Here is a 56,953-nt window from a genome sequence, read left to right on the forward strand (position 1 = left end):
CCGCCTGAGCACCACCACCAACTGGGCGAAGATCAGCGGCACCACACTGCGCACCACACCGTCCTACACCGACGCGCCGCCCGCCACCGGCCAGACCTACCTCTACGAAATCCGCGCCGTCGACAAAGCCGGCCACGAATCCACCGGAAGCGCCGACGTGACGGCCACCACCGTCGACCGCACAGGTCCGGCGGCACCGGGCGGGCTGACGGCGACCGACGGGAAGGGCGGCCTCTCGCTGGCGTGGCAGCCGGTCGCCGGTGCGACGACGTACACCGTCTTCCGGCAGCAGCAGACCGCACCCGGATCCCCGACAGCACCAGTGACCCAGGTCGCCACGGTGACCTCGGCCTCCTGGACCGACACGGCTGCCGCCGAGCGCACGGGCTACACGTACTACGTCTCCGCCACCGACGCGGCCGGCAACACGTCGGCGACGCGGACCTCGGTGTCCGCCACCCGCGGCGACTACGCGCCCGCACCTGCCACGAACGTGACGGCGGTATACGAGCCGCGCAACGGCATCGTCGTCAGCTGGGCCCCCTCGACGAGCGACGACGTCGTCCGGTACCACCTGTACCGCGACGGTCATCTGTACCGGGACCTGGTCCACACCAGCACCTACACAGACATGACGGTCAGCCCCGGCTCCACGTACACCTACACGGTGGTCGCCGTGGACGGGGCGGGCAACCAGTCCCCCGTATCCGGGTCCGCCTCTGCCACCACCGACGGCGACCTTGTCGCCCCGGCGGCCGTCACCGGTCTCAAGGCAACGGCGCGCCAGGACGGCGTGTTTCTGGAGTGGGCGCCGAACACGGAGCCCGACCTCAAGCGGTACGAGGTCTTCAAGGCCGAGAAGTACGACGACGGCGAGGGCGGCTTCGTCTGGCTCGCGCACCGCGTCGAATACCTCGGCGAGGACGCCACCTCGTTCCTCCACGGCAGTGCGGCGGACGGCGAGACCGTGATGTATGCCGTGATCGCCGTGGACGACTGGGGCAACCAGCTCCGCGTGGAAGATGAGAGCGTGAACTGGGTCGAGGTCACCGAACTGGGGACCCCGGCCGCGAGCTGACGCCGTCCGCCCACGACGAAGGGGTGCCCCTGGTCGGGGCACCCCTTCTGGTCAGCACCTTCTCTGACCTGCTGCGGTGGGTGTGGGATTTGAACCCACGGTGACTCGCGCCACGACGGTTTTCAAGACCGTTCCCTTAGGCCGCTCGGGCAACCCACCCTCGCCCCGCGTCGACTGCTGCGGAGCGGCTACAGCCTACCGGTTGGGGGGTGGGCGGCGGGCGGGTCAGGGGGGTGACTCGGCCCAGACCGCGGGGCCGCCGCCCTGCCAGTGGATGAGGTGGGTGGTGGCCACGTCGTCCGGGCTCAGTTCCAGGCCCACGCCGCTCAGGAGGTCGACCAGGTCGGCGACGCTGTGGGCGAGGCCGAGGGGCTTGCCGTCGACGTGGACGCTGCGGCCGCTGGAGGGGTTCGGCGGGGAGACGGTCACGGGCGGCGGGTTGGCGGTCATGGACCCACTGTGGGCCCGTACCCGGTGCCCGGCACGCCGGGAGACGGGTACGGGTGACTCGTCCGTCGGCTAGTCGCCCTTGCGCTCGCCCAGGGTGACGTCCACCGTCGATTCCTTGCCGCCCCGTTCGTAGGTGAGGGTCACCTTGTCGCCCGGCTTGTGGGTCCAGATCTCGCTGATCAGGGTCGGTCCGCTGTCGATCGTCCGGTCGCCGAACTTGGTGATCACGTCGCCCGGCTTGAGGCCCGCCTTCGCGGCGGGTCCGTTCGGGACGACGGCCGGGGTGCCGCCCTCGCCCTGGTCGGCGATGCGGGCGCCTTCGCCCTCCTCGGTCATGTTCACCGTGGCGCCGATCACCGGGTAGACCGGCTTGCCCGTCTTGATCAGCTGGTCGGCGACGCTCTTGGCCTGGTTGATCGGGATGGCGAAGCCGAGGCCGATGGAGCCCGCCTGCGACTGGCCGAGGCCGCCGCTGCCGGCCGACTGGATGGCGGAGTTGATGCCGATCACCGCGCCGCGTGCGTCGAGGAGCGGGCCACCGGAGTTGCCCGGGTTGATCGAGGCGTCGGTCTGCAGGGCGCTCATGTACGAGTTGCGGCCGGCGCCGCTGCCGTCGCCGGAGGCGACCGGGCGGTTCTTGGCGCTGATGATGCCGGTGGTGACGGTGTTGGACAGGCCGAACGGCGCGCCGATCGCGATCGTCGAGTCGCCGACCACCACCTTGTCGGAGTTGCCCAGGGGGAGAGGGGCGAGGCCCGACGGGGCGTTCTTGAGCTTCAGTACGGCGACGTCGTAGCCCTGGGCGCGGCCCACGACCTCGGCGTCGTACGTCTTGCCGTTGGAGAACGTCGCGGACAGAGTGCCGCCCTCCGCCGCCGAGGCCACCACGTGGTTGTTGGTGAGGATGTGGCCTTCCTTGTCGTACACGAAGCCGGTGCCCGTGCCGCCCTCGCCCTCCGAGGCGCCCGACTTGGCCTCGATGGTGACGACGCTCGGCAGGGCCTTGTTCGCCACGGCGGCGATCGTGCCGGGCTCCCGCTTGAAGTCTGCCGGCGCCTCGCCCGCGGCGACGGTCGTCGAGCTGGCCGAGCCGTCGTTGCGCTCGGCCGCCCAGTACCCGATACCGCCGCCGATGCCGCCCGCGAGCAGTGCGGCCGCCAGCACGGCGGAGACCAGCCCGCCGCCGGAACGTTTGCGCGGCGGCTCGCCGGCCGGCGGGAGCGGTGCGCCCCAGGTGGGAGCGGTCGGCGGGGGTGGCGGCGGGGCCGGCCAGCCCGCGCCGGTGGGAGGAGCCGGATGCGGGGCGGGGGCCGCGGCCTGGTGCGGGGCCGGGTGCTCGCCCGGGGCCGGGTGCTCGCCCGGGGCCGGGTGCTCGGGCGGGTGCGGGGCCGAACGCTCGGGCGGCGCCGCTTGCTCGGCCGGGGCCGGGGCCGGGTGCGGAGCCGCGGGCGAGGGCGTGTGGCCGGGAACCGGAGGTACGTGGGGCGGCTGCGGCCCCCGGGGCGCCGCGTCGTGGGCGCCCTCCGCCGGCACGGACGAAGAGGGCGGCACGGGAGGTGTGGACGGGGCGGAGGGGGCGGACGGGACCGCGTTGCCCTCGTTCTCAGTGCTCACGGCTCGTTCTCCTCGGGGTTCCACGTCGTCTACGTCGCAGGGGGGTGTCTGTGGTCAGCTTTTCCCACAGCCCGTCAGGCCACTGTAAGCCGGAGCTGTGCGTCTTCGGGCCATCCTTTATTTCCGGCAAATCGGACGCCTGTCGAAGAGGGCCGAACAGCGGTGGCACCATGTCGCGGTGACCCACGCACGGCAGCACACGATCCAGGTCGTCGCCCACCGAGGCGCCTCCGAGGACGCGCCCGAGCACACCCTCGCCGCGTACATGAAGGCGATCGAGGACGGCGCCGACGCCCTCGAATGCGACGTACGGCTCACCGCCGACGGCCACCTCGTCTGCGTCCACGACCGTCGCGTCAACCGCACCTCCAACGGCCGCGGCGCCGTCTCCACCCTGGAGCTGGCCGACCTCGCCCAGCTGGACTTCGGCGGCTGGAAGGACGCGAACGAGAGCCCGGACTGGGGCGACCCCGAGTACACCTCCGTACTCACCCTCGAACGGCTGCTCGGGCTCGTGGCCGACGCCGGGCGGCGCATCGAGCTCGCCATCGAGACCAAGCACCCCACCCGCTGGGCCGGTCAGGTCGAGGCGCGGCTGGTGGAGCTGCTGGAGCGGTTCGGGCTGACCCGGCCGCGGACCGGGACCACCACCCCCGTACGGATCATGAGCTTCTCCGCCCGCTCGCTGCACCGTGTCGCCGCCGCGGCGCCCGCCGTGCCGACCGTGTACCTCATGCAGTTCATCACCCCGCGCGTGCGCGACGGGCGGCTGCCCGCCGGGTCCCGGATCGCCGGGCCCTCCATCCGGATCGTCCGCAACCACCCGGGCTACATCGCCCGCCTCCACCAGGCCGGACACCGTGTCCACGTCTGGACGGTGAACGAGCCGGAGGACGTCGAGCTGTGCGCGCGGCTCGGAGTGGAGGCGATCATCACCAATCGCCCCAAACAGGTCCTGTCCCAACTGGGCCGCCTTTAACACCCGTTACAGGGAGTGCTCCGGCGCGTTCGGTCCGTGCTCGGCCGTGTCGAGTGCGTCACCACACACGGGTTGGCCGGTTTCCGGTCCAGTCCATTGGGGCATCCACACCGTGGCGTGGGGCGAAGGAGGTCTCGGGGGTGGCGTTGGTGGTGGCACAGGAGGTGCCCACGTCGTCGAGCATGGCCGTTCCCCATGGCCCTGCGGGCGTGGGACAGGCGAGACGCCGGATGCGGGAGCAGCTCCGCCGCAGCGGTATGGCCGAATCGGTCGTCGACGATGCCGTACTGGTCCTTTCCGAACTGCTCAGCAATTCCTGCCGGCACGGCAGACCGCTGGGCCGGGGGGTGGAGGTCGGTGACGGTGACGTCCACGCCGCCTGGTGGGTCGACAAGCACGGCGCCCTGACCGTCGAGGTGACGGACGGGGGTGGTCCGACCCGCCCGGTTCCGGCCACGCCCTCGGTGACCGCGCGCGGCGGCCGGGGGCTGAACATCATCAGCGCGCTCGCCCAGGACTGGGGCGTACGCGACAGCGCGTCCGGCGAGGTGACGGTCTGGGTGATCCTCACGGGAGGCCACCGGCGCGACGACTTCGCTACGCGCGTCACAGGTCCGGGCTTCGACTTCCTCGATACGTACGAGGCCTACGACGCGTACGAGGACGTCGGCTGAGCGCGCCCGGCCACGCCCCCTGACGGGGCCGGACGCCACGGGTACACGGGCGTCCCGGGGGCGTCCCGCGGGCACCCCGGTGGCGCGAACCGGTGCGGCGCACCGAACCGTACGGGGCGCCCGGCGGCGGGGCACAGACCGGCGCCGGGCACCGACCCACTCGGCAGGCGCCGCCGTGCGGGCGCGGCCCCCGGGAACGCGAACCGGTGCGGGGCACCGACCCGGTCGGGGGGCGCCCGGCACGGGGCACCGACCCACTCGGGGGGCACCCGGCACGGGGCGCCCACCCACCAGTCCAGTGCGGGACGCCCACCCGCCGGTCCGGCGCGCGTGAACCGCCCAGGAACGGAAGCCGGCTCGGTGGGCGGACCGGCGCGGGGCGCCGCCGCGCCAGACATGGAGAGCCTGCGCAGGGCGCCCCGCTGGACCAGGAGAGCCCGCCGCACGCGGACGTCGCGGGCGCGGGATCCGGCCCCGGAGGTGCGCCCGCGCAGGATGCGGGCCCGCCCGGGGGACGTCGGCCGGCGCCCCGGGCGTCTGCCGCCCCGGCCCTCCGGCGCGGCGAGCCCGGGGAGGCGCGCGCCGCGGCTCGGCCCCACCGTGGGCGGCGGCGGCCGGACGTGGGGTGGCCCGGGCGGGGGCCGCGGGAGGCTAGGCTCGCGGCCGACACAGCACTGCCGCACAGCCGTTACGGGAGAAGTCAGACCATGGGCAAGAAGCGTCCCCAGACCAAGGCCGGGAAGCCGCAGGCGCAGCTGAACGAGGGAGAGATCCCGGTCGTCGGGGCCCGCGAGCCCTGCCCCTGCGGCTCGGGCCGCCGCTACAAGGCCTGCCACGGCCGGGCGGCCGCGCACGCGGTGACCGAGCTGGTCCAGCGGCCGTTCGAGGGTCTGCCCGGCGAGTGCGACTGGGTCGCCCTGCGCGAGCTGGTCCCGGCCGCGACCGCGCCGCTCCACCTCAAGGGCGGCCTGCCCGAGGGCGTACCGTCCGTGACGCTCGCGACCGTCCTGCCCATGGCATGGCCCGCGCTGCGCCGCGACGACGGCTCCGTCCTGCTCGCGCTCCAGAACGACACCTCCTCCGGCGACCTCAGCCGGGACCTCGCCGACACCCTCCAGCGCGCGCTGACCGCGCAGCCGGGTACGCCCGTGGGCGCCCAGAGGGTGCCGGCGGACGGGCCGCGCCTTCAGGACCTGCTGGACGCGGACGCCGGTTTCGAGCCGGTCGTCCACTCGGGCTTCGAGTTCTGGGTGCCGGACTCCGAGCAGAGCGCGTCGCCGGATGTGGCCGCCTCCCTGGAGCGCGCCAACGCCGCCGCCATCCCGACCGTCAAGCTGTCCGGCGTGGACGCCGCGTACTGGTGCGAGACGCCCGAGAAGAACCACCTGCGCTGGGTCATGCCGCACCCCGAGGAGCAGCTGCTCGACGCGCTGGCCCGGCTGCACGCCGCCGGTACGTCGTCGCTCGGCGAGGGCACCCGGCTGGTCGGCTCCTTCCGCGCGCACGGCCTGATGGTGCCGGTGTGGGACCTGCCGACCGGGATGGGCGCGAAGGAGTGCGAGCAGCCGGCCGCCGAGTTCGCCGAGCGGCTCGCGGGCGCGCTGGCCGTCGACGCGCCGCTGACGGCGGAGGAGCGCCGGGCCCGCGGCGGGCTCACCAACCGCCAGGTCACCCTCAGCTGACCCCACTATCAGGGGGCGGTGCCGGTCCACATCCCGACCGGTCGGTGACTTCCGCCACAATGGTCCGTACCCGGGAGTAAATCCCTGTCCGAATAACTGAGATCGAATTTGCGAACAGCCGATCTCTTGTTACGGTGCTTGAAGCCCGGTCGCTGGTGCATCCCCCGTCGCCAGCGACCGGGCCCTTCCATTTCCTCGGAAGAAGATCTTCCGGCTCTGGCCTCAACTGGCCGCCGGATCGGGCGAGTTGCTCCCCGAGCGCAGCAACAGCGCACTTTCCCCGCTCTCCGCGAACTCCGCCACCGCCGTGTATTCGGCGGAAGTCCCGCGCGACGGCTCTCTGGGCGTCTCACACACGCCCGGCTCATCCTCCGCCCGCACGGCGCAATGCGCTTGTACAGTGCGCCCGCCGGGGCCCATCAAGGTGAGTACGGCTCCGAGCGCCGTGCCCGTGGCGTTGCGGTAGTACGTCCGCGCCCAGGTGTCCCGCCCTTCGGTCAGTACGCACGTCTGCGCCTCGACCCCGCCCGGCGAGGCCACCTCCGGCCCGCAGCGCGCCAGGCTGCTCGCGTCGGAGGGCATCGGAGAGGGGGAGATCCCGTCCGGAACATCGGACGGAGCAACGGACTGCGCAATGGACGGGGCATCGATTCCAGCCAGAAGTTCCGGCGCCTCCGCCGGACCGGCCGGCGCGCCGGGGCTCCCGGCCGGTCCGGCGGAGGCGGCCGGCGACAGCAGTGCGGCGAGCACCACCACGGCCCCGAGCCCGATCATGCGGAGATTCATGGGGACCCCACCTGCCAACTGCCCGGGAATTCTTGACGGTGGGGCGACGATATCGACGGAAGGCGGAGGCACTCGGAGCCGCGCGCCCAATTCCCGTACAACTCGGCCCCGCTCACACCCGTACGAGTGACATACGGGTGACAGCGGGGCCGGAAGCCGGTACGGCGGTACGGCGGTAACGGCGGTACGGGTCAGTAGCGCAGCCGGCTGCCGCCGTCCGGCGCGCTCGTGCTCGCCTCGACCAGCGCGTCCACGACCGCCTCCACGTCCGGCAGCCACGGTGAGGACGACCCGGCGAGCGGCGCGCGTTCCCAGCGCACCTGCCCCGTTCCGGTGTCCGACGGCGGCAGCACCAGATAGCCGCCCTCCCCGTGGAACCGCAGGGAGCTGGGCACGCAGTCCTTGACGTACAGCAGCTCGCCGAGCTGTTCGAGGGTGTACGGAGCCACCAGCAGGGACCACCGGGTGGGCGTCGCCACCACCGGGCCGAGCCGCATCTCCATCCGGTCCAGCACCGACAGCGCCCGCGCCGCCGCGACGCAGGGCAGGCTCACCGCGCACGGCGCGCGGCCTCCGGTGGCGAGCACGACCGGGGCGTCCGGGCGGTTGGTCCACCACCAGCGCACCATGCGCTCGTCGGTGGAGGCCGCGAGCAGGCCGGGGTCGAAGGGGTGTGCGCCGGGTACGACGCACTCGGGGTCGGGACAGGCACAGCCGCGTTCCCGGTCGCCGCGGCCCCCGGCCGGCTCGAGTCCCACGCCGGGGAGTACGGGCCAGTGCCACTCGGTGGCGCACAGGAGCGCCGCATCCAGGTGGGCAGGCCTCCTCTTGCGCCGGAACCGGAGCCTGCGTCGCCTTCCGAGGATCTCGCGCATGAGCGCTCGTTCCTTTCCGTTGAACGCCGAGGTCATCCACATCACAACAGGTGTGCGTCACTTCACTGTGCGTACGGGCCGGCCCCTCTTCGCCTGCGGCAAGCAACACCGCGGGGGCCGCCGATCGCGGGCCGGGCCGTGGCCCGGGCCGACTGTCCGTCCATTAAACGCGTGGCGAGGGGTGGCGCACCCATGGCGCGCTCTGGCTGTCCCGCGTGTTGCGCTGTTCTCTTTCCCCGCCACTCGGGGATGGGGCGCGGCCTCGGAGTCAAGGACGCAAGGGCTCCCCGCCGGGTTCCGGGCTCGCCCCAACTGCCCCCGGCCGACACCGTTTACGTACCCTGCCCGCTCGGAACGACGCCCCTTCGGACCGCGCCTGCCGACGCCGCCTCCAGGGGGTGCCCCTTTTCGAACGGGGCTCAGTCGACCGCAAATCCTGTTCATGGGGGGCATTTTTGAGCCAAGTTACGGCTCACGTAAATACCGCGCGCCCTCCCGTGACAATGCTGGACATCCCCTTACTTGTGCGTGTACATGTGGATGCAGTGACAGCGGCGCAGATTGACATGGGGGTTTGCGATGCTATCCAGCGAAACGCACCCGTCGAAGAGCCGGCTGCCATGAACGCCCCTCACCTGCCGAAAGTGGCTGGAATCGATCCAACCGTTCCGGCGCCCGCGCACACTGCGGCGCCCCTTCCGGGCCTCCCGACCCCTCCGGTCGCACCCGGCGCGATGATCCAGGACAAGCTCGCGGGCTGGGTCTCGGACCTGACCACGCTGCACGAACTCACCGAACGCCTCACCCGTACGGGCACCCTCGACGACGCCCTCCAGGAGCTGCTGCGCGCCGGCGCGGCGCTCGTCGGCGCCCGCCGCGGCATGGTCGTCCTCGAGCCGGCCGACGGCCTCGGCCCCACCACCACCCTGGGGCTGGGCCTCGCGCACGCCGACCTCGGCACCATCGAGACCGTGCCGCGCAGTGCCACCTCCTACGGCCGCATCCTGGAGGACGCCCCCGAGGGGGACCTCAAGCACGGCGTCCTTCCGCCGCCCGGCCCCGTCGCCGTGCCCGACCTGTTCGCCGACGAGGGCCTCGACCCGCGCCACCGGGAGGTCGCCGCCCGGCTCGGCTACGCCGCCAGTTACGCCGTGCCCCTCGCCACCCGGCTGGCGGGCCGGCTCGGCGCCGCCGTCTGGCTGTACGACGAGCCCGCCGAACCGACCGAGGGGCGGCGCCACCTCGTCGGCCTCTACGGGCAGTACGCCTCCGAGCACCTGGCCCGGCTCCTGGAGCTGGAGCGGGGCCGCGCCCGGCTGGCCACCCTCACCGAGGAGCTGCTGCCGAGCCGGCTGCCGCGCGTCCCGGGCGTCCAGCTCGCCGCCCGGCACCGCACCGGGCCGCGGGGCGGCGGCGACTGGTACGACGCGCTGCCGCTGCCGGAAGGCGCGCTCGGCATGGCGGTCGGGTCGGTGTCCGGGTCGGGGCCGAGCGCACTGGCCGCGATGGGGCGGCTGCGGGCCTCCCTGCGGGCGTACGCCGTGATGGAGGGCGAGGACCCCGTCGCCGTACTCTCCGACCTGGAGCTGCTGCTGCGGCTCACCGAACCGGCCCGCTCGGCCACCGCGCTCTTCGCGTACGCCGAGCCCGCCCAGCACAAGATCGTCCTCGCCGGGGCCGGGCACACGCCGCCGCTGATCGTGGGCGAGCGGCGCACCGAGTACGTCGAGACGTCGCTGTCGGCGCCGCTGGGGATGCTCGCCTGCTGGGAGGCACCGAGCGTGGAGATCGCCCCCGAGCCCGGCGAAACGGTGCTCCTCTATACGGACGGACTGCTGCGGCGTACCGGGGACTCCATGGACCGGGCCTTCGCACGGCTGCACGCGGCCGCGGCGGCCGTACCCAGGGCGGACCGGTCGGATCCGGGCGCGATCGCCGATCACGTCCTGCGGACGGTGCTGCCGGAGGACGGGTCCGGGGACGAGGACGTGGTGATGCTGGCCGCGCGGTTCGAGTGACGCCGCGAGTGACCCGCGAGTGACATAAGGCCCTGGGGGCGGCGTCCGCACGACCGTACGATGGTGCGAGGTCGAGTGTCGTACTAACCAGGAGGCGGACCCGTGGCCGAAGAGCTCACGCCGGAGACCCCGGAAGACTCGGAAGAGCCGATCAAGCAGCGCAAGAACGGCCTGTACCCGGGTGTGTCCGACGAGCTCGCCGAGAGCATGAAGTCCGGCTGGGCCGACACCGAGCTGCACGGACTGGAGCCCATCCCCCAGGCCGCCCACACCGCCGCCCGCCGCGCCGCGCTGTCCGCGCGCTTCCCCGGCGAGCGGCTCGTCATCCCCTCGGGCAACCTGAAGACCCGGTCCAACGACACGGAGTACGCCTTCCGGCCGTCCACCGAGTACGCGTACCTCACGGGTGACCACACCCACGACAGCGTCCTGGTGCTGGAGCCGAAGAAGGACGGCGGCCACGAGGCGACGATCTACCTGCTGCCGCGCTCCAACCGGGAGAACGGCGAGTTCTGGCTGGACGGCCAGGGCGAGCTGTGGGTGGGCCGCCGGCACTCCCTCGCCGAGGCGGAGCAGCTGCTCGGCATCCCGGCGAAGGACGTGCGCGAACTGGCCAGGCACCTGAGCGAGGCGACCGGCCCGGTGCGCAATGTGCGCGGGCACGACGCGGGCATCGAGGCGGCCCTGACCGACAAGGTCACCGCCGAACGCGACGAGGAACTGCGGGTGTACCTCTCCGAGGCGCGCCTGGTGAAGGACGCGTTCGAGATCGCCGAGCTCCAGCGCGCCTGCGACTCGACGGCGCGCGGCTTCGAGGACGTCGTACGCGTCCTGGACAAGGCCGAGGCGACCAGCGAGCGGTACATCGAGGGGACCTTCTTCCTGCGGGCCCGCGTCGAGGGCAACGACATCGGCTACGGCTCCATCTGCGCGGCCGGCCCGCACGCCACGACCCTGCACTGGGTGCGCAACGACGGCCCCGTGCGCGCGGGTGAACTGCTGCTGCTGGACGCGGGCGTGGAGACGACGACGCTGTACACGGCGGACGTGACGCGGACCCTGCCCATCAACGGCCGCTTCACCGGCCTCCAGCGCAAGATCTACGACGCCGTGTACGACGCGCAGGAGGCGGGTATCGCGGCGGTGAAGCCGGGTGCCAGGTACCGCGACTTCCACGACGCCGCGCAGCGGGTGCTGACCGAGCGGCTGGTCTCATGGGGCCTGCTCGGGGACATGGACGTGGAGAAGGTCCTGGAGCTGGGCCTCCAGCGCCGCTGGACGCTGCACGGCACCGGTCACATGCTGGGCATGGACGTCCACGACTGCGCGGCCGCGCGGACCGAGACGTACGTGGACGGCGTCCTGGAGCCGGGCATGTGCCTGACCGTCGAGCCGGGCCTGTACTTCCAGGCGGACGACCTGACCGTGCCGGAGGAGTACCGGGGCATCGGCGTCCGGATCGAGGACGACATCCTGGTCACGGAGGACGGCAACCGGAACCTGTCGGCCGCGCTGCCGCGCCGGTCGGACGAGGTCGAGGCGTGGATGGCGGCCCTGAAGGGCTGACGCCTGCCGATACGGACGGAAGGCCCCTCGCCGGTACGCCGGCGGGGGGCCTTCCCACCTGCGTCACGACGCCACGAGCGGAGCGTCCGTACGCCACTTGACGATCTTGTCGAAGCTCACCACCGCGCCGCCCCGCCCCGATCTGTTCCCGAAGTGGACGTGGTCGGCCAGCTCTTCGATGAGGCGCAGGCCTCGTCCGTCCTCGGCCTCCGGGGCGGGTCTGCGGACGGTCGTCACGGGGCCCGCGGGGAAACCCGGGCCCGAGTCCGCCACTTCGATGCGGCACTTCTCGCCGTCCAGATACGCGGTCACCCGGTACTCCGCGGACACGTCCCCGGTCTCTGTCCGCCCGCCGTGCTCCACCGCGTTGGCGCAGGCTTCGGTGAGGGCGAGCGACAGGTCGTAGGAGATCTCGGGGTCGACGCCCGCGGTCTCCATGGTGCCGAGGAGGAGGCGACGGGCGAGCGGAACGCTCGCAGCCTCGCGCCGCAAATGGAGAGACCACCAGATGCTCATGCTCCAGCCTCCTGGCTGCGGCTCGACATACCGTTACGTATTGCCCCCACTTGTGAGTCGTAAGCGCCGGGTTGACGCCGCAGCCCCCGTTCGGCGGATATGCGTAGCCCGGACGCCGGTGTATGTCGGCGTGTGTCGGACTCTGTCGGGGCCTTGCGGACTCCGGTGGCGAAACGGTGACCTTCCGGACCTGCCGTGTGGAGGGGATGGGCGCAGTGCGATGATGGCCCGGCCATGTCTGCCCCTTCCGCTGGTCCGCGGCTGCTGAGGGCCGCGGTGTTCACCGCGGTCTGCCTCGTGCTGTCCGGGCTGGGACATGTCCTCGCGGCCTGCGAGACCGTCCCGTGGTGGACGCTGGCCCTCGGGTTCCTCGGTGTCTTCGCGGTGACCGTGCCGTTCGCCGGGCGCGAACGGTCGCTTCCGGTGATCGCCACGGCGCTGACCGGCGGCCAGCTCGCGCTGCACGTGCTGTTCGGGCTCGGGCAGCGGCAGCACCTCACCGTGAGCATCGGCGACCAAGCGGACGACGCGCTGATCCGGATGGCTGCCAAACTGGTGTGCGGCGCGGGCGCTTCGTCGCTGAGCCCGGTCGACGCGCACCGGATCGTCACCCGTGCCGGACTGGACCCGGCCGCCGCGGCCGCCGAACACGCGGGCCATGCCGGGCATCTCGCCGAGCCCGCCGCCGGGCTGTGGCCCAGTCTCCCCATGGTCCTCGGGCACCTGCTGGCCGCCCTCGCGACCGGCTGGCTGCTGCGGCGCGGCGACCTCGCGCTGGTCAAGCTGGGCCGGCTGTCGGCGCACGGCGCCACCGAGCTCGCCGAAGGGGCGCTCGTACGCTCGCTGCGCGCCGCCCTCGTCCTCGTACGCGCCCTGCTGGCCGGGCTGCCCGCGCTGCCCGCGGGCGGGCCAAGGCCGGCGCGTACCGATGACGATCCTCCGACGCCCACCACGGTGGACGCCCTCCAGCACACGGTGATCAGGCGGGGCCCGCCGACCGTATCCCTCTGCGTGCTCGCAGCCTGACACGGCCCGCTCGACAGGAGTGGCGCCGTGATGCGCCCATGCGCATACGTTCGTTCACTTTTCCTGCGCTTTGTGGAGTGTGTTCCGTCATGAACGTTTCTTCCCGTATCGCCCTGGTCGGCGGCGTCGCCGTCTCCTCCGTCGTCCTGCTCTCCGGCACCGCCTTCGCGCACGTCAGCGTGCAGCCGCAGGGCGAGGCCGCCAAGGGCGGGTACGCCACGGTGAACTTCAAGGTCCCGAACGAGCGCGACAACGCCTCGACCGTGAAGCTCGAAGTCACCCTGCCGGCCGACACCCCGATGGCCTCCGTCATGCCGCAGCCCGTCCCGGGGTGGACGGTCTCGGTAGAGAAGGCCACGCTCGCCAAGCCGCTCGAGGTGCACGGCAAGAAGATCACCGAGGCCCCCTCCAAGATCACCTGGACGGCGGCCGGTTCGAAGATCGGCCCCGGGCAGTTCCAGCAGTTCCCGGTCTCGCTCGGGCAGCTCCCCGAGAACGCCGACCAGCTCGTCTTCAAGGCCCTCCAGACGTACGACAACAAGGAGGTCGTGCGCTGGATCGAGGAGCCCAAGGACGGCGCTCCCGAGCCCCAGACCCCCGCGCCCGTCCTCGAGCTGTCCGCGGCGACGGACGACCACCACGGCGGCGGAAGCGGCGGCGGCACCGCCGCCAAGGCGGACGACAAGGGGCACGGCGGGGAGGAGAAGGCCGCGGCCGCCGACTCCAGTGACACCACCGCCCGAGTCCTCGGTGTCGTCGGCATCCTGGTCGGCGCCGCCGGTGTCGCCTTCGGCGTCCTGGCCGGGCGCCGCCGCTCGGCCTGACTGGCCGCCCCCTGAAACTCCGAGAGAGAAACCCCATGCACCTCCAGAAGACCCACGAGGGGGCCCGGCCGCGCCGCCGCACCCCGCTGCTCGCGGCGGCGCTCGTCGCCGTGACGGCACTCACCCTGTCCGCGTGCGGCGGCGAGGCCACCTCCACCCCCGGCGTGTCCGTCGAGGCGACGCCGGAGAAGGCCGGGACCGTACTGGACCGGCCCTTCGAGAAGCCCAACCTCGTCCTGACGGACACCAAGGGCAAGCCGTACGACCTCCGGGAGCGGACCAAGGGCAAGCCGACGCTGATCTACTTCGGCTACACGCACTGCCCCGACGTCTGCCCCCTGACGATGAGCAACATCGCCCTGGCCCGCAAGAAGCTGCCCAAGGCGGACCAGGACAGGCTCCAGGTCGTCTTCGTCACCACCGACCCCGAACGGGACACCTCCGCCGAGCTCGCCAAGTGGCTGCCCGGCGCCGGTGACCCGTCCTTCATCGGCCTCACCGGCGACTTCCCGACCATCCAGGCGGGCGCACGCCAGATCGGCATCGGCATCGACCCGCCGAAGAAGGAGAAGGACGGCTCGGTCGTCTCCATGCACGGCGCGCAGGTGATCGCGTTCTCGCCCCGGACGGACCAGGGCTATGTCGTGTACGGCGAGGACACCAGCGCCGAGGAGTACGCGAAGGACCTGCCGAAGATCGTCAAGGGGGAGAACCCGTGACCCGCCGCACCACCCTGACCGCCCTGTCCGCCGCCGTGGCCCTCGCCGGGGCCATGGCGCTGGGCGGGTGCTCGTCCTCGTCCTCGTCCACGAGCGAGCCCGAGCTGAAGGTCGACGGGGCCTTCATGCCGCAGCCGGTGGGCGACATGGCGGGCGGCTTCCTGACCGTCACCAACACGGGAGGTGCGCCGGACAAGCTCACCTCGGTCACCAGTCCGCTCTCCGACGACGTCCAGATCCACAAGACCGAGGACCAGAAAATGCAGCAGGTGAAGTCCTTCGACATCCCTGCCAACGGCGAGCTGAAACTCGAACGCGGCGGCAGCCACATCATGTTCATGGCCATCAAGGAGCAGCCGAAGCAGGGCGAGAAGGTGCGGATAGAGCTGCACTTCGAGAGGTCGGAGCCGATCACGGTCGACCTGCCGGTGGAAGCCGCCACCCACAACCCGTCGAAGCACTAGGCACTTGGGGGACTGACACACCATGACGGCCACCGCCCCGCGCTTCGGGACCACGTACGTGCTTCAGCTGCTGGTCATCACCGCCGCGCTGCTCGGGACCGTGCTCTCCGGCACGGCGAGCGCGCACGCCGCGCTGACCGGCAGCGACCCGAAGGACGGGGCGGTGGTCGCCACCGCGCCCAAGGGCGTCACGCTCACCTTCTCCGAACAGGTCGCCATGGGGGACGACTCCATCCGCGTCCTGGAACCGAGCGGCAAGCGCGCCGACACGGGCGAGCTGCGGAACCTGTGCGCGGGGGCGGTCGTCAAGTACGGCGTGTTCCTGCACGCCGGGCTGCCGGACGGCACGTACACCGTCGCCTGGCGCGCCATCTCCGCCGACAGCCACCCCATCTCCGGCGCGTTCACCTTCTCCATCGGCGCCCCGTCGCAGACGACCGTCGCGCTGCCGAAGCAGGAGGTGGGCGGCGGAGTCGTCGGGGTGCTGTACGGGATCGCGCGGTACGTCTCGTACGGCGGTTTCATCCTGCTGGTGGGCGGCGCCGCCTTCGTTCTGGCGTGCTGGCCGCGCGGCGCGACCGTACGGCCGCTGCAACGGCTCGTGGTGCGCGGGTGGGTGGCGCTGACGGCGGCCACGCTGGCGCTGTTGCTGCTGCGCGCGCCGTACACCTCGTCGGGTGCGCTCGGCGACGTCTTCGACCTGGGCGCCCTGAGCCCGGTACTGGACACCAAGACGGGCGCGGCGCTCGTCTCGCGGTTGCTGCTGCTCGGCGCGGCGGCGCTGTTCGTGGCGGTGCTCTTCGGCGCGTACACCAGTCGCGAGGAGGAGGCCGAGAAGAAGGACCTGACCTTCGGGCTCGCGATCGGCGGGACGGTGGTCGCGGCCGGGATCGCGGGTACGTGGGCGCTGTCCGAGCACGCCTCGGCCGGGCTCCAGCCGGGCGTCGCGATGCCCGTCGACATCCTGCATCTGCTGGCGATGGCCGCCTGGCTGGGCGGCCTGGCCGCGCTGCTGGTCGCCCTGTACCGGGAACCGTCGATCGAGCGGACGGCGGTACGGCGGTTCTCGCGGGTCGCGTTCGGGTCCGTGGTCGTGCTGGCCGCGACCGGGATCTACCAGTCGTGGCGGCAGGTCGGCTCCTGGTCGGCGCTGACCGGCACGGCGTACGGGCGGCTGCTGCTGCTGAAGGTGGGGCTGGTCGCCGTCCTGGTGGGGGTGGCGTGGGTCTCGCGGCGGTGGACACGGCGGCTGGCGGAGACGCCCACCCTCCTCCCCGAAGGGGAGGAGGAACAGCCGCTCATCGCGCCCGACGACGTACCCGAGGACCTGTCCGAGGAGCGCGCCGCCCAGCTGGCCCGCCAGCGGGCCGCCCTCGCCACCGCCCGCAAGAGGCGCGCCCGTGACGCCGACCCCGAGCGCGCCGGGCTGCGGCGTTCCGTGCTCGCCGAGGCGGCCGTGGCGGTGGTGCTGCTCGCCGTGACGACCGTACTGACGACGACCGAGCCGGGCCGTACGGTCGAGGAGGCGGGCCGTACGCAGGCGTCGTCGTCCTCGCCCGCCGTTCCGGACCGGCCCCTCGACCTGACGCTGCCCTTCGACACCGGCGGCGCCGTCAACGGCAAGGGGACGGTACGGCTCACCCTCGCCCCCGGCCGCTCCGGCGGCAACGCCATGCACGTGTACGTGACCGGCGCGAACGGGCGGCCCCTGGACGTACCCGAGCTGAAGGTGTCCTTCACCCTGGAGTCCCAGCAGATCGGCCCACTGCCCGTCGTACCGGACCGGGTCACGGCCGGGCACTGGACGTCGGCGGGCGTGCAGATCCCGATGCCGGGCGAGTGGAAGCTCCAGGTGACCGTCCGGACCTCCGACATCGACCAGACCACCATCGACAAGAACGTGAAGATCGGCTGACCTGACCGTGAGCACCGAGAACCTCGACATCTCCAGGCGCAAGCTGCTCGGGACCGTCGGCGCAGCCGGCGCGACCGGGCTGGTGCTGGGCGCCGCCGGTGGCGCCGCGACCTACGCGGCCGCCGGTTCGCAGTCCGCCGGCGCGGCGCTGGCGACCGTCGGCTCGACCGCGGTGCCGTTCCGCGGCACGCACCAGGCGGGCATCCTCCAGCCGTTGCAGGCGCGCGGGCACCTGCTCGCCTTCGACCTGGCGCCGGGCGCGGGGCGCAAGGAGGCCGTCGCGCTGATGCGCCGCTGGTCGGCGGCGGCCGAGCTGCTGATGGCGGGCAAGCCGGTCGGCGGCGACGGGGACACGGGCGTGGCCCTGGACGCGGGCCCCTCGTCCCTGACGGTCACCTTCGGGTTCGGCGCCTCCTTCTTCGACCGTACGGGGCTGGTGGCGCGGCGCCCGACGCAGCTGGACCCGCTGCCCGCCTTCTCGTCCGACCGGCTGGACCCTCGGCGGTCGAACGGCGACCTGTGGGTGCAGATCGGCGCCGACGACGCGCTCGTCGCCTTCCACGCGCTGCGCGCCCTCCAGAAGGAGGCGGGCGCGGCCGCGAAGGTGCGCTGGCAGATGAACGGCTTCAACCGCTCGCCGGGCGCCACCGCGCACCCGATGACGGCCCGCAACCTGATGGGCCAGGTCGACGGCACGGGCAACCCCAAGCCGTCCGAACCCGACTTCCAGGAGCGGATCTTCGTCGCGGCGGGCGGGGAGCAGCCGTGGATGACGGGCGGTTCGTACGCCGTCGTCCGCCGGATCCGGATGCTGCTGGACGACTGGGAGAAGCTGCCGCTGAGGCAGCAGGAACGGGTGATCGGCCGCCGCAAGTCGGACGGGGCGCCGCTGACGGGCGGGACCGAGACGACGGTGCTCGATCTGGAGAAGACCGGTCCGGACGGGAAGCTGGTCATCCCGGACAACGCGCACGCGCGCATCTCGAAGCCGGAGCAGAACGGCGGTGCGGCGATGCTGCGGCGCCCGTTCTCCTTCCACGACGGGATCGGGCCGGACGGGACGCCGGACGCGGGGCTGCTGTTCATCGCCTGGCAGGCCGATCCGCTGAAGGGCTTCGTACCGGTGCAGCGGAAGCTGGACCGGGGCGACGCGCTCTCGCCGTTCGTCCGGCACGAGGCGAGCGGTCTGTTCGCCGTGCCGGCCGGGCCGGGGGAGGGCGAGTACGTGGGGCAGCGGCTGCTGGAGTCGTAAACCCGGCCGGAGCATTAGGGTGACCGGTATGTCGGCCACTCGCTATACGTATCTCGGTCCCGAGGGCACCTTCACCGAAGCCGCCCTGCGTACGCTCCCGGAAGCCGCCACGCGGGAGCTCGTGCCGATGGTGTCCGTGCCCGCGGCGCTGGACGCCGTCCGCAACGGGGAGGCCGCCGCCGCCCTCGTACCGATCGAGAACTCGGTGGAGGGCGGGGTGACCGCGACCCTCGACGAGCTGGCGTCGGGCGAACCGCTGATGATCTACCGCGAGGTGCTGCTGCCGATCGCGTTCGCGCTACTGGTGCGGCCGGGCACCAAGCTGTCCGACATCAAGACGGTCACCGGGCACCCGGTCGCCCAGCCGCAGGTGCGCAACTGGCTGCGGGCACACCTGCCCGAGGCGGTGTGGGAGTCGGCCGCCTCGAACGCGGACGGTGCGCGGCTGGTGCAGGAGGGGCGGTTCGACGCGGCGTTCGCGGGTGAGTTCGCGGCGGCGACGTACGGGCTGGAGGCGCTGGTCACCGAGATCCACGACGCCGAGAACGCGGAGACCCGGTTCGTGCTGGTGGGCCGGCCGGCCCGGCCGGCGGCGCCGACGGGCACGGACAAGACGTCGGTGGTCATCTGGCAGCGCGAGGACCACCCGGGTGCGCTGCTGGAACTGCTCCAGGAGTTCGCGGCGCGCGGGGTCAACCTGATGCTGCTCCAGTCCCGGCCGACGGGCGCGGGGATCGGCAACTACTGCTTCGCCATCGACGCCGAGGGCCACATCGCGGACCGGCGGGTCGCCGAGGCGCTGATGGGGCTGAAGCGGATCTGCGCGAACGTGCGGTTCCTCGGGTCGTACCCGCGGGCGGGTGCGACGGCCGGGGACGTGACCCCGCTGCGGCCGGGGACGTCCGACCAGGACTTCACGGCGGCGTCGGACTGGCTGGCGCGGTGCCAGGACGGCCGGGCCTGATCGTCCGTACGTCCTGCCCACAGAAGTTATCCACAGGGCTGCTTCTCGACCTGGGGACAAGTCGACAACGCAACCGGGCGAGGTCGACAAATCACCCTAGGTATCTCAGGACGCCTCAGGTGGCAGCAGAGTGCTGCAGGTCGACCGTGTCACCTCAATTCCGTCGATCAACTCTTTAGGGCGAGAATTTCCCACCCGAATGAGTGTGTGGGTCGGGTTTGATCAGGGAATCCAGGGTGTCGACGCATCATTCGGAATGATCAATTCCCAAGCCCGGAGAAGCCCACAGAGGATCCGCACAGCCTGTGGATAACTTGCGGGAACCGGCGGCATCTGTGGACAACGTCGCTCGCTCGACGTGAGCCGGTGCGGTTTATTGATCGTTCGGAGGAGGCTCGCACGGGGAATTCCCCCTGCATTCACCGTGCTACCCCCGGGGGATAAATTCCGGCAATTAGGGCAAAGCGACACGGAAAGCCCGCACGGCATATCGGCTGGGGTGACACGAGCCCGCACCGGTAGCCTGGTGGGGTGATTGACCTTCGCCTGCTCCGTGAGGACCCCGACCGTGTTCGCGCCTCCCAGCGCGCCCGTGGAGAGGACGTCGGCCTCGTCGACGCCCTGCTCTCCGCCGATGAGCGGCGCAGGTCGTCCGGCGTCCGCTTCGACGAACTCCGCTCCGAGCAGAAGGCGCTCGGCAAGCTGATCCCCAAGGCGTCCCCGGAGGAGCGCGCGGAGCTGCTGCAGAAGGCCGAGCAGCTGAAGGCGGAGGTCAAGGCCGCCGACGCCGCCCAGAACGAGGCGGACGAGGAGACCAAGCGGCTGCTGCTCCAGCTCGGCAACCTCGTCCACGAGGACGTTCCGGTCGGCGGCGAGGAGGACTTCGTCGTCCTGGAGACCCACGGCACCATCCGGGACTTCGGCGCCGAGGGCTTCGAGCCCAAGGACCACCTGGAGCTGGGCGAGGCGCTGGGCGCCATCGACGTCGAGCGCGCCGCCAAGGTCTCCGGCTCCCGCTTCTACTACCTGACGGGTGTCGGCGCGCTGCTGGAGCTCGCCCTCGTCAACGCGGCGATCGCGCAGGCGACGGAGGCCGGGTTCATCCCGATGCTGACGCCCACGCTGGTCCGCCCGCGCGCCATGGAGGGCACCGGCTTCCTCGGCCAGGCCGCCGAGAACGTGTACCACCTGGAGAAGGACGACTACTACCTGGTCGGTACGTCCGAGGTGCCGCTGGCCGCGTACCACATGGACGAGATCCTCGACGCGGACAAGCTGCCGCTGCGGTACGCCGGCTTCTCGCCGTGCTACCGGCGCGAGGCCGGCACGTACGGCAAGGACACCCGGGGCATCTTCCGGGTCCACCAGTTCGACAAGGTCGAGATGTTCTCGTACGTCGCTCCCGAGGAGGCCGAGTCCGAGCACAAGCGGCTGCTGGAGTGGGAGAAGCAGTGGCTGACGTCCCTGGAGCTGCCGTTCCAGGTGATCGACGTCGCCACCGGTGACCTGGGCTCCTCCGCCTCGCGCAAGTACGACTGCGAGGCCTGGATCCCGACGCAGGGCAAGTACCGCGAGCTGACGTCCGCGTCGAACTGCGACAGCTTCCAGGCGCGGCGGCTGTCGGTGCGCATGCGCGACGGCAAGAAGGTCCAGCCGCTGGCGACCCTCAACGGCACGCTGTGCGCCGTACCGCGCACGATCGTCGCGCTGCTGGAGAACCACCAGCAGGCCGACGGCTCCGTGCGGGTCCCTCCGGTCCTGCGCCCCTACCTCGGTGGCCGGGAAGTCCTGGAGCCCGTCTCCAAGTGACCTCGTTCCCCTACAAGCTGATCGCGACCGATCTCGACGGGACACTGCTGCGTTCCGACGAGACGGTCTCGCAGCGCACGCGTGACGCGCTCGCCGCCGCGACGGCGGCGGGCGCCGCGCACATCGTCGTCACCGGCCGTGCCGTTCCCTGGACCCGCCACATCCTGGACGACCTCGGGTACGACGGCCTCGCCGTCTGCGGCCAGGGCGCCCAGGTCTACCACGCGGGCGAGCACCGGCTGCTGACGTCCGTCACCCTGGACCGTCAGCTCGCGGGCCTCGCCCTGTCCAAGCTGGAGGCCGAGGTCGGCCCGCTGGCCATCGCCGCGAGCCGCGACGGCCTGGACGGCGAGGTCCTGGTCGGCCCCGGCTACCGGGTCCAGGAGGGCCCGCTGCCGTACCTCCCCTACGAGGACCCGGCCGACCTGTGGTCCGCCCCGCTCAACAAGGTCTACATCCAGCACCCGGAGCTGGACGACGACGCCCTCGCCCAGGCCGCCCGGCGGACGGTCGGCGGCCTCGTGGACGTGGTGATGGCGGGCGCGGGGGTCGTCGAGATCCTCCCCCTGGGCCTCAGCAAGGCCACGGGCCTGTCGTTGGCGGCCCGCCGGCTGGGCGTGAAGGCGGCGGACACGATCGCGTTCGGGGACATGCCCAACGACATCCCCATGTTCGCCTGGGCGCAGCACGGCGTGGCCATGGCCAACGCCCACGACGACCTCAAGGCCGTCGCCCACGAGATCACGGCCTCGAACGAGTCGGACGGCATCGCGGTGGTACTGGAACAGCTCCTGCGCGCCTGATTTCCGTTGCGGGCAGGTCGTGCCGCTGCCCCCGCCCTTCCCGCTGTGGGCAATCGTGCCACTGACCCCGCCCCGCCGCTGTGGGCAATCGTGCCGCTGCCCCCGCCCTTCCCGCTGTGGGCAATCGTGCCGCTGGGGCGGCACGGGTGGGCACAGCGGCACACACGGGCGGGCGCCCTTGACGCGGTTCCCCCCCCCCCGGGCGGGCGCCCGTGACCGGGTGACCGGACCGGTGCGGTGCCCTTACCACGGTGCCCGACGGCGCGGTACCCGACAGCGCGGCGCCCAGCCACGGCGCCGCGCCGTCGAACCCGTACCGCTCAGAAGTTGATCATGTGGCCCGCCAGCCCGTGCACGGCCTCCTTCACGGCCTCGCCCAGCGTCGGGTGCGCGTGGACGTTCCGCGCCACCTCGTGCACCGTCAGGTCCCACTGCTGCGCCAGCGTCAGCTCGGGCAGCAGCTCCGTGACGTCCGGCCCGATCAGGTGCGCGCCGATGATCTCGCCGTACTTCGCGTCGCTGATCAGCTTCACGAACCCGGTCGTGTCGCCCAGCCCGTGCGCCTTGCCGTTCGCCATGAACGGGAACTTCGCCACCTTGACGTCGTAGCCCTGCTCCCGCGCCTGCTCCTCCGTCCAGCCGAAGCTGGCGATCTGCGGCTGGCAGTACGTGGCGCGCGGGATCATCACGTACTCGAGTTCCATCGTCTCCGCGCCCGCGATCGTCTCCGCGGCCACGACGCCCATCGCCTCGGCCGTGTGCGCGAGCATCAGCTTCGCCGTCACGTCACCGATCGCGTAGATGTGCGGCACCGACGTCCGGGACCGCCCGTCGACGTCGATCGCGCCGCGCTCGGTGAGCTTCACGCCCGTGTTCTCCAGGCCGTACCCCTCGACGTTCGGCGCGAAGCCGATCGCCTGGAGCACCTTGTCGGCCTCCAGCACCTGCTGCTTGCCGTCCTTGCCGGTCACGGTCACCCGCACCTGCGGGCCGGACTCGTCGATCGCCTCGACCCGCGTCGACGTGAGGACGTCGATGCCGAGCTTGCGGTACTGCTTCGCCAGCTCCGCCGAGACGTCCTTGTCCTCCAGCGGCGCCACCCGGTCGAGGAACTCGACGATGGTGACCTTCACGCCGTAGTTGTGGAGCACGTACGCGAACTCGATGCCGATCGCGCCCGCGCCCGCGATCACGATCGACTGCGGCAGGCCGTCGGCGAGGATCTGCTCCTCGTACGTGACGACCCGCTCGCTGCGCCGCGTACCGGGCAGCAGCTTCGGCGTGGCGCCGGTCGCGATGATGCAGTTGTCGAACGAGATCGTGGTCGTCGTGCCGTCGGTGAGCGCGACCTGCATCGTGTTCGCGTCCAGGAAGGTGCCCCGGCCGGTGAACTCGGTGATCTTGTTCTTCTTCATCAGGAAGTGGACGCCCTTGACCCGGCCGTCCGCGACCGTGCGGCTGCGCCGGAACGCCTCGCCGTAGTCGAAGGAGACCTGGCCGTCGACCTTGATGCCGTACGTCTTCGCCTCGTGCGTGAAGAGGTGCGCCAGTTCGGCGTTGCGCAGCAGGGCCTTGGTGGGGATGCAGCCGACGTTCAGGCAGACACCGCCCCAGTACTTCTCCTCGACCACCGCGACCCGCTTGCCCAGCTGGGCGGCGCGGATGGCGGCGACGTATCCGCCGGGGCCTGCTCCGAGTACGACGACGTCGAAGCGGTCTGACATGGCTTGCTCCCCAGGGTGTGAGTGAGTGCGGATGTGCCCACAGTAATCCTGGAGGCAAGTTGTAGGATGACTGGGCAACCGGGCGAATGGGCGAAATGGAGTAGGGGCCACATGGTGTTGAAGGCCGCGGGACGGACCTCCCTCGTCGACGCGGTCGTCGAGCAGCTCCGGGCCCAGCTCACCGACGGCGAATGGGCCGTAGGCGACCGCATCCCGACCGAGCACGAGCTCGCCGAGCAGCTCGGCGTCGGCCGCAACACCGTCCGTGAGGCGGTCCGCGTCCTGGTCCACGCCGGCCTGCTGGAGTCCCGGCAGGGCAACGGCACGTTCGTACGCTCCACCGCCGACCCCGCCGCCGTGCTGCGTTCCGTGCGGGCCGCCGGCGCCCTGGACGTACTGGAGCTGCGGATCGCCCTGGAGACGGAGGCGGCACGCCTCGCGGCCGTCCGGCGCGACACGCACGACCTGCTGCGGCTGCGCGCCGCGCTGGCGACGCTGCGCGAGGAGGGCGACCGGGACGCGGACGCCGACCTGGCGTTCCACCGGGCGGTGGTCGAGGCCACGCACAACGCCGCGTTCACCGAGGTGTACCGGTTCTTCTCCGTGCAGGTCCACGAGAGCCTCGTCGAGTCGCTCGGCGACCGCGAGATGCCCGCGATCGACCTGGACGCGCACGAGGCGCTGGTCGTGGCGGTCGAGGCGGGCGACCCGGACGCGGCGGAGGCGGCGGTGCGCGAGCTGCTGCGTGTGCCCATGGAGACGGTCAGGGCGATCGTCGGCGCCCGCTGAAAACCCCCTCTATAGATACGTTGTTGAGAAAGGTGCTTGTTTTGTCACGCCCGGATGCCGATCAGCTGCTCTTCGACGCGGAGGCTCGGGCCGAAGCCGATGTCCGGCCCTCGCCGCAAGGCGCCGCCGCGCGGCGGGCGTTGCTCGCGCACCCGGTACTGCTGCTCGTCGGGATCGTGCTGGCCTCGCTGAACATGCGGGCGGCGCTCGCGAGCGTGTCGCCGCTGGTCGGCGAGATCAGCGCGAGCTTCGGCCTGTCGTCGACCGCGAGCTCGCTGGTCACCTCCGTACCGGTGCTGTTCCTCGGCGTGGGCGCGCTGGTCACGCCCTGGCTCGCGCGGCGGCTGGGTACCGAACGGGTGCTGGTGGGTGCCCTGTTGCTGCTGGCCGTCGGCATCCTCGTCCGCGTACTGCCCTCCCTGTACGCGCTGTACGGCGGCGGTGTTCTCGTCGGGACGGCGATCGCGCTGCTCAACGTCCTGATGCCCGGGCTGATCAAGCGGGACTTCCCGGACCGGGCCGCGTCCATGACGTCCGTCTACACGGGCGCGATGATCGCGGGCGCGACGGTGGTGGCGGCCGCGTCGGTGCCGCTGGAGCGGGCGTTCGGGGGCAGTTGGGAGGCGTCGCTGGCGTTCTGGTCGCTGCTCGCGGCGGTGGCGGCGGTGGCGTGGCTGCCGCAGGTGCTGATCGCCCGGGAGCGGCGCACGGGGCGTGAGGTGCGGGTGGTTCCGGGGGCTGCCCCTACCGGCCGGAGCGTCTGGCGCTCGGCGCTGGCCTGGCAGGTCACCCTCTTCATGGGCCTGCAGTCGCTGTGGTCGTACGTCCTGATCGCCTGGCTGCCGACGATCTTCACCGACCAGGGCATGAGCCGCTCGACGGCGGGCGTCGTCTTCGCCTTCAACAACCTCGTCCAGGTGGCCGGCGCGTTCCTGGTGCCGCTGCTGGCCGGCCGGATGCGCGGCCAGCGCCCGCTCGTCGCGCTGGTCACCTCGCTGGTCGCGGCGGGGTACGCGGGGCTGATGGTCGCCCCGGTGTCCGGCGCCTGGTTGTGGGCGGCGGTGCTCGGCGTCGGCCAGGGCGGTGCCGTGGGGCTGGCGCTGACGCTGATCGTGCTGCGCAGCGGGGACGCGGTGACCGCCTCGCGGCTGTCGGGGATGGCGCAGACGGTCGGTTACCTGCTGGCGGCCGCCGGTCCGCTCGCGGCGGGCGCGGTCCACGAGGCGACGGGCGGCTGGACCGTGCCGATCGCCCTGGTGCTGTGCGTGTGCGTGGCGGCCCTGGCGGTGGGCCTGCTGGCGGCGCGCGACCGCAAGCTCTAGTCCCGGTCCTTCCTACGGCGCCATCTGCGCCGGTGCTCGCGGCGGGCGCGGCTGAAGAACCAGCCCGCCGGCGGCTCGTCGGAGCGCCACGGCTGCGGCTCGGGGGGCCGGCCGCGCCAGCGGGCGGCGAGCATCCGGGCCCGGGCGGACGGCTCGGTGGTCTCGGCGGAGCGTATGAAGTCGTTGTCCAGCTCGACGTCGTCCCACGGGTCGTCCCGGGAGCCGTCGGCGTCGCGGTCAGCGGCCATGGTTGCCTCCTCCGTACGCCAAGTGTGCCCACCGGATTGTCAGAACGGTGTGAGGAAGGCCGAAGGGCCCTCCACGCGCGCGTGAAGGGCCCTTACGTACGTACGCCTACTCGTCGCCCGCCAGCGTCAGCGTCCGCAGCTTCTGCCCGGCGTACCAGGTCGCCGCCACCGTCACACCGGCCAGCAGTGCCACCGCGACCGGCAGGCCCACGTCCGAGGCGACCAGCCCGTCCCCCGTCACCTTCTCGGCGACGGCCAGCGCCCACTGCTGGACGCTCAGGGTCTTGGCGCCCTCGATGAGGCTGCCGAACAGGGTCTCCCACACCAGCGCGTAGACGAGGCCGATGACGACCGCGTGGCGGCTGACCGTACCGAGCAGCAGGAACAGCGCGCTGTACGCGATGGAGGCCACGAGCGCGGCGACGGTGTAGGCGACCGCCACCTGCTGGCCGTTGCCGTTGAGGATCATCCCGGCGAGGAAGGTGGGGACCGCCGAGAACACCATGGTCACGGCGATGGCCACGGTCAGTTTGGTGAGGATGATCGTCGGCCGTTTCACCGGCTTGGCGAGAAGGTAGACGATCGAGCCGTCGTCGATCTCGGGCCCGATCGCGCCCGTTCCGGCGATGACACCGATCAGCGGCACCATCGTGGCGAGCGCGAACCCGCCCAGGACGTCGGCGGCGATCTGGTCGTCGGCGCCGTTGAAGCCCCGGACGGCGGCCGCGATGAGCAGCAGCAGGCCGGGCAGGACGAAGAGGATCGCGGCCCGGCGGCGGCCGAGCAGGGCCCGGTAGGTGAGCCGGGCGACTGTGGGGTTGTACATGGTGGAGGGATCCCTTCAGGCCGACGCTCAGGCCGCGACGAGGTACGAGAAGACGGACTCGAGGGACTCGTCGGAGGGCGAGACCGTCAGCAGCCGGATGGAGTGTGCCCGGGCGACCCGGGGCAGCAGCTCGGTGAAGCGTCCGAAGTCCACGGCCTGGATGCGCAGGGCGCCCTCGGTCATGTCCACCTCGATGCCGGCCGTCGACGGGTCGGCGATCAGCGCGGCCGCCAGGGCGCGGTCGTCGCTGGACCGTACGAGATAGCGGTGTGGCCGGTCGGTCATCAGGCGCCGGATGCGGCGGAAGTCGCCGCTGGCCGCGTGCCGTCCGGCGACGATCACCTCGATGTGGGAGGCGAGTTGCTCGACCTCCTCCAGGATGTGCGACGAGAACAGGACCGTACGGCCCTCCGCGCCCATCCGCCGCAGCAGCTCCATCAACTGCATGCGCTGACGCGGGTCCATGCCGTTGAACGGCTCGTCCAGCAGCAGCACGGACGGTTCGTGGACGAGGGCCGACGCCATCTTCACGCGCTGCCGCATGCCCTTGCTGTACGTGGCGATCTTGCGGTCCTGCGCGTACTCCATCTCCACCGTGGCCAGCGCTTTTTGCGCCTCCGTCGCGCCCAGGCCGTGCAGCTCGGCGTTGGCGACGACGAATTCGCGGCCGGTGAGGAAGTCGTACATGGCCTCGCGCTCGGGCACGACACCGATCTGCCGGTAGACGGACTCACTGCGCCAGATCTGCTGCCCGTCGAGGGTCACGGACCCGGTGGAGGGGGCGAGGAAGCCGCCCATCATGTTGATCAGGGTGGATTTTCCGGCGCCATTGGGGCCGAGGAGTCCGGTCACTCCGGGACCGATGGTCATGGTGACGTCGTTGACGGCCACGACGTTCCCGAACCACCGTGAGACGTGGTCGATGTTGAGCGTTGTCACAGCCCGACCTTTCGGTAGCGGCGCATCAGGACGGCGTAGGAGCCCGCGATGAGCGCGAGGACGACCAGCAGGTAGACCACGCCCACCCCGGCGTCCGGTCCGGCCCCGCCGGGGAAGGACGACGTGGCGCCCAGGAAGGCGGTCTGTACGCCGTCGGCGAGCGTGATCGGCGAGAACAGGCCCAGCCACTCCACGGCGCCCGGCGAGCCGGTGCTCCAGGCGATCGCCTGGAGGATGGAGACGGCGGCGTAGGAGATGGTGAGGGCGGCGATGACGGCGGCGACGCCGAAGCCGCGGCGTGGCGTCAGCGCGGCCATGACCAGGCCGATTCCACCGAACAGGAGCGAGAGCAGAGCCACGGAGACCAGTCCCTGTGCGAAGCCCTGGGTCTGGTCGGCGAAGTCCATCTTCGCCAGCAGCGACCCGATGTAGAGGATGAGCAGCGGCGAGGCGGTCAGGATGAACAGCGCCGACGCCATCGCGCCGTACTTGGCGAGGACGTAGTCGACGCGCTCGATGGGGCGGGAGAAGTACAGCGGAACGGTCTTGAAGCGCAGGTCGCGGGAGACCGACTGGGGTGCCTGCGCGGCCAGGTACAGCCCGATGACGGCCTGCGTGAAGATCGCGTACCGCGTGTAGTCCAGCGGCAGGTCCTTCAGCTTGGTGGCCACCGCCACGGCGACGACGACCAGCGCGGGGATGCACATCACCGCGAAGAGGATCATCGGCAGCACCTTGGACTTGGCGCTGCGGCCCAGTCCGTACGCGCCGCGCAGCGACTGCGAGAACAGCGAGCGGCGCGCATAGGCACGGCCGAGGCGCGGTCCGTCGTAGTCGCGGTAGCCGATGTTGTGGATCCGGGTCTCCGCGTGCGGGGTCTTGGTGCTCATCGAGCGTGCACCTCCTGGGCTTCCTGCGGCTGAGCGGCGGCCTCCGGGCGGAAGACCTCGGCGATGTGGTGGCGGCGCTGTTCCATCCGTACGAGGCCGAGTCCCAGGTCGGCGACGGTGTCGCGCACGGTGTCGTACGTCTCCTCGCCGGTGGCTTCGAGCAGCAGGATGTGGCCGGCGCCCGGCAGACCGTCCTCCACGCGCGCGTGGAGGGTGATGCCGGCCGCGGTGAGGGCCTTGCGGAGGGCGGCCGTGCCGTCGGGGTGCCTGTCGGTGTCGGTGACCTCGACGGCGAGGGTGGTGGTGAGCTGGGTGAAGTCGCTGGTGGAGCTGGAGCGCAGCAGCGTCCCGCCGTCGATGACGACGACGTGGTCGCAGGTGCGTTCGAGTTCGCCGAGGAGGTGGGAGGTGACCAGGACCGAGATGCCGAAGTCCGTGTAGACGCGGCGGATCAGGCCCAGCATCTCGTCGCGGCCGACCGGGTCGAGGCCGTTGGTCGGCTCGTCGAGGAGGACCAGCTGCGGGTCGTGGACCAGGGCCTGGGCGAGCTTCACGCGCTGTTTCATGCCGGTCGAGTAACCGCCGATGGGGCGGTAGCGCTCCTCGTACAGCCCGACGTGGCGCAGCGTGTCGGCGGTGCGCTCGCGGGCGGCGGTGGGAGGCAGGCCGGACATGCGCGCCATGTGGACGACGAACTCGGTGGCCGAGACGTCGGGCGGCAGGCAGTCGTGCTCGGGCATGTAGCCGACCCGCTCGCGGATGGCGGCGCCGCTGGTGGCGACGTCGAGGCCGAGGACTTCGGCCCGGCCTTCGGTGGCGGGGGACAGACCCAGCAGGATCTTGATCATGGTGGACTTGCCGGCTCCGTTGGCACCCACCAGTCCGGTCACACCGGGCCCGATGTCCAGGGAGAGCCGGTCGAGAGCGGTCACCCGCGGGAACCGCTTGCTGAGGCTTTCGGTCGCGATCACAGTCACGCCTTCGACGGTAGTGGCGCACACCACAGCGGGCGTCAGCCCTGGCGGCTGGTTCCGCGTCCGACTCCAGGCGTACGGGCCCGTAGGGGGACCCACCCACGGTGGGGGTGCGGGCCGGGTTTTCCACAGGGCGTGCACGGCTCTTGACGCAGCCGCCGAGCATTGTCACATTCATCAGTGTCAAGTTACGGACGCGTAGCGCGCCTACCGCACGGGACGGACTGGTGGCATGGGCTCTGTTGGGACAGCTGAACGCACCACGGAAGAGCTGCGCGGGTTCAGGGAGGTGCAGCGCCTGGCGTACGAATGCGCCGAGGCGGTCGCCGCGCAGCTCAAGCCGGGCGTGACGGAGCGCGAGGCGGCGCGGATGCAGCGCGAGTGGCTGCGCGGGCGGGGCGTACGGGACTGGTTCCACCTGCCGTTCGCCTGGTTCGGCGACCGCACGGCGTTCGTGAACTTCCGGATACCGCTGCAGTTCTTCCCCACGAACAAGCGGCTGGAGGCGGGGATGCCGTTCATCCTCGACATGGCCCCGGTGTACCAGGGCTTCACCGCCGACATCGGGTACTCGGGCTGCCTCGGCCTCAACCCCGTCCACGACAGACTGCTCGCCGACCTGCGCGAGCACCGCGAGCTGATCCTGCGCGAGGTGCGCGAGCGCCGCCCGCTGCGGGAGATCTACGAGGACGTGGACCGGCTGATGGTGCGGCAGGGGTACGCCAACCGGCACCGCGCGTATCCCTTCGGCGTCATCGCCCACAAGGTCGACCGGGTCAAGGAGCGCCGCTGGTCGCCCACACTCTTCGGGTTCGGTACGCAGTCGCTGAAGGGGCTGGCGAGCGACGCCCTCCATGGCCACCGCGACGGCTGGTCGCCGCTGTGGTCCCCGTACACCTTCTCCGACCACCCCCCGCAGCCCGGGCTGTGGGCGGTCGAGCCGCACCTGGGCTTCAGGGGTACGGGCGCGAAGTTCGAGGAGCTCCTGGTGGTCACCGACTCCAGGGATCCCGAGCAGAGCGCGTTCTGGCTGGACGACGATCTGCCGCACGTGCGGCGCTGGGCGGAGGGACTGTGATGGCGGATCTGCTGGAGGGCGCCCGGGAGCGCCGCGTCCGTACGGGCGGGATCGAGCTGTGCGTCGCCGAGCTGGGGGACGCGTCGCGTCCGACCGTCGTGCTCGTCCACGGCTACCCGGACTCCAAGGAGGTGTGGTCCGAGGTCGCGGCCCGGCTGGCCGAGCACTTCCATGTGGTGCTGTACGACGTGCGTGGCCACGGCCGCTCGACGGCACCGAAGCCGCTGCGCGGCGGGTTCACGCTGGAGAAGCTGACGGACGACTTCCTGGCCGTCATCGACGCGGTGAGCCCCGACAGGCCGGTGCACCTGGTCGGGCACGACTGGGGGTCGGTGCAGTCCTGGGAGTTCGTCACGGTCCGGCGCACCGAGGGGCGGATCGCCTCCTTCACCTCGATGTCCGGTCCGTCCCTGGACCACTTCGGGCACTGGATCAAGCAGCGCATGACCCGGCCCACCCCGCGCAGGGTCGGTCAACTGCTGGGCCAGGGCGCCAAGTCCTGGTACGTGTACCTGCTGCACACGCCCGTACTGCCCGAGCTGGCCTGGCGCGGGCCGCTCGGCAAGCGGTGGCCGCAGCTGATGCGGCGCGTCGAGAAGGTGCCCGACGACGGCTACCCGACCTCGTCGCTGCCGGCCGACGCGGCGCACGGCGCCTGGCTCTACCGGGACAACGTCCGGGCGCGGCTGCTGCGCCCGCGCACCGACGCGTACGCCCACGCGCCCGTGCAGCTGATCACGCCGACCGGTGACGCCTTCCTGTCGGAGCGGCTCTACGACGAGCTGGCGACGTGGGCGCCGCAGTTGGTGCGCCGTACGCTGCCGGCCAAGCACTGGGTGCCGCGCACCCGGCCGGACCAGCTGGCCGCGTGGATCACCGAGTTCGCGACGGCGCATGAGGACCAGGGCGGCGGTATGCCGGCGCCGGTGGCGGCGGGGCGGCGGTACGCGGACCGGTTCGGTGGGCAGCTGGTGGTGGTCACGGGCGCGGCGAGCGGCATCGGGCGGGCCACGGCGTTCGCGTTCGCCGAGGCGGGCGCGCGCGTGGTGGCGGTGGACCGGGACGCCGAGGGCGCGGCCCGGACGGCCGAACTGGCCCGGCTGATCGGCGCCCCGGACGCCTGGGGCGAGGTGGTGGACGTCAGCGACGAGCAGGCCATGGAGAAGCTCGCCGAGAAGGTCGCCACCGAGTACGGCACGGTGGACGTGCTGGTGAACAACGCGGGGATAGGCCTGTCGGGCCCCTTCCTCGACACGACGAGCGACGACTGGAAGAAGGTCCTCGACGTCAATCTGTGGGGCGTCATCCACGGCTGCCGGATCTTCGGCCGTCAGATGGCCGAGCGGGGACAGGGCGGCCACATCGTGAACACGGCGTCCGCCGCCGCCTTCCAGCCGTCCCGGATGCTGCCCGCGTACAGCACCTCCAAGGCGGCGGTGCTGATGCTCAGCGAGTGCCTGCGCGCCGAGCTGGCCGGCCGGGGCATCGGGGTCACGGCGATATGCCCGGGGATCGTGAACACCAACATCACCGCCACCGCGCGCTTCGCCGGGGTGGCGGAGGACGAGGAGAAGCGGCGGCAGAAGAAGACCGCCCGGCTGTACGGGCTGCGCAACTACCCGCCGGAGAAGGTAGCCGACGCGATCCTGCGGGCCGTCGTGCGGAACGAGGCGGTGGTGCCGGTGACACCGGAGGCGCATGGCGCCCGGCTGCTGTCCCGGCTGGCGCCGGGGGCGCTGCGGGCGCTCGCCCGGCTGGAGGCGAAGCTGTGACCGGGCGGACCACGGCCGCGTCCCGGTCCCGGTCCGCGTCCCGGTCCTGGTGGCGGCCGTACCATCCCTCGCAGGGCGGTTCCGGGTAGCAGGGAGCGGGTGTGGACGAGCAGGCGGCACGGATACCGGCGGCCGAATACCGGATCGAGGACCTGGCGCACCACAGCGGCGCCACGGTCCGGACCATCCGCGCCTACCAGGACCGGGGGCTGCTACCCAGGCCCGAGCGGCGCGGCAGGGCCAATGTGTACGGCGACGCCCATCTGGCCCGGCTGCGGCAGATCGCCGACCTGCTCGACCGCGGCTACACCCTGGCGTCCATCAAGGAACTGCTGGAGGCCTGGGACGCGGGCCGGGGCCTGGGCGGCGTCCTGGGGCTGGTCGCCGAGGTGCACGGCCCGTGGACGGACGAGGAGGCGGACCGGATCACGCGCGCGGAGCTGGTCGCCACCTTCGGCGGAATGCCGGACGAGAAGGCGGTGGAGGAGGCCATAGAGCTCGGCGTGCTGGAGCGCATCCCGGGGCGCGACGACGAGTTCCTGGTACCGAGCCCCCAGGAGCTTGCCGTGGCAGCCGAGTTGTACGCCGCCGGAGTACCGCTCCTGGCAATCTCCGGCCACCTCAGGGAACTTCGCGGCCAGGTGGAACACATCGCCAACCGCTTCCTGGAGTTCACCATGGAGCACGTCTTCGCGCGCTACCTCGGCCACCGGCCGCCCACGGACGCGGACGCGTCGGAGGCGGCGAGCATGGTGCGACGGCTGCGGCCGCTCGCCCAGCAGACGGTGGACGCCGAACTGGCCCGCGCGATGCGTACGTTCGCCACCCGGCACCTCCAGCAGCACCTGTCACCCGACGGGCCGCCGGTGAAGGGCGACGAGACCACGCCGGTGGCCCTGCCCGCATCGACGATTCGAGCCGTCCACAGCCTTGTTGGCCCTCAGAACGCGTCGGAGTTCATCGTGGCGGCGACTGAACGAGAGGTGCAGGCAAGGACATTGGACGCATTGGCCTCAACTCATAACGAAACGACCAGAGTCGACCAAGACATGTGAAAAGACACGGACGTTGTCCACAGAATCGCCAATTCACCTGTGGATAACGTGGGTTGCTTGTGGATCAAACCTACGAGCCGGAATTTCCGTGGCAACGGCAGCGTGATGCCTGACACGCTCAACGCATGGATGAAAGACGCACCGTAAAGGTGTCGAAGTACCTCGCGAAACACCTGCGCCACCAGCCCGAGCGGATCGGACTGGTCCTCGACCCGAACGGCTGGGTCGCGATCGAGGACCTGTTGCGGGCGGCCGCCGAGCACGGCGTACGGATCAGCCGCGCCGAGCTGGAACACGTCGTCGCCGTCAACGACAAGCGGCGCTTCACGATCGACGGCGACCGGATCCGCGCCAACCAGGGCCACACCGTCGACGTCGACCTGGATCTGCCGCCGGCCGTCCCGCCCGCGTACCTGTACCACGGCACCGTCGCCCGCAACCTGCCCACGATCCGCGCCGAGGGGCTGCGCCCCATGGCCCGCCACCATGTCCATCTGTCGCCCGACCGCGAGACGGCGGCTCGGGTCGGCGCGCGGCGCGGCCGGCCCGTCGTGCTGTCCGTGGACGCCGGTGCCATGCACCGGGACGGCCATGTCTTCCGCGTCAGCGCCAACGGGGTCTGGCTCACCGACGCCGTACCGCCCGCCTACCTCCGGTTTCCCGGCTGACCGCTTGCCCGGCCGGCGTCAGCGCAGCTGCGCGAGGGCCTCCGTCGCGATCCGCTCGAACAGCTTCTCGTCGGCGGCGAACATCGTGTCCGCGATCGGCGCATGGATGACGATCTCGGTGAAGCCCAGCGCGGCATGCCGGCCCGCGAAGTCGACGAAGGCGTCGAAGGACTCCAGCGGCCGGTCCGGGGTGAACCCGGTCAGCAGGATCTTGTCCAGCTCCGCCGCGTCCCGCCCGGCGTCCGCGCACGCCTTGCCGAGCTTGTCCATCTGCCCCCGCAGGGCCTGACGCGACTCCTCCGGCGTACCCGTCCCGAACAGCTTCGGGTCGCCGGTCGTCACCCACGCCTGCCCGTGCCGCGCCGCCAGCTTCAGCCCCCGCGGCCCCGTGGCGGCCACCGCGAACGGCAGCCGCGGCCGCTGCACGCACCCGGGGATGTTCTGCGCCTCACCCGCCGAGTAGAACGCCCCCTCGTGCGTCACCGTCTCCTCGGTCAGCAGCCGGTCCAGCAGCGGCACGAACTCCGCGAACCGGTCCGCCCGCTCGCGCGGCGTCCACGCCTCCTGCCCCAGCGCCGTCGCGTCGAACCCGCTGCCTCCCGCACCTATGCCCAGCGTGACCCGGCCGCCGGAGATGTCGTCCAGCGAGATCAGCTCCTTGGCGAGCGTGACCGGATGCCGGAAGTTCGGCGAGGTCACCAGCGTGCCCAGCCGTATCCGCTCCGTGGTCGCGGCCGCCGCCGTCAGCGTCGGAATCGCGCCGAACCACGGGCCGTCCCGGAACGGCACCCGCCACGACAGGTGGTCGTAGGTGTACGCCGTGTGGAAGCCGAGCCGCTCGGCCCGCAGCCACGCGTCGCGGCCGCCGTCGTGCCAGCGGCGGGAGGGGAGAATCACGGTGCTCAGACGCATGGAACGAGCCTACGGTGCCCCACTGACAACCCCGGCATGGCTCAGATGTGCGGCTATCCGCACGCCCGTGCACCCCCGTACGGGACAATGGACGGCGTGACCTCAGCGACCTCTCCCCGGCCCCGGCCCACGGCACATCGACGTCCCCGGTTGATCGCCACGGACCTGGACGGAACGCTCCTGCGCGACGACAAATCGGTCTCCGACCGGACGATCTCGGCACTCGCCGCCGCCGAGGAGGCCGGCATCGAGGTCTTCTTCGTCACCGGCCGCCCCGCCCGCTGGATGGGCGTCGTCAGCGACCACGTCCACGGCCACGGCCTGGCCATCTGCGCCAACGGCGCGGCCGTCGTCGACCTCCACTCCGGCGGCAAGCTGCTGGAGGTCCGGCCGCTGGAGCGGGAGACCGCCCTCCACGTCGTACAGACGCTGCGCCGCGAGGCGCCCGGCACCGCCTTCGCGGTCGAGCTCGCCACCGGCTTCCACTACGAGCCCGACTACCCGCCCTTCTGGCTCGACCCCGTCGCCACCGTCGCCCCCGCCGAGAAGCTCCTGCACGAGGAGGAGCCCGGCACCGGCGCGCCCGTGCTCAAGCTGCTCGCCCACCACGCCGACCTGACGCCCGACGGCTTCCTCGCCCTGGCCCGTACGGCCGCCGGCGACCGGGCGAGCATCACCCGCTCCAGCCCCAGCGCGCTGCTGGAGATCAGCGGCCTGGGCGTGTCCAAGGCCAGCACGCTCGCCCTGTGCTGCGCCGAGCGCGGCATCTCCGCCGACGAGGTGGTGGCGTTCGGGGACATGCCGAACGACATCGAGATGCTGTCCTGGGCGGGCCGCTCGTACGCGATGGGCAACGCGCACCCGGACGTGGTCGCCGCCGCCTCCGGCCGGACGGTCGCGAACAACGAGGACGGCGTCGCGCGCATCATCGAGGACATCCTCGGCAGTCACTGACTCCGATCACCGGACCAGCCGGACCCCGTGCTCGCCGAGCCAGCGCACCGGGTCCACGGCCGAGCCCATGTACGGAGTGAGCCGGACCTCGAAGTGGAGGTGCGGCCCCGTCGAGTTGCCGGTGTTCCCCGACCGCCCGATCACCTGGCCGGCCACGACCGGCTGCCCCGGGGACACACCGGGCGCGGCCAGGTGCGCGTACTGCGAGTGCCAGCCGCCCGCGTGCCGCACCACCACCTCGATCCCGAACGCCCCGCCGCAGGTGACCGACCGCACCCGGCCCGCACCGATCGACCGCACCGGGGTGCCGACGGCCACGGCGAAGTCCTGCCCCGTGTGCCGGCGCGCCCAGTGCGCGCCGGCCCGGTGGAACCCGGCGGACAGGGCGTACCCCTCCACCGGCGCGACCCACCCGCGCCCCCCGCCGACGCGACCGACACCACCGGTGCCGGTGCCGGCACCGGCACCGGCACCTGCACCGCCTGCACTGGCACCACCCGCACCTCCGGCACGCACACCGCTCACACCGCTCGCATCGGCACCGTGAGCACTACCAGCACCACCAGCACCGGCAGAACCACCACCCGCCCCCGCCGCACCCCCGCACCGCCCCGCCGCCACCCGCCGGTCCGCCTCCGCCTGCAACCGCCACTGGGCCCGCTCCAGCCGCGCCTCGATGCCCCGCCGGATCGCGGCCAGCCGCTCGCGGCGCACGTCCAGGTCGCGCCACGCCGTACGGGCCTGCCTCTCCGCCCGCGCGAGGCGCCGTTCCGCCGCCCTGGTGCGCTCCATCAGGCGGTTGACGACCCGGTCCGCCTGCCGGGCGAGCCGCGCCGCCCGGATCACCTCGTCGGCGTCGTCGGCGTCGTCGGCCAGCAGCAGCCGCGCGGTCAGGCCCACGGAGCCCCCGGCCCGGTACTGGGCCCGGGCGACCTCGCCCATCCGGTCGTTCAGCACGGCCAGTTCGCGCCGCTTCACGGCCAGCTCCCGCTGGAGCCGGCCGGCCAGGGCGCGCTGCGCGGCGGCCGCGCGCCGGCCCTGCTCGTACGACTCCGTGGCCCGCGCGGCCTCGTCGAACAGCCGCGCCACCTCCCCGGCCGAGCCGCCCGGCCCGTCGGCGGCGGCGGCCGCGGGATGGGGGAGCAGGGCGACCAGTACGGCCAGCACCACGAGCACCATCCTGGGATGGTGGCGCCGGGCGCGCCCGATGTCCGGCACCCCAGCGGTGTCGTACCGCCGACCGGCCCATCACCATTCCGCCGAACGGCCCACCAACCGGGGCCGCGAGGGGCTGCGCCTACAGCGGCGCCTCCCACACCACCGTCGTACCGCCGCCGTCCTCGCCGATCCCCGGGCCGCACCGGCTCGATCCGCCGAGCGACTCCGCCCGCCGCGCGAGGTTCCTGAGGCCGCTGCGCCGCCCGCCCTCCGGCAGGCCCACCCCGTCGTCCGCGACCGTCAGTCGCACCCCCGCCCTGCCGTCGCGGAGTGTCGCCGTGGCGTCCACGACGACCTCGATCCGATGGGCCCGCGCGTGCCGGAATGCGTTGGACAGCGCCTCGCGCAGCGCGGCCACCAGGTTCTTTCCGGTGAGCTCGCCGACCGCCGTGTCGACGGGGCCGGTGAAGCGGTGGGAGGGGGTGAACCCCAGCGGTACGGCCGCCATGTTGATCTCGCGCAGGACGCGCGTGCGCAAGCCCGACGGCGCCTCGGCCGGGCCCTGCTGGAGCGCGAAGATGGCGGTACGGATCTCCTGGATGGTCACGTCCAGTTCGTCGACGGCCTTCTCCACCCCCTCCTGGACGGCCGGCGCGAGCGCTCTGCGCTGGGCGCTCTCCAGCATCATCCCGGTGGCGAAGAGCCGCTGGATGACCAGGTCGTGCAGGTCACGCGCGATACGGTCCCGGTCCTCGTACACCGCGAGGCGCTCGCGGTCGCGCTGCGCCTCCGCCATCATCAGCGCCAGTGCGGCCTGGGAGGCGAACTGGGTGGCCAGGGTGCGTTCCATCGCGGCGAACTGGCGGGCCCCCGGGGCACGGGGCGTGGCGAGCGCGCCCAGGACGCGGCCGCCGCTCTGGAGCGGCAGCATCATGCTGGGCCCGTAGTGCCGCGCCAGCCGGGTGATCATGCGCGGGTCGGTCGCCGCGTTCGCCATGAACACCGCCTCGCCGGCCAGGAGCCGCTCGACGACCGGGCTCTCCGGCGGGATGACCACGCCCAACGCGGTCGCCGGGTCGTCGGCGGAGACGGCGACGATCTCCAGACCGCCGGCGCCGTCGGCGGCCGGCAGCAGCACGATCCCCGCGCACGCGTCGGCGAGCCTGCGGGCCTGTTCGGCGACGACCGAGAGGGCCTCGTCGGCGTCGCCGCCGGACAGCAGGGCCGTGGTGACGGCCACCGAGCCGTCGATCCACCGTTCGCGCTGGCGTGCCGCCTCGTAGAGGCGGGCGTTGCCGATGGCGATCCCCGCCTCGGTGGCCAGCACCCGCACCATGTGCAGGTCGTCGTCGTTGAACTCGGCCCCGCCCCGCTTCTCCGTCAGGTAGAGGTTGCCGAAGATCTCGCCCTGGACGCGGATGGGTACGCCGAGGAAGGTCCGCATCGGGGGGTGGCCGGCCGGGAATCCCACGGCGCGCGGGTCCGCGGTCAGATCGGTGAGCCGCATGGCCTCGGGATGGTGGATGAGCGCCCCGAGCAGGCCCGCGTGGCCGTCGGGCCGACGGCCGATCTCACGCGCGACGTCGTCGGAGACCCCGTACGTCACGAAGTCCGACAGGCCCTCGCCCTCCTCGTCGACGACACCGATGGCGGCGTAGCGGGCGTCGGCGAGCTCGGCGGCGGTCTCGCAGATCCGGTCGAGGGTGGAGTGCAGTTCGAGCCCGGTACCGACGGACCGCATGGCCTCCAGCAGTTGCGGGACCCGGGCGGTCAGCTCGGTCGACAGCCCCTGGAGGCCACGGGTCGCCCGCGTCACGCCGTCCTGGGGGTCCTTGGGCTCCGGGGCGGTCATGCCCTTGAGCCTAGTTAGTCCCATTTCGCGGGGAAAGTCGGCTCCGCTGCCGGGACGTCAGGAGCCTGCCGGGGGCGCCAGGAGCAGATCGGCCGCCCGCTCGCGCTCCAGCATGCGGCGCAGCGGGCCGTCGGCGGCCGCCAGCTCGGCGTACGGGCCGCGCTGCACCGTACGCCCGCCGTCCAGGACGACGACGTCGTCGACCGCGTCGAGGCCGTGCAGCCGGTGCGTGATCAGTACGGTCGTGCGGCCCTCGGTGGCCCGCAGCAGGTCGTCGGTGAGCGCGTCCGCCGTGGCGAGGTCCAGGTGCTCGGCGGGCTCGTCGAGCACGAGGACGGGGAAGTCGGCGAGGAGCGCCCGGGCGAGGGCCAGGCGCTGGCGCTGGCCGCCGGAGAGCTGGGCGCCGTGCTCGCCGACGAGCGTGTCGAGGCCGTCGGGCAGGCCGTCCACCCAGTCCAGCAGCCGGGCCCGGTCCAGTGCCGCGCGCAGGTCGTCGTCGCTCGCGCCGGGCCTGGCCAGCCGCAGGTTCTCCCGGATGGAGCTGTCGAAGGTGTGCGCGTCCTGCGCGCACAGCCCGACCAGACGGCGTACGTCGTCGCCGTCGAGCCCGGCCGCGTCCACCCCGCCGATCCGGTACGTGCCGTCATGGGCGTCCAGGAACCGCAGCAGCACCTGGGCGAGGGTCGTCTTGCCGGAGCCGGACGCCCCGACGACGGCGACCCGCCGGCCGGCCTCCAGCCGCAGGTCGAACGCCGCGAGGGCGTCCCGGTCCTGCCCCGCGTACCGGGCGCTGAGGCCGCGCAGCTCCAGCGGGAAGGGGCTGTCCGGCGCGGGCCGCGGCTCGCGCGGCTCGTGTACGGGGACGGGCGCGTCGAGCACCTCGTACACCCGCTCCGCGCTCCGCTTGACGCGCTGGCGGTACTGCACGGCCAGGGGGAGGCCGGTGACCGCCTCGAACGCGGCCAGCGGGGTGAGGACGACGACGGCCAGCGTCACGCCGTCGAGCCGCCCATCGCGTACCGCCTGCACGCCCACCATCGCGGCCGCCGCCACGGTCAGCCCCGTGACGAGCGCGGCGAGCCCGCCGCCCAGGGCGGTGGCGGTGGCCTGGCGGGTGGCGATCCGCGTGAGCGCGCCGTCCGCCTCGCGGGCCCGGTCGATACGCCGGGCGAGGGCGCCCGCCACCGTCAGCTCGGCGCAGCCGCGCAACAGGTCGACGGCCCGGGTGGCCAGCGCGCCGCGCGCCGGGGCGAGCCGCTGCTCGGCGCGGCGGGCGACGGCGCCACTGACCAGCGGCACGGCCACACCCGCGATCAGAAGCCCGGTCGCGAGGACCGCCCCGGCCTCGGGCAGCAGCCACGCGGTGAACCCGACGGCCCCGGCGCCGACCACGGCGGCGGTCCCGGCCGGCAGGAGCCACCGCAGCCAGTAGTCCTGGAGGGCGTCCACATCGGAGACGAGCCGCGACAGCAGGTCGCCGCGGCGCACCGTACGCAGCCCGGCCGGTGCGATCCGCTCCAGCCTGCGGTACACGGCCACCCGCACCTCGGCGAGCATCCGCAGCACGGCGTCGTGCGACACGAGCCGCTCGGCGTAGCGGAACACGGCCCGCCCGATGCCGAACGCCCGGGTCGCCGTCACGGCCACCATCAGATACAGCACGGGCGGCTGCTCGGAGGCCCGCGAGATCAGCCACCCGGACACGGCCATGAGCCCCACGGCCGACCCGAGGGCCAGGCTGCCCAGCAGCAGCGCCAGGGCGAGCCGCCCGCGCAGCTCCCCGACCATGCCCCGCACCCGTGCGAGAACGGGAGTGGCGTCAGCCCCCACGGCACCCCCCTCCCCCGTCACGGGGGTCTGCGTCCCGCCCCCGCCCACCAGCCCGAAGGCGGCGTCGAGCGCGTCCAGACCGCGCGGCGCGCCCGCCTCGGCGGTGGCCGTACCGCCGGATGGGGCCTCCCGAAGCGTGACGACCCGGTCGGCCACCGCCAGGAGCGCCGGGCGGTGGACGACCAGGAGCACCGTGCGCCCCTCGGCGAGGCGGCGCACCGCGTCCACCACGGCCGCCTCCGTCCCGCCGTCGAGCGCCGCCGTCGGCTCGTCCAGCAGCAGCAGCGGCCGGTCGGCCAGGAACGCCCGTGCCAGGGCCAGCCGTTGACGCTGCCCCGCCGACAGCCCGGCGCCGTCCTCGCCCAGCACCGTCTCGGCACCCTCCGGCAAGGCATCCACGAACTCGGACGCCCCCGCGTCCCGCAGCGCCCGCGCGACCGCCGCGTCGTCCGCGTCCGGCCGGGCGAGGCGTACGTTCTCCGCGATGGTCCCCGCGAACAGGTACGGCCGCTGGGGCACCCACGCGATCCGCTCGCGCCACCGCTCCAGGTCCACCGACCCGAGGTCCACACCCCCGACGCGTACCGCACCCCCGTCGCCCGAAGGCTCCGCGAACCCGAGCACCACATCCAGCAGCGTCGACTTGCCGACCCCGCTCGGCCCGACCAGAGCGACCGTCTCGCCCGGCTCCACGACCAGCGACGCGCGGTCCAGCGACGGCTCGGCACGCCCCGCGTGCCGTACGGTCACGTTCTCCAGCTCCAGCCGCACATCCGCCGGAACAGCCCCGTCACCACCCTTGCGGACCGGCGCCTCCAGGACGGCGAAGATCTCCTCCGCGGCCGACAGTCCTTCCGCCGCCGCGTGGTACTGCGTACCGACCTGGCGCAGCGGCAGATACGCCTCGGGCGCCAGGATCAGAATCACCAGGCCCGTGTACAGATCCAGGTCCCCGTGCACCAGCCGCATGCCGACGCCGACCGCGACCAGCGCGACCGACAGGGTGGACAGCAGCTCCAGCGCGAACGACGACAGGAACGCGATCCGCAGGGTCCGCAGCGTCGCCTGCCGGTACTCCGACGTGATCGCGCGGATGGACTCCGCCTGTGCCTTGGCCCGGCCGAACACCTTCAGCGTGGGCAGACCCGCCACCACGTCCAGGAAGTGCCCCGACAGCCGGGACAGCAGCTTCCACTGCCGGTCCATCCGGGCCTGCGTGGCCCAGCCGATGAGAACCATGAAGACAGGGATCAGCGGCAGGGTCCCGACGATGATCGCCGCCGACACCCAGTCCTCGGTGACGATCCGCGCCAGGACCGCCACCGGCACCACCACCGCCAGTCCGAGCTGCGGCAGATAGCGCGAGAAGTAGTCGTCGAGCGCGTCCACGCCCCGGGTGACCAGCGCCACCAGCGAGCCGACCTTCTGCCCGCTCAGCCATCCGGGACCCAGCTCTGCCGCCCGTTCCAGCAACCGGCCGCGCAGCTCCGACTTGACCGCGGCGCTCGCCCGGTGGGCGGCCAGCTCGGTCAGCCACGACACGAACCCCCGCCCCACCGCGACGACGACGAGCAGCACCAACGGCACGCGGAGATCCCCGCCGTCCAGCCCCCGCTGGAAGGCGCCCACCACGACCTCGGCGATGAGCATCGCCTGGGCGACGACCAGCGCCGCCCCGACGACGCCCAGTGCCACCACCGCCGCCAGGAACAGACGGGTGGCCCGGGCGTATCGGAGCAGACGCGGGTCGATCGGTTTCACGTGAAACATCCCCTGCTAGTGCGCGGCGTCGGCGATGTGCTGCGTACCGATCCGCTTGCGGAACACCCAGTACGTCCAGCCCTGGTACAGCATCACCAGCGGCGCCGCGATGGCCGCACACCACGTCATGATCTTCAGGGTGTACGCGCTGGACGCCGAGTTGGTGACGGTCAGGCTCCATTCCGGGTTCAGCGAGGACGGCATGACGTTCGGGAAGAGCGTCAGGAAAAGCATCGCAACCGCGGCCGCGATCGTGACACCCGACAGCGCGAACGACCACCCTTCGCGCCCCGCCTTGATCGCGCCGACCGCCAGAACCAGCGCCACCGCAGCGATCACCATCGCCACCAGACTCGTCGCGTCACCCCTCGACACCTGGGTCCAGCCCAGGAAGCCGACGGCCAGCACCACGGCGACCAACCCCAGCGTCAGCGCCAGCTTCCGCGCCCGTACCCGGATGTCGCCCACCGTCTTCAGCGCGGTGAACACCGCCCCGTGGAAGGTGAACAACGTCAGCATCACCAGCCCGCCCAGCAGCGCGAAGGGGTTGAACAGGTCGAACAGCGTGCCCACGTACTCCTTGGACGCGTCGATCTTCACGCCCCGCACGATGTTCCCGAACGCCACACCCCACAGGAACGCGGGGATCAGCGACGTCCAGAAGATGGCCTGCTCCCAGTTGTGCTGCCACTTCTCCTCCGGGCGCTTGGCCCGGTACTCGAAGGCGACACCACGCACGATCAGGCAGACCAGGATGACCAGCAGCGGCAGGTAGAAGCCCGAGAAGAGGGTGGCGTACCAGTCGGGGAAGGCCGCGAACGTGGCGCCGCCGGCCGTGAGCAGCCACACCTCGTTGCCGTCCCAGACGGGGCCGATGGTGTTGATCAGCACCCGCTTCTCGACCCGGTTGCGGGCGAGCAGCTTGGTCAGGACGCCTACGCCGAAGTCGAAGCCCTCCAGGAAGAAGTAGCCGGTCCACAGGACGGCGATGACGACGAACCAGATGTCGTGAAGTTCCATGCCTCAGCTCCAGTCCTCAGTACGAAAAGGCCATTGGCCGGTCGACTTCACGCTTCGGATCCTCCGGATCCCGGTCATGGCCGCCGATCTTGGTGGGCGGGTTGAGGTCGGCCTCCGTCAGTTCGGGCGGCCCGGCCTTCACGTACTTCACGAGCAGCTTGACCTCGATCACGGCGAGGATCGCGTAGAGCGCCGTGAACACGACCATCGAGGTGATCACCTCGGCCTGGGAGACGCCGGGCGAGACCGCGTCACGGGTGCGCAGCACGCCGTACACCACCCAGGGCTGGCGGCCCATCTCGGTGAAGATCCAGCCCCAGCAGTTCGCGATCAGCGGGAAGGCCAGCGTCCACAGCGCGACGAGCCAGTACAGCCTGGTCAGCTTCGGGCTCAGGGCTCCCTTGAACAGCACCAGGTTGGGAACCTCGTCCTCGCCCACCCGCAGCCGCGCGGGCAGCAGGAACCGCTTCCGGGTCAGCCACAGCCCGACCAGCCCGAGCGAGAAGGACGCCATGCCGAAGCCGATCATCCACCGAAATCCCCAGTACGCGACGGGGATGTTGGGCCGGTAGTCACCGGGGCCGTACTTCTCCTGAAGGGCCTTATTGGTGTCGTTGATGCCAGGGACGTACGACTCGAAGTCACTGTGCGCGAGGAACGACAGCAGCCCAGGAATCTCCACCGCGACCTTGTTGTGCCCCTTGTCCACGTCGCCGACGGCGAACACGGAGAACGGCGCCGGCTTCTCGCCCTCCCACAGCGCCTCGGCCGCCGCCATCTTCATCGGCTGCTGCTCGTACATGACCTTGCCGAGGAAGTCACCGCTGATCGCGGTGAACATCCCGCCGACCACCACGGTGACCAGGCCCAGCCGCAGCGAGGACTTCATCACCGGGATGTGCTTCTTGCGCGCCAGGTGGAAGGCGGCGATACCGACCATGAACGCGCCCCCCGTCAGGAAGGCCGCGGACATGGTGTGGAAGACCTGGGTCAGCGTCGTGTTCTGGGTGAGCACGAGCCAGAAATCGGTGAGCTCGGCCCGGCCGGTCTTCTCATTGATCTTGTAGCCGACGGGGTGCTGCATCCAGGAGTTGGCCGCCAGGATGAAGTACGCCGACAGGATGGTGCCGATCGACACCATCCATATGCAGGCCAGGTGGATCCTCTTCGGCAGCTTGTCCCATCCGAAGATCCACAGGCCGATGAAGGTCGACTCGAAGAAGAACGCGATCAGCGCCTCGAAGGCGAGCGGCGCGCCGAAGACGTCACCGACGAAGCGCGAGTAGTCGGACCAGTTCATGCCGAACTGGAACTCCTGCACGATGCCGGTGACCACACCCATCGCGATGTTGATGAGGAACAGCTTTCCCCAGAACTTCGTCGCCCTGAGGTACTTCTCCTTCTCGGTCCGCACCCATGCCGTCTGGAGACCGGCGGTGAGTGCGGCGAGGGAGATCGTCAGGGGAACGAAGAGGAAGTGGTAGACGGTGGTGATACCGAACTGCCACCTCGCCAGCGTCTCTGGCGCCAGAGCCAGGTCCACGTCAGCTTCTCCTTACGGCCTACGTCCTACGGTCCGGACGTCCTTGCGTCGCCTCGCCGATTCCGGTGGATCTTGGGAGGAACCAGGCGCGCTTGTGAATGCGTTCACAATCACAAGTTATTATGACTCACACGAAATCCGTAGCCGAAACCGGGGGTCCTCTTCCGCGAAACTTCAACATCTTGTTGAATTTCGCGCATGCAGATACGTATCTCCTGGCCCGCCGGCCACGTGACCGCCACCCTCGACGAAACCCCCACGAGCAAGGCGCTCGCGGAGGTCCTCCCGATCACCTCCACCGCCCACACCTGGGGCGAAGAGGTCTACTTCGACACCCCCGCCTCCCCCGCCCTGGAGCCGAACGCCCAGCAGGTGGTCGAGCCGGGCACGGTCGCCTTCTGGACCGAGGGCGACGCCTTGGCCCTGCCCTACGGGCCCACCCCCATCTCGCGCGGCGACGAATGCCGGCTGGCGAGCCCGTGCAACGTCCTCGGCCGCATCGACGGCGACCCCCGCGCCCTCGCCACGGTCCGCTCGGGCGACCCGATCCGCGTCGAACTCGCCTGACCGAACCCCGACCCACGGCCCGCAGACGGCAGACATCCGGGGTGAGGCCGTGCCCACAACGACCCGGGGCCGAACCATGCCGACCCACGGCCCGCAGCCGGAGTCCGGCCGGGGTGGGGCCGTGCAGGGTCGTCCCCGCAGCGGTTGGCGGCGACCGTTGGGCTCCCGTGACTAAGTGACCCAAGGCCGCCGGCCTCGTGGGGGTGCCCCCTCTGGGGGAGAGACGAGCCCGGAGGGGCCACGCCCCCCACCCCACCGCCGCAGCCGCACCCCCGGCACCCGCGCCCCGCGCGCAACCCCCGCGCCCCCGGCATCACCCGCGCCGGACGGGCACACCTCGCCCCGCCCCACCCGGTGTGACCCGCCACCGCGGGCGCGAGGATCACCGGCCGGGCGGCACCCCCGCCGGCGGGCGCCACGCGCACCGGCCGACCGCCACGCGCACCGCCGGGCGCCCCGCACACCGGCCGGGCGCCGGGCGCACGCACCCGGCGCCCAGCGGCAACCCGCTAGTACCGCTCCTTGCGGAACGCCTCGGCCGCCCGCAGGAAGATGTCGTTCGCCTCCGTCTCGCCGATCGTGACCCGCACGCCCTCACCCGGGAACCCCCGCACGACCACGCCCGCCTGCTCGCACGCCGCCGCGAAGTCCACGGTGAGCTCACCCAGCCGCAGCCAGACGAAGTTGGCCTGCGTCTCCGGCACCGTCCACCCCTGGCCGACGAGCCCCTCGTACACCCGCTGCCGCTCACACACCAGGGACCCCACCCGCCCCAGCAGCTCGTCCTCCGCACGCAGCGAGGCCACCGCCGCGTCCTGCGCGAGCTGGCTGACACCGAACGGCACCGCGGTCTTGCGCAGGGCCGCGGCCACCGGTTCATGGGCGACCGCGAAGCCGACCCGCAGCCCGGCCAGCCCGTACGCCTTGGAGAACGTACGCAGCACTGCCACGTTGGGGCGCTCGCGGTAGATCTTCACGCCGTCCGGCACCTCGACGTCCCTGATGAACTCGCGGTACGCCTCGTCGAGCACGACCAGCACATCGGACGGCACCCGGTCCAGGAACCGCTCCAGTTCCGCCCGGCGCACCACCGTGCCGGTCGGGTTGTTGGGGTTGCAGACGAAGATCAGCCGCGTCCGGTCGGTGATCGCGTCGGCCATCGCGTCCAGGTCGTGGACGTCACCGGGGGTGAGCGGCACCTGCACCGGCGTCGCACCGCTGACCTGCGTGATGATCGGGTACGCCTCGAAGGACCGCCACGCGTAGATGACCTCGTCGCCGGGGCCGGCGGTGGACTGGACCAGCTGCTGGGCCACGCCCACCGAGCCCGTACCGGTGGCCAGGTGCGTCACGGGCACCCCGAAACGCTCGGCGAGCTCGTTCATCAGGCCGGTGCAGGCCATGTCCGGGTAGCGGTTGAAGCCGGCCGCGGCGGCCATCGCGCTCTCCATGACGCCGGGCAGCGGCGGGTACGGGTTCTCGTTGGAGGACAGCTTGTACGCGACCGGCCCCTCGGCCGCGGCGGGCTTGCCCGGCTTGTAGGTGGGGATGCCGTCCAGCACGGCGCGCAGCTTCGGGCTCGTCTCGCTCACTCTGGTCCTCCTCGACCGTACGTACCACCAATACTGCTCACCATATGAGGATTCCGCCGCGCTGCGAATGGCCAGTTTCGTGCGCTGAACCACCCCGCGCCCCACCACGCCCCACCGCGCCACCGGCGCGACCACAGGGGGGAGCGCTCCCTCCTACACCGCGCGCCGGTGGCTCGCGCCGTGGCGCGCATCCCCCGTAGAGGTGAGTTGAGACCTCATCGAAACATCGTCCATTTGGCAGGCTCATATGCGCCGACAACTCGCGGCACCAAGAAAAACCCTCCAACTACCTTGAATTCCAAGGCCATTAGGGGGTGGCGACCGTGCAGAAACGTGCCTGTCAACGAGTGAATATGCGAACGGCCCAACCGCCCGGCCTCGCCCTACTATCGGCTCGCCATGACAGCAGCAGGGAAGCACCAGGTGAGCCGGGCACAGACCCGGGGAAGCCGGCAAGGGCGAGCGGGCATCCGGGACGTGGCCGCCGCAGCCGGGGTCTCCATCACGACTGTCTCCGATGCGCTCAACGGCAAGGGCCGGCTCCCGGACGCCACCCGCCGCCACGTCCGCGAGGTCGCCGACCGGCTGGGCTACCGCCCGTCCGCCGCGGCCCGCACGCTCCGTACCGGCAAGTCCGGCCTCATCGGCCTGACCGTGACGACCTACGGGGATGAACCTTTCACCTTCACCGAATTCGCATACTTCGCCGAGATGGCCAGGGCCGCCACCTCCGCCGCGCTCGCCCGCGGCTACGCCCTGGTCATTCTGCCCGCCACCTCACGCCATGACGTCTGGTCGAACGTCGCGCTCGACGGCACCGTCGTCATCGACCCCTCCGACCACGACCCGGTCGTCACCGAGCTCGTCCGCCAGGGCCTGCCGGTCGTCTCCGACGGCCGCCCGGCCGGCACCCTCCCGGTCACCGCCTGGGTCGACAACGACCACGAAGCCGCCGTCCTCGACCTGCTCGACCATCTCGCCGCCGCTGGCGCCCGCCGGATCGGCCTGCTCACCGGCACCACCACCGACACCTACACCCGTCTGTCCACCACCGCGTACCTCAACTGGTGCGAGCGCGTCGGGCAGGACCCGGTCTACGAGGCCTACCCCGCCCACGACCCCTGCGCCGGGGCCGTGGCCGCCGACCGGCTGCTGGCCCGGCCCGACCGGCCCGACGCCGTGTACGGGCTGTTCGACCCCAACGGCACGGACCTGCTGGCAGCGGCGCGCCGCTACGGGCTGCGCGTACCGGACGATCTGCTGCTGGTCTGCTGCAGTGAGTCCACCGTCTACGCCGCCACCGAACCGCCCATCACCACGCTCTCGCTCAAGCCCCGCCGGATCGGCACAGCGGTCGTCCAGCTGCTCATCGACGCCATCGAGGGCATCGAAACCGACCGTCCCGTCGAGCAGGTGATACCGACCGAGCTGATCGTCCGGACGTCCTCCCAGCGACGCTCGCCGCGGACGACCGTCAGCCCACCCCGGTCCCCCTCACAGGAATGACCGGCGGACGCCCCCGGGGAGACCCGGCTCGCCCATCGGCCCGGACCACGTCCAGACCTCCTCAATTGGGGCGAATCGGCCGGTGAACCCGGGGTGCACCCGGATTCACCACCCCTGGTGCGTCACACAGCACAGGGCTCATTCCTATGATGGGCGGACGACACCGCGGACCGCCCCGACCAGGCCGGTCCGCCAGGTGTAGGGCGTCGCGACGGTGGTGGAGGGGTCGATGACTCAGGGGGCCGGTCAGGGACCCGTGGTGCGGACGGCGACGTTGCGCGACTTCCGCGTACCGCCGTATGCCCAGGTGCCCGTGCAGGGTCATGCCGCTCACCCGGGCAACGCGTTCCCCGAGAGTGAGCTCCCGGAGGGGTACACGCCGACCGAGCGCGACCTCCCGGTGATCAACCGCGGCGACACCGTCCAGGTGTCCGTCGCCCCGGAACAGGCCCCGGCCACAGCTCCGGCGCCCGCTGCCGAGAACGGCCCCGGTCCGCTGTACGTGGTGGGCGACGTCCACGGGTACCTCGACGAGCTCCTCGCCGCCCTGCGCCACCAGGGCCTCATCGACGCCGAGGGACACTGGGCGGCGGGCAACGCCCGGCTGTGGTTCCTCGGCGACTTCACCGACCGCGGTCCCGACGGCATCGGCGTCATCGACCTCGTCATGCGGCTCTCCGCCGAGGCCGCCGCAGCCGGCGGTTACTGCAAGGCCCTGATGGGCAATCATGAGCTCCTGCTGATCGGCGCCAAGCGGTTCGCGGACACGCCCGTCAACTCCGGTGCGGGCACGGCCACGTTCCAGGCGGCCTGGCTGCTCAACGGCGGCCAGAAGAGCGACATGGACCGCCTCCAGGACGTCCACCTCCAGTGGATGTCCCGGCTCGACGCCGTGGTGGAGGAGGACGGGCACCTGCTGGTGCACTCCGACACCACCGCCTACCTGGAGTACGGCTCCACGATCGAGGACGTCAACGACACCGTCCACGAGATCCTGACCCGCAACGACGCCGACGAGTGCTGGGACCTGTTCCGCAAGCTCACCAAGCGCTTCGCGTTCCGGGACGAGGGCGGCGCCACCGCCGTACAGGAACTGCTGGCCGCCTACGGCGGTCGGCGCATCGTCCATGGCCACAGCCCCATTCCGTATCTCCTGGGCGAAGTGGGCTCGGAGGACGGCGAGGACGGTACGGGCCCGACGGTGGAAGGACCGCACGTGTACGCGGACGGGCTCGCGATCGCCATGGACGGCGGTGTGACCATGGCCGGAAAGCTGCTGGTCGTCCAACTCCCGCTGCCCAACTGAGCCATGACGCAGCGCAGTCGGGCCAGGCGATTTCCGGAAATCCTCTGTCACCCCTTGCCGTAACCGCTCTACCATCGGTATTTCCGTAGCAGACTCTCCTCCGTTTCTGCCCGACTGCCCGTTCTACGCGGGCAAACAGGCCCTACGGAGCATCGGGGGATGCACATGACCAGCGCTCCGCACCTGCTGACCGAGGACCGCTCCGAGTACGAGCGCATCCTCGACGACGCGCTGCGCACCGCGCACGACCGTCCGGATCTCGCCGGGATCGGGCAGCGGCTCAACACCGAGCAGCTGCGCACCATGGCCCTGAACGCCACTGCGCTGATCTCCGCGGCCGCCGCCGCGGAGTACGACCACTTCGTCAAGGTGCGTGAGGAGTCACGCACACCCGCCGGAGTGTCCGCCATCCAGTCCGTCCTGGCCCCGGCCGGTGACGAGACCGACGCGGGCCCCGGCGCCGGGGTCGGTGTCATCGTCACCGTGCTGGCACCGGTGCTGGCCGGCACGGCCGCGGTCATCTTCCTGCTGGTGGGCTATGTCCTGAAGGCGCTCGACCCGGCTCCCGCCTTCGCCGATTCGTTGCTCGCGGCCGGCTGGTTCTTCGGGGCCGTGACGGCGGCCGGCATCCTTGCCGCCGCGATCGGTCTGCTGATCACGGCGCTGCGCAACAGCTCCACGCAGGTATCGGCCCAGGAGCCGGGAGGTGAGCTGCCCGAGGAGGTCGCCCGCGCCAGGGAGGCATGGCGGCACGCCCTGCTGGAGCGGGGGATCCTGCCGTTCCTGCGGGACGCGCTGGCCGACCCCAGCGCGGACCCCCTCTCAGGGGTGCCTCCGCGCCATGTCGGCCGGATCCCGAAGGTGGGCTACAGCGGGCCGGACTTCTCCAGCCCCAGCGAAGGCGGTGCGGGCTCCCGCCCGACGTTCACCAGCCCGGACTTCACCAGTCCCGACTTCGGCGGACCGGAGCACCAACCGGACTGAGCGACTGCCCAGGAGGGCCTGTTTCACGTGAAACGAACAGATGTTTCACGTGAAACAGGCTCTCCGAGACGACGGAGGTCAGTCCGCCAGCGGCAGATAGACCCGATTGCCGGCCGCGGCGAACTCCTTCGACTTCTCCGCCATTCCGGCCTCGATCTCCGTCTCCTTCAGGTCACCGCCGTGCTCACGCCGGATGTCCTGTGAGATCTTCATCGAGCAGAACTTCGGCCCGCACATGGAGCAGAAGTGCGCGGTCTTGGCCGGCTCGGCGGGCAGCGTCTCGTCGTGGAACTCCCGTGCCGTGTCCGGGTCGAGGGCCAGGTTGAACTGGTCCTCCCACCGGAACTCGAACCGGGCGTCCGACAGGGCGTCGTCCCACTCCTGGGCGCCCGGGTGCCCCTTGGCGAGGTCCGCGGCATGCGCGGCGATCTTGTAGGTGATGACGCCGGTCTTCACATCGTCCCGGTTGGGCAGGCCCAGGTGCTCCTTGGGCGTGACGTAGCAGAGCATCGCGGTGCCCCACCAGGCGATCATCGCCGCGCCGATACCGGAGGTGATGTGGTCGTAGGCCGGGGCCACATCGGTGGTCAGCGGGCCGAGCGTGTAGAACGGCGCCTCCTCGCAGATCTCCTGCTGGAGGTCGATGTTCTCCTTGATCTTGTGCATCGGGACATGACCCGGGCCCTCGATCATCGTCTGTACGTTGTGCCGCTTGGCGATCTGGTTCAGCTCGCCGAGCGTACGCAGCTCCGCGAACTGCGCCTCGTCGTTGGCGTCCGCGATCGAGCCGGGGCGCAGGCCGTCGCCGAGCGAGTACGTCACGTCGTACGCGGCGAGGATCTCGCAGAGCTCCTCGAAGTTCTCGTACAGGAACGACTCCTTGTGGTGCGCCAGGCACCACGCGGCCATGATCGAACCACCGCGCGAGACGATGCCGGTCTTGCGGCGGGCCGTCAGCGGCACGTACCGCAGCAGCACACCCGCGTGGACCGTCATGTAGTCGACGCCCTGCTCGGCCTGCTCGATGACGGTGTCCTTGTAGATCTCCCAGGTCAGCTCCTCGGCCTTGCCGTCGACCTTCTCCAGGGCCTGGTAGAGCGGCACGGTACCGATCGGCACGGGCGAGTTGCGCAGCACCCATTCGCGGGTGGTGTGGATGTTGCGGCCGGTGGAGAGGTCCATGACCGTGTCGGCGCCCCAGCGGGTGGCCCAGGTCATCTTCTCCACCTCCTCCTCGATGGAGGAGGTGACCGCCGAGTTGCCGATGTTGGCGTTGACCTTCACCAGGAACCGCTTGCCGATGATCATCGGCTCGATCTCCGGGTGGTTGACGTTGGCCGGCAGGACCGCGCGGCCGGCCGCGATCTCCTCGCGCACAACCTCGGGGGAGACGTTCTCGCGGATCGCGACGTACTCCATCTCCGGCGTGATCTCGCCCCGGCGCGCGTACGCGAGCTGCGTCACCGCCTGCCCGTCACGGCCCCGGCGGGGCTGGCGCGGGCGGCCGGGGAAGACGGCGTCGAGGTTGCGCAGCCCGCCGCGCGGCGAGGTGTGCTTGATCCCGTCGTCCTCTGGGCGGACCGGGCGGCCCGCGTACTCCTCGGTGTCGCCGCGGCCGATGATCCAGTTCTCCCGCAGCGGCGGCAGGCCGCGTCGTACATCGGTTTCGACATTCGGATCGGTGTACGGCCCTGACGTGTCGTACAGCGTCACGTCCTTGCCGTTGGTGAGGTGCACCTTGCGGACCGGCACCCGGAGGTCGGGGCGTGAGCCCTCGACGTACCCCTTGTGCCATCCGATGGACTTCCCGGCCTCGTCGTTCTGGTTCGAGGCAGGCGTGCGTGCGTCCTGAACGGTCATCGTGACCTACTCCCTACGCCGGCATTACCCGGTAACAGGTTCGGCGGTCGACGCAGCGGTTTCCGTACCCGTCGTACGGATGTCAGCGCCCTCTCAGCCCGGTGCTCCGAGCTCCCGCGTGTGCAAAGGTGCCACCACGCTAGCGCCATCCCGGCCACGCTGAACAGAGGGCCCCCGTCGTTCTTGCGATGATCGGTCGGTGACTTCCTCGCAGCAGTCCCCCGAACCGACCGGACAGGCACATGGTCATACGCACAGCCATGCCCACAGCCACGGCCCCGCCGCGCCCGTCTCCAAGCACCTGCGCAAGGTCATCGCCGCGGTACTGATCCCCTTCGCGACGGCGGTGCTCGTCGGCCTCGCCGTGCTGTGGCCGGGCGGCGCCCCTGAGCACGAGCGCACGGGTGTCGGCTTCGACCGGCAGACCGAGCAGGGCACGGTGGTCCAGGTCGAGAAGGTGGACTGCCGGGACGTGAACGCCGCGCAGGTCCCGCCGACCGGCGACACGACCACGCCCGAAGGTCGCGAGGCGGTCAATTCCCAGCAGGGGCAGTGCGCGAAGGCGACGGTCGAGGTCACGACCGGCAAGGACAAGGGCCGCAGGTTCGTCGAGATCGTCCAGCCGGACGCCCCCCGCCAACTGGAGGAAGGCCAGGGAGTCGTGGTGGCGTACGCCCCCGACGCCCCGCGTGACCTTCAGTATTCGGTCACCGATGTGAACCGCAAGGTGCCGATGGCGCTGCTCGCCGCGATCTTCGCCCTGGCGGTGGTGGCCGTCGGCCGGCTGCGCGGAGTGATGGCGCTGGTCGCCCTGGCGGTGAGCTTCGCCGTGCTGACCCTGTTCATCCTGCCCGCCATCCTGCAGGGCTCGAACCCGCTGGTCGTGGCGGTGGTCGGGTCGAGCGCCATCATGCTGATCGCGCTCTACAGCTGCCACGGCCTGACCGCGCGCACCTCGGTGGCCGTGCTGGGCACGCTGATCTCCCTGCTGCTGATCGGCCTGCTCGGCTCACTCTTCATCGGCTGGGCCTCGCTGACCGGCAACACCGACGACAACACGGGCCTCATCCATGGTCTGTACCCGAACATCGACATGTCCGGTCTGCTGCTGGCCGGTGTCATCATCGGTTCGCTCGGTGTGCTCGACGACGTGACGGTCACCCAGACGTCGGCGGTGTGGGAGCTGCACCAGGCGGACCCGAAGATGGGGCCGCGCGCCCTGTACCGGGCCGGTATCCGGATCGGCCGCGACCACATCGCCTCGGTGGTGAACACGCTGGTGCTCGCGTACGCGGGTGCGGCCCTTCCCCTGCTGCTGCTGTTCTCGATCGCGCAGAGCAGCGTGGGGACGGTCGCCAACAGCGAACTGGTCGCGGAGGAAATCGTACGGACCCTGGTGGGTTCGATCGGACTGGTGGCCTCGGTGCCGGTGACCACCGCGCTGGCCGCCCTGGTCGTCTCGGCCGACCGGCCGGGCGCCGATGCACCGGCGGCGGTACGCGGTGGGGGACGGGGCCGGCGACGCAAGAAGTAGCCGCGCCCCCGCCCCGACCCCAGCCCGCCCCGCGGTCTTCAGCCGGTGGGGCCTCAGCCGGCGTTCTCCTCGGCGAGGATCCGGCCGAGGGCTTCCTCCAGGTGGCCCTCGAAGTCACCGAGCGTGCGCTCCTGCCCCAGCGGCACCAGCTTGTCGGTGCGGTCGAGGAAGGCCACCAGGGGCGGCGCGCTGGACCGGAACAGCGCACGGTCGGCACCGACCTGCAGCCGGATACTCACGTCCGACAGGTCCTCGGGTCCGGTGGGCGTGATGTGCACATCACCGTCACCGCTGGGCCCGTTGATCCCGTCCAGGAGCAGTTCTCTGCCGAATGCCCAGGTGACAGGCGCATCGCCGGGCAGGTGGAACGTCATCCGGACCGCGAACGGGTCCCTGGTCTCGTACCCCAGCTCGACCGGAATCCTGAAGGAGAGATCCTCGGAGACGACGAAGCTCATCAGGACTTCGGCCTGAACCGACTCGCGCATCATGTACCCCGCAGTGAATGAAGCAGTGGCGAACAACAGCTGATGAAGATCGGTGAAGAAAAGCGGCTGGAAAAACGGCCAGGAATGATCCGTACTGGCCCTCTTGGCGCAATCGTCCTGTAAGCGCTACAGGATCACAAGGAGTGAGTTTTCAGATACTGATAGAGAACGCCAACGAGCTGAAAAGCTTCCCCACCTCCCCGCGCAGACGGTCGACCGCAGGCAGCAACCGGTGTTCCTGGTGGGACGGTACGGAAATGGCCATCGTGACGGCAGTGGAACCCGCCGTGATGGGGATGGCCGCGCAGACCGTACCCAGCGCGTACTCCTGGCGCTCCACGACCGGTTGCGTCCGTTCCGTGGCCCTGAGCCGCTCCAGCAGCGTCCGCCCGTCACGCACGGTGTACGGGGTGATCGGCTGCACGGGATGGCGGTCCAGATGGTCCAGGCGGGACCGCTCGTCGAGCTGACTGAGCAGGCACTGCCCGATCGCATGGGCATGGCCCGTCGCCCGGAAGTCGGCCCACTCGTCGACGGCGGGCGCCGCGGGGGTGTCCGAGACGGCGATCAGCTCGATCTCTCCGTCGCGGTAGGCCGCGCAGTACACGGGAACGCCGATCGCGTCCCGCCAGTGCGCCAGCGAGTTCTCGATCTTGCTGCGACGATTCTGCAGAGCTCCGCCAACCGCCAGCCGCCCTGCCGCGTCGCCGAGGAGGAACACACCGTTCTCCCGGCGCAGATAGCCCTCATGCGTGAGGGTGCGCAGCAGGTGGTACGCGGTGGGCAGCGGCAGGCCCGTCTCACGCGCCAGCTGCTTGGCGGGGGCCCCGTCGGCGTGGGACCCCACGGCCTCCAGCAGCCTCAGCGCCCGCTGCACGGAGCCGATCAGAGTCGGAGGAGGGGCAGGGGCAGCGGTAGGGGTACGGGTAGGGGAATGCGGTGCCGTGGCCAAAGGTCACCCCCAGGCGTTTCGCCCATTCAGTCGTACAAACCGCTGGTAGGGCGTTCGTGAACCCCTTGGTTCCAAGGGCAGCGGAGGCTTGCCACTCTAATGGCAGCCTCCGTTCGGGGTGAGGTTTCGCCAGGGCCGTTCCCCCGCCCGGGCTAACAGCCGGGCGAATGGCCGGACAGTTGATCCATGGAGGTCACCAGTCGCCGCGGGATGACGAGGAGGACATGAACTTCCGTACGACGTAAATGAGTCCACCGACGAGCACGGCGAACACCAGCACCTTGAACAGCAGCCCGATCAGCACACTGATCACGGTCCCGATCAGGCTCCCGAAGACCACCAGGGCAATGACGGGTATGGCGATCCACTTCACCCACCAGGGCATTCCCGCGAGCATTTCCCGTACCGCCGCCATTGTCCCGACCTCATCTCTGGTGACACTTCCTACCGTTGGGCACCCTCGATGCTAGGTGCCGCCGGCTCGCCACGGGGGCTCCGCAGCCCTCGCTCTCCCCTGATCCTCCCCCTAGGGAACCCCGGTCCCGCCGGTCGCCGGAGGTCAGCTCTCCGGAGGAGAGAAGACGACCATCACCCGCAGGTCCTCGGTGATGTGGTGGAACTTGTGCGGCACGCCGGCCGGCACGTACACCACACTGCCCCGCCCCACCTGCGTCGTCTCCATCCCCACCGTGATCGACGCGCGCCCGCTGACGACGAAGTACACCTCGTCCTCCTTGTGCGGCTGCTGCGGGTCGAGCTCCCCGGCGTCGAGTGCGTACAGGCCCACCGACATGTTCCGCTCCCTAAGGAACTGCAGATACGCGCCGTCATTGGC

Annotated in this window: 49 protein-coding genes, 1 tRNA gene, 1 pseudogene and 1 riboswitch (1 of these 52 cut by a window edge); of the genes and pseudogenes, 27 read left to right on the forward strand and 24 right to left on the reverse strand. The window is 71.5% G+C overall.

All coding sequences use genetic code 11. The features are described from left to right. A pseudogene (locus tag BKD26_RS40410) lies at positions 1-1,078 on the forward strand (cellulose 1,4-beta-cellobiosidase); the annotation flags it as partial. Between the two features lie 74 nt (positions 1,079-1,152). Here BKD26_RS40410 and BKD26_RS21090 read toward each other — a convergent pair. The 3 genes from BKD26_RS21090 to BKD26_RS21100 all read right to left on the reverse strand — a co-directional run bounded on the left by BKD26_RS21090 (position 1,153) and on the right by BKD26_RS21100 (position 3,142). Further along, positions 1,153-1,237, reverse strand: a tRNA-Ser gene (locus tag BKD26_RS21090). Between the two features lie 66 nt (positions 1,238-1,303). Then, positions 1,304-1,528, reverse strand: coding sequence for a hypothetical protein (locus BKD26_RS21095; protein WP_084900475.1), 225 nt, complete (start codon positions 1,526-1,528; stop codon positions 1,304-1,306). Positions 1,529-1,597: 69 nt separating this feature from the next. Next, a complete protein-coding gene (locus tag BKD26_RS21100; RefSeq protein WP_084900477.1) occupies positions 1,598-3,142 on the reverse strand; it encodes a trypsin-like peptidase domain-containing protein in 1,545 nt (514 codons plus the stop codon). A gap of 178 nt (positions 3,143-3,320) precedes the next feature. Here BKD26_RS21100 and BKD26_RS21105 point away from each other — a divergent pair, with 178 nt between their 5' ends. From BKD26_RS21105 to BKD26_RS21120, 3 genes are all read left to right on the forward strand, one after another. Then, positions 3,321-4,121 carry a glycerophosphodiester phosphodiesterase gene (locus BKD26_RS21105; RefSeq protein WP_084900480.1) on the forward strand — a complete coding sequence of 267 codons (801 nt, stop codon included), beginning with the start codon at positions 3,321-3,323 and terminating at the stop codon, positions 4,119-4,121. A gap of 53 nt (positions 4,122-4,174) precedes the next feature. Then, a complete protein-coding gene (locus BKD26_RS21110; protein ID WP_084900483.1) occupies positions 4,175-4,795 on the forward strand; it encodes an ATP-binding protein in 621 nt (206 codons plus the stop codon). A 707-nt stretch (positions 4,796-5,502) separates the two neighbouring features. Then, positions 5,503-6,477: a DUF5926 family protein gene (locus tag BKD26_RS21120; protein WP_084900489.1), complete on the forward strand. Its 975-nt coding sequence runs from the start codon at positions 5,503-5,505 to the stop codon at positions 6,475-6,477. 222 nt (positions 6,478-6,699) lie between these two features. On the opposite strand, the gene BKD26_RS21125 is transcribed toward BKD26_RS21120, so the two are convergent. Both BKD26_RS21125 and BKD26_RS21130 read right to left on the reverse strand, forming a co-directional pair. Further along, positions 6,700-7,263 (reverse strand): hypothetical protein, encoded by a 564-nt coding sequence (locus BKD26_RS21125; RefSeq protein ID WP_084900491.1) that lies wholly within the window; start codon positions 7,261-7,263, stop codon positions 6,700-6,702. 191 nt (positions 7,264-7,454) lie between these two features. Further along, the gene (locus tag BKD26_RS21130; protein ID WP_084901160.1) at positions 7,455-8,138 is read right to left on the reverse strand and encodes a bifunctional DNA primase/polymerase; all 684 of its coding nucleotides are present in this window, start codon (positions 8,136-8,138) and stop codon (positions 7,455-7,457) included. Between the two features lie 503 nt (positions 8,139-8,641). On the opposite strand from BKD26_RS21130, the gene BKD26_RS21135 reads away from it, so the two are divergent. Both BKD26_RS21135 and BKD26_RS21140 read left to right on the forward strand, forming a co-directional pair. Continuing rightward, positions 8,642-10,156, forward strand: a complete 1,515-nt coding sequence (locus BKD26_RS21135; protein WP_084900494.1) for a GAF domain-containing SpoIIE family protein phosphatase — start codon at positions 8,642-8,644, stop codon at positions 10,154-10,156. A gap of 102 nt (positions 10,157-10,258) precedes the next feature. Beyond that, complete coding sequence (locus BKD26_RS21140; protein ID WP_084900497.1) at positions 10,259-11,722, forward strand: aminopeptidase P family protein; 1,464 nt, start codon at positions 10,259-10,261, stop codon at positions 11,720-11,722. A gap of 63 nt (positions 11,723-11,785) precedes the next feature. Here BKD26_RS21140 and BKD26_RS21145 read toward each other — a convergent pair whose 3' ends face one another. Then, positions 11,786-12,238, reverse strand: a complete 453-nt coding sequence (locus BKD26_RS21145) for an ATP-binding protein (RefSeq protein WP_084900500.1) — start codon at positions 12,236-12,238, stop codon at positions 11,786-11,788. A 234-nt stretch (positions 12,239-12,472) separates the two neighbouring features. On the opposite strand from BKD26_RS21145, the gene BKD26_RS21150 reads away from it, so the two are divergent. From BKD26_RS21150 to BKD26_RS21190, 9 genes are all read left to right on the forward strand, one after another. Then, on the forward strand, positions 12,473-13,264 hold the full coding sequence (locus BKD26_RS21150) for a hypothetical protein (RefSeq protein WP_084900502.1): 792 nt from the start codon (positions 12,473-12,475) through the stop codon (positions 13,262-13,264). Between the two features lie 89 nt (positions 13,265-13,353). Continuing rightward, positions 13,354-14,088, forward strand: coding sequence for a YcnI family protein (locus tag BKD26_RS21155; protein WP_084900505.1), 735 nt, complete (start codon positions 13,354-13,356; stop codon positions 14,086-14,088). Positions 14,089-14,123: 35 nt separating this feature from the next. Continuing rightward, on the forward strand, positions 14,124-14,807 hold the full coding sequence (locus tag BKD26_RS21160) for an SCO family protein (protein WP_084900507.1): 684 nt from the start codon (positions 14,124-14,126) through the stop codon (positions 14,805-14,807). A 53-nt stretch (positions 14,808-14,860) separates the two neighbouring features. After that, the gene (locus BKD26_RS21165) at positions 14,861-15,271 is read left to right on the forward strand and encodes a copper chaperone PCu(A)C (RefSeq protein WP_107417950.1); all 411 of its coding nucleotides are present in this window, start codon (positions 14,861-14,863) and stop codon (positions 15,269-15,271) included. Between the two features lie 22 nt (positions 15,272-15,293). Then, the gene (locus tag BKD26_RS21170; RefSeq protein WP_084900512.1) at positions 15,294-17,186 is read left to right on the forward strand and encodes a copper resistance protein CopC; all 1,893 of its coding nucleotides are present in this window, start codon (positions 15,294-15,296) and stop codon (positions 17,184-17,186) included. A gap of 7 nt (positions 17,187-17,193) precedes the next feature. Then, a complete protein-coding gene (efeB, locus tag BKD26_RS21175; protein ID WP_241518762.1) occupies positions 17,194-18,438 on the forward strand; it encodes an iron uptake transporter deferrochelatase/peroxidase subunit in 1,245 nt (414 codons plus the stop codon). A gap of 28 nt (positions 18,439-18,466) precedes the next feature. Further along, positions 18,467-19,402, forward strand: a complete 936-nt coding sequence (gene pheA, locus BKD26_RS21180) for a prephenate dehydratase (RefSeq protein ID WP_084900516.1) — start codon at positions 18,467-18,469, stop codon at positions 19,400-19,402. A gap of 531 nt (positions 19,403-19,933) precedes the next feature. Beyond that, positions 19,934-21,211 carry a serine--tRNA ligase gene (gene serS, locus BKD26_RS21185; RefSeq protein ID WP_084900518.1) on the forward strand — a complete coding sequence of 426 codons (1,278 nt, stop codon included), beginning with the start codon at positions 19,934-19,936 and terminating at the stop codon, positions 21,209-21,211. Next, positions 21,208-22,014, forward strand: coding sequence for an HAD family hydrolase (locus BKD26_RS21190; protein WP_084900521.1), 807 nt, complete (start codon positions 21,208-21,210; stop codon positions 22,012-22,014). Before serS ends, BKD26_RS21190 begins: the two co-directional genes overlap by 4 nt. A 320-nt stretch (positions 22,015-22,334) precedes the next feature. Here the strand turns inward: BKD26_RS21190 and lpdA are convergent, their stop codons facing one another. Next, on the reverse strand, positions 22,335-23,738 hold the full coding sequence (gene lpdA / locus BKD26_RS21195) for a dihydrolipoyl dehydrogenase (protein ID WP_084900523.1): 1,404 nt from the start codon (positions 23,736-23,738) through the stop codon (positions 22,335-22,337). Between the two features lie 111 nt (positions 23,739-23,849). Here lpdA and BKD26_RS21200 point away from each other — a divergent pair, with 111 nt between their 5' ends. Together BKD26_RS21200 and BKD26_RS21205 are read left to right on the forward strand one after the other, a co-directional pair. Continuing rightward, positions 23,850-24,527, forward strand: coding sequence for a FadR/GntR family transcriptional regulator (locus tag BKD26_RS21200; RefSeq protein WP_084900526.1), 678 nt, complete (start codon positions 23,850-23,852; stop codon positions 24,525-24,527). 41 nt (positions 24,528-24,568) lie between these two features. Further along, positions 24,569-25,849, forward strand: coding sequence for an MFS transporter (locus tag BKD26_RS21205; RefSeq protein WP_084900528.1), 1,281 nt, complete (start codon positions 24,569-24,571; stop codon positions 25,847-25,849). Here the strand turns inward: BKD26_RS21205 and BKD26_RS21210 are convergent. The 5 genes from BKD26_RS21210 to BKD26_RS21230 form a co-directional block, all read right to left on the reverse strand. Beyond that, positions 25,846-26,097 (reverse strand): hypothetical protein, encoded by a 252-nt coding sequence (locus tag BKD26_RS21210; RefSeq protein WP_084900531.1) that lies wholly within the window; start codon positions 26,095-26,097, stop codon positions 25,846-25,848. The two genes, BKD26_RS21205 and BKD26_RS21210, sit on opposite strands and share 4 nt — an antisense overlap. A gap of 106 nt (positions 26,098-26,203) precedes the next feature. Further along, positions 26,204-26,923 carry an ABC transporter permease gene (locus tag BKD26_RS21215; protein WP_084900533.1) on the reverse strand — a complete coding sequence of 240 codons (720 nt, stop codon included), beginning with the start codon at positions 26,921-26,923 and terminating at the stop codon, positions 26,204-26,206. Positions 26,924-26,950: 27 nt separating this feature from the next. Continuing rightward, positions 26,951-27,862 (reverse strand): ABC transporter ATP-binding protein, encoded by a 912-nt coding sequence (locus BKD26_RS21220; RefSeq protein WP_084900535.1) that lies wholly within the window; start codon positions 27,860-27,862, stop codon positions 26,951-26,953. Continuing rightward, complete coding sequence (locus BKD26_RS21225) at positions 27,859-28,752, reverse strand: hypothetical protein (RefSeq protein ID WP_084900537.1); 894 nt, start codon at positions 28,750-28,752, stop codon at positions 27,859-27,861. The genes BKD26_RS21220 and BKD26_RS21225 overlap by 4 nt, the downstream gene beginning before the upstream one ends. Beyond that, entirely contained in the window at positions 28,749-29,723 is a 975-nt protein-coding gene (locus tag BKD26_RS21230) for an ABC transporter ATP-binding protein (RefSeq protein ID WP_084900540.1), read from the reverse strand. Before BKD26_RS21230 ends, BKD26_RS21225 begins: the two co-directional genes overlap by 4 nt. Positions 29,724-29,958: 235 nt before the next feature. On the opposite strand from BKD26_RS21230, the gene BKD26_RS21235 reads away from it, so the two are divergent. The 4 genes from BKD26_RS21235 to BKD26_RS21250 all read left to right on the forward strand — a co-directional run bounded on the left by BKD26_RS21235 (position 29,959) and on the right by BKD26_RS21250 (position 34,299). Then, a complete protein-coding gene (locus BKD26_RS21235; protein ID WP_084900542.1) occupies positions 29,959-30,804 on the forward strand; it encodes a M24 family metallopeptidase in 846 nt (281 codons plus the stop codon). Further along, positions 30,804-32,576: an SDR family oxidoreductase gene (locus BKD26_RS21240; protein ID WP_084900545.1), complete on the forward strand. Its 1,773-nt coding sequence runs from the start codon at positions 30,804-30,806 to the stop codon at positions 32,574-32,576. Before BKD26_RS21235 ends, BKD26_RS21240 begins: the two co-directional genes overlap by 1 nt. A 101-nt stretch (positions 32,577-32,677) precedes the next feature. Continuing rightward, on the forward strand, positions 32,678-33,631 hold the full coding sequence (locus BKD26_RS21245) for a MerR family transcriptional regulator (RefSeq protein WP_084900547.1): 954 nt from the start codon (positions 32,678-32,680) through the stop codon (positions 33,629-33,631). 125 nt (positions 33,632-33,756) lie between these two features. Then, on the forward strand, positions 33,757-34,299 hold the full coding sequence (locus tag BKD26_RS21250) for an RNA 2'-phosphotransferase (protein ID WP_084900550.1): 543 nt from the start codon (positions 33,757-33,759) through the stop codon (positions 34,297-34,299). Positions 34,300-34,317: 18 nt separating this feature from the next. Here BKD26_RS21250 and BKD26_RS21255 read toward each other — a convergent pair whose 3' ends face one another. Then, positions 34,318-35,211 carry an LLM class flavin-dependent oxidoreductase gene (locus BKD26_RS21255; protein ID WP_084900553.1) on the reverse strand — a complete coding sequence of 298 codons (894 nt, stop codon included), beginning with the start codon at positions 35,209-35,211 and terminating at the stop codon, positions 34,318-34,320. An 87-nt stretch (positions 35,212-35,298) separates the two neighbouring features. Between BKD26_RS21255 and BKD26_RS21260 the strand changes: the two genes are divergently transcribed. Next, the gene (locus tag BKD26_RS21260) at positions 35,299-36,165 is read left to right on the forward strand and encodes a Cof-type HAD-IIB family hydrolase (protein ID WP_107417936.1); all 867 of its coding nucleotides are present in this window, start codon (positions 35,299-35,301) and stop codon (positions 36,163-36,165) included. A 6-nt stretch (positions 36,166-36,171) separates the two neighbouring features. Here the strand turns inward: BKD26_RS21260 and BKD26_RS42055 are convergent, their stop codons facing one another. The 5 genes from BKD26_RS42055 to BKD26_RS21285 all read right to left on the reverse strand — a co-directional run bounded on the left by BKD26_RS42055 (position 36,172) and on the right by BKD26_RS21285 (position 45,329). Then, positions 36,172-37,344 carry a M23 family metallopeptidase gene (locus BKD26_RS42055; RefSeq protein WP_277622403.1) on the reverse strand — a complete coding sequence of 391 codons (1,173 nt, stop codon included), beginning with the start codon at positions 37,342-37,344 and terminating at the stop codon, positions 36,172-36,174. Between the two features lie 118 nt (positions 37,345-37,462). Next, positions 37,463-39,175 carry a GAF domain-containing protein gene (locus BKD26_RS21270; protein ID WP_084900555.1) on the reverse strand — a complete coding sequence of 571 codons (1,713 nt, stop codon included), beginning with the start codon at positions 39,173-39,175 and terminating at the stop codon, positions 37,463-37,465. A gap of 57 nt (positions 39,176-39,232) precedes the next feature. Beyond that, positions 39,233-42,766: a thiol reductant ABC exporter subunit CydD gene (gene cydD, locus BKD26_RS21275; RefSeq protein ID WP_084900558.1), complete on the reverse strand. Its 3,534-nt coding sequence runs from the start codon at positions 42,764-42,766 to the stop codon at positions 39,233-39,235. Between the two features lie 15 nt (positions 42,767-42,781). Continuing rightward, positions 42,782-43,786, reverse strand: coding sequence for a cytochrome d ubiquinol oxidase subunit II (cydB, locus tag BKD26_RS21280; protein WP_084900561.1), 1,005 nt, complete (start codon positions 43,784-43,786; stop codon positions 42,782-42,784). Positions 43,787-43,802: 16 nt separating this feature from the next. Continuing rightward, positions 43,803-45,329 (reverse strand): cytochrome ubiquinol oxidase subunit I, encoded by a 1,527-nt coding sequence (locus BKD26_RS21285; protein ID WP_084900563.1) that lies wholly within the window; start codon positions 45,327-45,329, stop codon positions 43,803-43,805. Positions 45,330-45,527: 198 nt separating this feature from the next. Here BKD26_RS21285 and BKD26_RS21290 point away from each other — a divergent pair, with 198 nt between their 5' ends. Next, the gene (locus tag BKD26_RS21290) at positions 45,528-45,896 is read left to right on the forward strand and encodes a cyclophilin-like fold protein (RefSeq protein ID WP_084900566.1); all 369 of its coding nucleotides are present in this window, start codon (positions 45,528-45,530) and stop codon (positions 45,894-45,896) included. 509 nt (positions 45,897-46,405) lie between these two features. On the opposite strand, the gene hisC is transcribed toward BKD26_RS21290, so the two are convergent. Then, complete coding sequence (gene hisC, locus BKD26_RS21295; protein ID WP_084900568.1) at positions 46,406-47,488, reverse strand: histidinol-phosphate transaminase; 1,083 nt, start codon at positions 47,486-47,488, stop codon at positions 46,406-46,408. Positions 47,489-47,887: 399 nt separating this feature from the next. On the opposite strand from hisC, the gene BKD26_RS21300 reads away from it, so the two are divergent. The 3 genes from BKD26_RS21300 to BKD26_RS21310 all read left to right on the forward strand — a co-directional run bounded on the left by BKD26_RS21300 (position 47,888) and on the right by BKD26_RS21310 (position 51,284). Next, positions 47,888-48,994: a LacI family DNA-binding transcriptional regulator gene (locus BKD26_RS21300; RefSeq protein WP_084900571.1), complete on the forward strand. Its 1,107-nt coding sequence runs from the start codon at positions 47,888-47,890 to the stop codon at positions 48,992-48,994. A 229-nt stretch (positions 48,995-49,223) separates the two neighbouring features. After that, complete coding sequence (locus BKD26_RS21305; protein WP_084900574.1) at positions 49,224-50,300, forward strand: metallophosphoesterase; 1,077 nt, start codon at positions 49,224-49,226, stop codon at positions 50,298-50,300. A 159-nt stretch (positions 50,301-50,459) separates the two neighbouring features. Further along, positions 50,460-51,284 carry a hypothetical protein gene (locus tag BKD26_RS21310; RefSeq protein WP_179166636.1) on the forward strand — a complete coding sequence of 275 codons (825 nt, stop codon included), beginning with the start codon at positions 50,460-50,462 and terminating at the stop codon, positions 51,282-51,284. A gap of 78 nt (positions 51,285-51,362) precedes the next feature. On the opposite strand, the gene thiC is transcribed toward BKD26_RS21310, so the two are convergent. After that, positions 51,363-53,144, reverse strand: coding sequence for a phosphomethylpyrimidine synthase ThiC (gene thiC, locus BKD26_RS21315; RefSeq protein WP_084900576.1), 1,782 nt, complete (start codon positions 53,142-53,144; stop codon positions 51,363-51,365). Continuing rightward, positions 53,138-53,272: riboswitch (TPP riboswitch) on the reverse strand. Its footprint overlaps the gene before it by 7 nt. A gap of 71 nt (positions 53,273-53,343) precedes the next feature. Between thiC and BKD26_RS21320 the strand changes: the two genes are divergently transcribed. Beyond that, on the forward strand, positions 53,344-54,678 hold the full coding sequence (locus BKD26_RS21320; protein WP_084900579.1) for a YibE/F family protein: 1,335 nt from the start codon (positions 53,344-53,346) through the stop codon (positions 54,676-54,678). A gap of 53 nt (positions 54,679-54,731) precedes the next feature. On the opposite strand, the gene BKD26_RS21325 is transcribed toward BKD26_RS21320, so the two are convergent. From BKD26_RS21325 to BKD26_RS21340, 4 genes are all read right to left on the reverse strand, one after another. Beyond that, the gene (locus BKD26_RS21325) at positions 54,732-55,166 is read right to left on the reverse strand and encodes an SsgA family sporulation/cell division regulator (RefSeq protein WP_084901171.1); all 435 of its coding nucleotides are present in this window, start codon (positions 55,164-55,166) and stop codon (positions 54,732-54,734) included. Positions 55,167-55,317: 151 nt separating this feature from the next. Then, entirely contained in the window at positions 55,318-56,043 is a 726-nt protein-coding gene (locus BKD26_RS21330) for an IclR family transcriptional regulator C-terminal domain-containing protein (protein ID WP_241518763.1), read from the reverse strand. A gap of 268 nt (positions 56,044-56,311) precedes the next feature. Beyond that, a complete protein-coding gene (locus BKD26_RS21335) occupies positions 56,312-56,533 on the reverse strand; it encodes a DUF5326 family protein (protein WP_084900581.1) in 222 nt (73 codons plus the stop codon). A 144-nt stretch (positions 56,534-56,677) separates the two neighbouring features. Continuing rightward, positions 56,678-56,953 carry the 3' portion of a cupin domain-containing protein gene (locus BKD26_RS21340; RefSeq protein WP_084900584.1) on the reverse strand. Its footprint extends 42 nt past the window's final position, so 276 of the gene's 318 nt are visible here — the last part of the coding sequence; the start codon falls outside the window, past its right edge; its stop codon occupies positions 56,678-56,680.

This window comes from Streptomyces sp. CB03238 (assembly GCF_002099185.1).
Lineage (GTDB): Bacteria > Actinomycetota > Actinomycetes > Streptomycetales > Streptomycetaceae > Streptomyces.

Excerpts from the sequence above, each read along its gene's own strand:
- BKD26_RS21095 (WP_084900475.1), bottom strand. The coding sequence starts at position 1,528 with ATGACCGCCAACCCGCCGCCCGTGACCGTCTCCCCGCCGAACCCCTCC.
- BKD26_RS21120 (WP_084900489.1), top strand. The coding sequence starts at position 5,503 with ATGGGCAAGAAGCGTCCCCAGACCAAGGCCGGGAAGCCGCAGGCGCAG.
- BKD26_RS21125 (WP_084900491.1), bottom strand. The coding sequence starts at position 7,263 with ATGAATCTCCGCATGATCGGGCTCGGGGCCGTGGTGGTGCTCGCCGCA.
- BKD26_RS21130 (WP_084901160.1), bottom strand. The coding sequence starts at position 8,138 with ATGCGCGAGATCCTCGGAAGGCGACGCAGGCTCCGGTTCCGGCGCAAG.
- BKD26_RS21135 (WP_084900494.1), top strand. The coding sequence starts at position 8,642 with ATGCTGGACATCCCCTTACTTGTGCGTGTACATGTGGATGCAGTGACA.
- BKD26_RS21145 (WP_084900500.1), bottom strand. The coding sequence starts at position 12,238 with ATGAGCATCTGGTGGTCTCTCCATTTGCGGCGCGAGGCTGCGAGCGTT.
- BKD26_RS21150 (WP_084900502.1), top strand. The coding sequence starts at position 12,473 with ATGTCTGCCCCTTCCGCTGGTCCGCGGCTGCTGAGGGCCGCGGTGTTC.
- BKD26_RS21155 (WP_084900505.1), top strand. The coding sequence starts at position 13,354 with ATGAACGTTTCTTCCCGTATCGCCCTGGTCGGCGGCGTCGCCGTCTCC.
- BKD26_RS21160 (WP_084900507.1), top strand. The coding sequence starts at position 14,124 with ATGCACCTCCAGAAGACCCACGAGGGGGCCCGGCCGCGCCGCCGCACC.
- BKD26_RS21165 (WP_107417950.1), top strand. The coding sequence starts at position 14,861 with ATGGCGCTGGGCGGGTGCTCGTCCTCGTCCTCGTCCACGAGCGAGCCC.
- BKD26_RS21170 (WP_084900512.1), top strand. The coding sequence starts at position 15,294 with ATGACGGCCACCGCCCCGCGCTTCGGGACCACGTACGTGCTTCAGCTG.
- pheA (WP_084900516.1), top strand. The coding sequence starts at position 18,467 with ATGTCGGCCACTCGCTATACGTATCTCGGTCCCGAGGGCACCTTCACC.
- lpdA (WP_084900523.1), bottom strand. The coding sequence starts at position 23,738 with ATGTCAGACCGCTTCGACGTCGTCGTACTCGGAGCAGGCCCCGGCGGA.
- BKD26_RS21200 (WP_084900526.1), top strand. The coding sequence starts at position 23,850 with ATGGTGTTGAAGGCCGCGGGACGGACCTCCCTCGTCGACGCGGTCGTC.
- BKD26_RS21210 (WP_084900531.1), bottom strand. The coding sequence starts at position 26,097 with ATGGCCGCTGACCGCGACGCCGACGGCTCCCGGGACGACCCGTGGGAC.
- BKD26_RS21215 (WP_084900533.1), bottom strand. The coding sequence starts at position 26,923 with ATGTACAACCCCACAGTCGCCCGGCTCACCTACCGGGCCCTGCTCGGC.
- BKD26_RS21225 (WP_084900537.1), bottom strand. The coding sequence starts at position 28,752 with ATGAGCACCAAGACCCCGCACGCGGAGACCCGGATCCACAACATCGGC.
- BKD26_RS21235 (WP_084900542.1), top strand. The coding sequence starts at position 29,959 with ATGGGCTCTGTTGGGACAGCTGAACGCACCACGGAAGAGCTGCGCGGG.
- BKD26_RS21240 (WP_084900545.1), top strand. The coding sequence starts at position 30,804 with ATGGCGGATCTGCTGGAGGGCGCCCGGGAGCGCCGCGTCCGTACGGGC.
- BKD26_RS21250 (WP_084900550.1), top strand. The coding sequence starts at position 33,757 with ATGGATGAAAGACGCACCGTAAAGGTGTCGAAGTACCTCGCGAAACAC.
- BKD26_RS21255 (WP_084900553.1), bottom strand. The coding sequence starts at position 35,211 with ATGCGTCTGAGCACCGTGATTCTCCCCTCCCGCCGCTGGCACGACGGC.
- BKD26_RS21260 (WP_107417936.1), top strand. The coding sequence starts at position 35,299 with ATGGACGGCGTGACCTCAGCGACCTCTCCCCGGCCCCGGCCCACGGCA.
- BKD26_RS42055 (WP_277622403.1), bottom strand. The coding sequence starts at position 37,344 with ATGGTGCTCGTGGTGCTGGCCGTACTGGTCGCCCTGCTCCCCCATCCC.
- BKD26_RS21270 (WP_084900555.1), bottom strand. The coding sequence starts at position 39,175 with ATGACCGCCCCGGAGCCCAAGGACCCCCAGGACGGCGTGACGCGGGCG.
- cydB (WP_084900561.1), bottom strand. The coding sequence starts at position 43,786 with ATGGAACTTCACGACATCTGGTTCGTCGTCATCGCCGTCCTGTGGACC.
- BKD26_RS21290 (WP_084900566.1), top strand. The coding sequence starts at position 45,528 with ATGCAGATACGTATCTCCTGGCCCGCCGGCCACGTGACCGCCACCCTC.
- BKD26_RS21300 (WP_084900571.1), top strand. The coding sequence starts at position 47,888 with ATGACAGCAGCAGGGAAGCACCAGGTGAGCCGGGCACAGACCCGGGGA.
- BKD26_RS21305 (WP_084900574.1), top strand. The coding sequence starts at position 49,224 with ATGACTCAGGGGGCCGGTCAGGGACCCGTGGTGCGGACGGCGACGTTG.
- BKD26_RS21310 (WP_179166636.1), top strand. The coding sequence starts at position 50,460 with ATGCACATGACCAGCGCTCCGCACCTGCTGACCGAGGACCGCTCCGAG.
- thiC (WP_084900576.1), bottom strand. The coding sequence starts at position 53,144 with ATGACCGTTCAGGACGCACGCACGCCTGCCTCGAACCAGAACGACGAG.
- BKD26_RS21325 (WP_084901171.1), bottom strand. The coding sequence starts at position 55,166 with ATGCGCGAGTCGGTTCAGGCCGAAGTCCTGATGAGCTTCGTCGTCTCC.
- BKD26_RS21335 (WP_084900581.1), bottom strand. The coding sequence starts at position 56,533 with ATGGCGGCGGTACGGGAAATGCTCGCGGGAATGCCCTGGTGGGTGAAG.